Below are 55912 nucleotides of genomic sequence, written 5' to 3'. Positions count from 1 at the left end.
GACATAGCCGGCAAGGCCGCAGGCGTGCCGGCCTACAAACTGCTCGGCGGCAAGGTGCGCGACAAGGTGCGCGTCTATAACGGCTCGATCCGCCAGAAACGCACGGGCGACCGGCCGGAGGATTACGCCGCTGACGTGAAATGGATGATGGAGCAGCCGCAGAACTTCTTCATGATCAAGCAAGGAATCTCGTTCCACTCCAACATGAAGGACACTATCGAGGGCTTCCATTACGGTGTGACGCAGACAAAGGCTGGCTATCACGGTGCCATGGATCAGGGCGTGATCAGCGAGCGCGGTTTCAACCACATGCTCGACTGCGTGATCGCGATGAAGGAAGTGCTGGGCGACAAGGTCAGCCTGGCGCTCGACTGCGGCCCGGGCTGGATGCTGCCCGATGCGATCAAGTTCGCTCGCGCGGTCGAGAAGTACAATTTGATGTGGCTCGAGGATATGCTGACCGGCGACTATGTGCCGTGGGTCAATCCGCAGGCCTATCGGGAGCTGACCACCTCCACCTCGACGCCAATCCATACCGGCGAGCAGATCTACCTGCGGCACAATTTCAAGGAGCTGATCGAAACGCAGGCGGTGCGCGTCATCGGGCCCGATCCGGCCGATATTGGCGGCATTGCCGAGCTCAAATGGGTCGCCGAGCACGCCTATATGCACTCGATCCTGATGGCACCGCACGGCACCGCGAACGGCCTTCTCGGCCTCGGCGCGCTGATCAATGTCTGCGCCACCCTGCCCGCCAACTACATCGCGTTCGAATACCCGAGCGCCTCCGACCCCTGGTGGGAGGACCTCGTAATCGGCCTGCCGTCGCAGATCGTGAAGGACAGCATGGTGGACCTGCTGGAAGCGCCGGGGCTGGGCCTCGATATCGACGCCGAAGCAGCCAGGAAGTATCTCGGGGAAGAGGATGCGGGCTTCTTCGACTGAACCATGCTTCTTGCGCAACCCCGCGCCGCGCGGACCGCTTCACGCAAAATGGCATCCAGAATGACCGTTTCGGGGCCGGATGCGGACTGGCAGCTTTTCAACAGCGGAGGGTCCAAAGCTGGACATTCAAATCGGTGCATCCTGAAAGCAACTAACGATGCGGGGAAGGATACTGCACGCCTGTACTCCGGCCTCCAACCGAAACTACTTCGTTGGCAATCCCGCAGCGACGAGGTCGGCTACCTGTCGATCAATCACTGCAGGATTGATATGGAACGTCATATCGCGCCACCGCGTGGCCTTAAGCCACGGCTGCATGGCAAGCGCCTTGAGGACTTCACTGCGTGCATCGTCAGTTTTTCCAAGATGGACATCGTTGATGGCACGTAGCAGCGGAACGGTGATCAGGAAGTCTGACGCCTTCGTGATCAGTGCAGCAGATTCGGCGTACTTTTCGATATCCGTCAGGGCATTTGCCTTCATCACGAGATAATAATCGGCGAAGTTTGGATCGTTCCTGAGCCCGTATTCTGCTCGCTCAATGGCCTTGTCTGTCAGGCCGCTGAAGCGGGCTGCTGATGAAAGGTCGCCGATGAGAAACGCGTCTCCGGGCGAAAGCGCAATCACCTCATCGGCCCTACGCAGAGACAGATCGAAGTTGCCCTCATGAGCGCTGACGTAGACGGATGACCACAAGCAGCTTTTTCTTGCGTCGGGTCCGAGGTTGGCCCGCGGAAGAACCTTTGCTTCCAGTTCGGACGCCATGCGCCAATGTTCGTCAGGCTTTTCGTCAAAGCCGAGGCTGGCCGCCAAGACGTGATCCCAAGCCAGTCCGCACGATAACAGCGACGAGTCGGGAAATTTGGCCAGGCCCTCAAGAATTATGTCCGTCGCCTTCACCAGGCTCTCGGGCGTGAACTGCCCAAAAAAGAAATTGGATCGAAGGAAGAAGTCGTACTCTTCAAGATCCGGTGTGTCCTTTTCCCAGACCTTCTTGTATTCGATGTCGTACATTTTTCCGCGCTGGCCACCAAGCGTGCCAATGATGCGTTCGATCGCCTCGTCCTGAATCACAAGGGGATTGCTTCCAGAGCGATCGAACTTTTCCGCCCAGAGGTTTTCGCCCGTGCGCGCGTCGATCAGCTGTGCGGTGATGCGCACCCGGTCCGTCTCCTTCCAGATACTGCCCTCGATCACGTAGGCCGCGTTCAATTCTTGGCCGATCCGGCGGACATCGGTTGGCTTGTCCTTGTAGACAAAGGTAGAGCTACGCGAGAGCACCTTAAGTTCGGTGACGCCTGCCAGCATCGAGATCAAATTGTCTGTCATGCCGTCGCTGAAATATTCCAGCTTCGGGTCGCCGCTCATGTTCTTGAACGGCAGAACCGCGACGGTCGGGATACCACCCTGGCCCATATCACGCTTTGTTCCATAGAACTGCCACCACGCCAGGACCGCTGTGACTGCTAAGACCAGCACCAGGAAGCTCGCCACGACTGGCAGCCGCGACCGGCTGCGGCTCGCCCGCCTGGGCTTGGCCTTGCCGCCGATCGTGACACGGTATGCCTCCACCGGCTCCGCGATGTTCTTGACCCTCTGCAGGCCCATCGACTGAAAGCCGAAAGCCAGCTTCTTCTCAACCTCGCGCGCGACCTTTGCAGACACCCAGATGCCGCCAGGCTCGGCAAGTTGTTCTAGTCGCGCCGCGATATTTACGCCCTCGCCAAACCGATCGTCACCCTCGACAATCACCTCGCCAAGATTGACGCCGATGCGCACTTCGACGCGCTGGTCTTTCGGCAAAGAGGCGTTTCGCTCGGCCAGCCCACGTTGCAACGAAACCGCGCATTCCATCGCCTCGACGACAGAAGAAAACTCCGCCAGCAGGCCGTCGCCCATCAGCTTGAAGATAGTGCCATGATGACGCGCTACTGTCGGCTCGAAAAGTTCCTTATGATCGGCGCGCACCCGTTCATGCGTACCCGCCTCGTCGCGCTCCATCATGGCAGAGTATCCGACAACGTCAGCAGCAAGGATGGCGGCGAGCTTGCGGTCCATTTCGGAGCACTCTGTCGGCGGCCAACCTCGGAGGCGAGGTGGCAAACCCTCCCGGTTCCAATCAGTTTCGCCTATCAGGACCTTACCCGCAAGCGGCTGCCGGTTACGAAACGACTTGATTGGGGCCGGACGCGGACTGTCGGCTATGGGAGAATCCGCCCGACTCCTTCCGATAGGCGAAAGTCGCTCTGGAAAAGCACCGCGGGGTCTTGAAATGGCACGACCGAGCCGGCGGGCGCATCGGCTCGAACTATTCCGCGTGGGAGCGCTCTAAGTCTCGATCGGGCGGAAAGTGGTCGCACACGGGAGCGGCCCAAGTAGGCTCATCTGCGCCAACAGGCGACTTGTGGATCAAGCTTGGAAGGCGGCTCCACCGACGCTTCGACACTACGGCCCAAATTAGCCCTCGCCGATGCTCCGGCTGCGCCAAAGGCTTGTTTGGATGCTTCAGCTTGGACCTGGTGGCTTGGCAACCAGGGGCAGTTCTAAACCGGTCGGGCGCGGCCAGACTTTCGAGTTTCAAGGTAAGCCGCCATGGATTTGCAATGATCTCCACGACGAAGCCATAGCGCTGGTTGCTCGCGCAACGCTATGGGCGTCCTGGTGGCTGCTCCTGCGGAAACTTGTCTTCATGGACGATTGCCACGGCCCGCTCAAGATTGCCTCTCACCTCGAAACCGATCCAGTGTCCGTCCATCAGGTGCGTTTGTCTCGGACAGGCGAGGAAATAGTTCCCCGCCTGCTGGGCAACAAAGTTGAGTTGCCTCCTCTCATTAATTTTAATCCCCTCTAGCGGAGCGGTGTACGCCCCCCAAATCGCATCCTCAGCCTCCAACTTCACTGGCATCTCTGACCGAGCATAAACCCTGGTCACCATCAGACCGTGCCTGAAATTCGAGGAGCCATTGATGAACTCGATCTGGACCGACCATTCTTCTGGCACGATGATCGTGAGATTGCCGCCCCAGTAGCCGTTGAAGTCGATAATGTCGGTCCGGATGTTGTCCCTGCGGTACCGCTCGACTTGGTTCCAATCGGCGACAATCTCGATAGCCACCGTCTTCGCTACCGGATCGTTTTTGATCCAGCTCGGGACGAAAGGCTTCCCAGCCAGCGCAATTCCAGGCAACAATGCGAAGGCGAGAAGGGCAAGGTGGGCAAAGCGCGCCATCGCAATCAGAGGCTCCTCCCGAGCGGAGCGGCCGAGCTAAAGCGACCGCAATCGAAGTCGACTAGGCCCATTCTTCAACCAAGAGAATACCCCCAAAACAAGATCCACACCAGCAAACCCCCTTTGGCGGAACGGAACAAAACTCGCCGTCGCCGGAGGCGCCCCAAGCGAACGCCCCACCTCGCGCAGGCCGATGTCTGCCCCCGAAAAGCGAAGGAGGAGTAAGGTTTCCGCGCCACGCTGATCGCCGCTCGGCAAAGGTCTGCTTCGGGCCGGAAAGCGGACAGATGCTTTTCAAACCCGGAGCGACAAGAGCGGACCTTTGGTCGGCGCAAGTGTCGTCCTGACGTGACCCAATGCGGTCTTCCGTTGCGAGCGTCGCTTGCTGGAGCTGCGTTAAGTCGGTCGGAGGCCAATGGTATTTTCAATGGAACGCTAATATACATGGAAACCCCAACGAGCAGCGCCTGCCAGATACTTGAGGAATGCCATGCGAAGGCTCATCTTCACGGCGATGTGTATCGCCGCCGCAACAGCCGCCAGCGCCCATGATTGGTACGAAGACAAGATTGACCCACAGACCAAATTCAAGTGCTGCGGCGGTTCAGATTGCCGCGCCATACCTCGGTCTTCGGTGCGGTCCAGGGTAGACGGCGGGTACACTTATTTGCCGCATAATTTCACCATCCCACGGGACCGTGTACAGGAATCCCCGGACGGGCAATACCATATCTGCGAAAATAAATATGTTGTAACCAACCAGCTGTATTGGCGTTGCTTCTTCGCACCTCGTGTCGATGTGTCGATACTTCTAAAGCATTAACCGCGCGTGCTTCCGCAACTTACATCCGCAGGTGCTAGTCCATTAATTCTGTTGGACTTTCTTCAAAATTGTCGAAGCTCAAGCGGTGCGCGACTGCCCCAGGGATTTCATTGGATACGTCGCGGCTATCGAGAGCCTGCGCGCCCTGGGCGTAACTCCATGGGCGCTGCCGCGGGTGACTTCTGGGCGCGCTCCGCAAATTCGGTGACAGTCCAGATTTTATCGTGTCGGCAGGGTCGTGGTTGTGTAGATTGGCTGCGTGGCCCGCCTTGCCGCATTGTCGTTCCAAGTCCACTCGCCACGTGACGCAAACGCGGTAACGGCTGGCGATTTCGACCACGATGGACAGCCAAGCGATAGGAGATAACTGGCGCGGGATCATCAGCACGGTTCATGCGGGAGCGGCATTCGCCGGATGCGGTAGCTGCGGCTGCAGTCTCGAATTTGACGCATCAGCACTTGCAAATCGTCAGCCGAGGTCTTTTGCTCGCGCGATAGTTGCCCTTGACCGTTGAATGGTTGGCGAACAGATGAACAAAATCGATCGACGGCGGCCAGAGTCAGAAACGGACGCCACCGTAAATGCCGCAAGACTTGGAACTCGGCTGCGCCTCGCCCGCCAGACACGCGGCATGACGCTGAAGACGCTGGCCGCGGCTGCGAATTGCTCGGAAAGCCTGCTGTCCAAGATCGAGAACGGCAAGGCTTCGCCGTCCCTGCCCATGCTTCACCGTCTGGTCGAGGTTCTCGACACAAACATCGGCTGGATGTTCGAGCAAGTCGATGACGACGAGGCGATCGTATTCCGGGCGGGCGCAAGGCCTTTGATTGCGCTCGACGCGCTACGGCGTGGCGAAGGAATTTCGCTCGAACGCATCATTCCGTATTCGCCCGGCCACCTCTTACAATGCAACATCCATCACATCGAGGCAGAGGGCTCGAGCGAAGGTCCGATCCAGCATGCCGGCGAGGAAGTCGGCTATGTGCTCGCCGGCCGGATCGAGTTGATCGTCGACGGCAAGAGCCATGCTCTCGCCACGGGTGATGCCTTCGTGTTCAGATCGGAGTTGCCGCATCATTACCGCAACATCGGCGAGGAACGCGCTAGCATTTTCTGGGTCAACACGCCGGCGACTTTCTGAGCGACGCTCTGCGTTCATTTGGATTGACAAATATTCAAGTCTCTTGAATGCTTGCCTCGTGCCTGTAGCACTAACGGGACCAGCCGAGGTCTGGTCCGCAAGCAAGGGGAACCGAAATGCGTCTGTTCAAACTTCTCGCCGGCTGTGCCGCCGCCATTGCCATGGGCTCGGCAGCCATGGGATCGGCGCTTGCCGATACGTTCGCTCTCGTCAACATCAACCAGCAGGCCCTGTTCTTCAACGAGATCAACGAGGGCGCGCAAAAGGCAGCCGACGCCGCCGGCGCCAAGCTGGTCATTTTCAACGCCAACAATGTGCCCAGCGCGCAGAACGACGCGATCGAGAACTACATCACGCAGAAAGTCGACGGCATCATTCTGGTCGCCATCGACGTCAACGGGGTCAAGCCTGCGATCACCGCGGCCAAGGCGGCCGGCATTCCCGTCATAGCCATCGACGCGCAGATCCCCGACGGCGACAATATTTCGTTCATCGGCGTCGATAACACCAAGGCCGGCGAGGACATCGGCAAATTCTACGCCGACTATGTGAAGGCCGAGATGGGCGGCAAGGCCAAGATCGGTATCGTCGGCGCACTCAATTCATTCATCCAGAACCAGCGGCTCGACGGCTTCAAGAAGGCGGTGACCGAAAGCGGCCAGGCCGTCACCTTCCTCGACACGGTCGACGGCCAGAACGTTCAGGAGACCGCGTTGAGCGCTTCGGAAAACCTGATGACCGCCAATCCCGACATGAACTCGCTCTATGCGACCGGCGAGCCGGCCTTGCTCGGCGCAGTTTCGGCTGTGACCAGCCAGGGCCGCACCGGCGACGTCAAGGTGTTCGGCTGGGATCTGACCAAGCAGGCCGTTCAGGGCATCGACGACGGCTGGGTGGTCGCGGTCGTGCAGCAGGATCCGGCCGGCGAAGGCAAGGCCGCGGTCGAAGCGCTGGGCAAGCTCAAGAAGGGCGAGAAAATCGACCCGATCATCAATATCCCGGTGACGATCGTGACCAAGAAGAATGTCGACGAATACCGCTCGATGTTCAAGTAAACTGCGTCGGCGACCGAGCCGCGGCGCTGCCTGAGGCTGCGCTGCGGATCCCTTGCAATCGCGTGGAATCCCAGATGAGCAGTGGCCAGACCTATCGGGTGCGGATGAGCGGCATCTCAAAGCGCTACAACGCCATCCAGACGCTCGATGATGTGTCGCTGACGCTGAAGCCGGGCGAGGTGCTGGGCCTGGTCGGCGACAATGGCGCGGGCAAGTCGACATTGAGCAAGGTGCTGTCGGGGGCTGTGGTTCCCGACGCCGGCACCATCGAGATCGACGGCAAGCCGGTGATCTTCAGCTCGCCGGGGGACGCACGTGCGGCGCGCGTCGAGATGGTCTACCAGGACCTGTCGCTCTGCGACACGGTCGATGTCGCCGGCAATCTGTTTCTCGGCCGTGAGCCGCGCCGCCGCATCGCAGGCATTTCCTTTCTCGACAAGAAGCGCATGCATGACGAGACGCGCCAGATGCTCGATCGGCTCGGCATCGTCATTGCCGACACGCGGCTCAAGGTCGAAAACCTCTCCGGCGGGCAGCGCCAGTCGATCGCAATCGGCCGCGCCGCCTCGTTCGAGCCGGCCGTGCTGATCATGGACGAGCCGACGGCAGCGCTTGCCGTGGCCGAAGTCGAGGCCGTGCTCGAACTGATCCGCGCGGTCAGTGCGCGCGGTGTCAGCGTCATCCTGATCACCCACCGGCTGCAGGATCTGTTCCTCGTCTGCGATCGCATCCAGGTCATGTATGAAGGGCGCAATGTCGCCGAGCGGCTGATCGGCGAGACCAATATCGAAGACGTGGTCAATCTGATCGTCGGCCGCAAGTTCAGTGCGCGTTCCGCCACCAATGGCTATCGCGGTGGAGCGCCGGCATGAGCGACGCGATCCACGCCGCCCAGCCCTCACGGGTGCGCAGGGGCACCTGGCGCGATGCGCTGCTCGCCAATGGCAGCGTCGTCTCGATCGCGCTGTTCTTTCTGGTCGTCTGCATCATCTTCTCGGTTGCGACCGACGCCTTTCTGACGTCGCCCAATCTGTTGAACATCCTGCGGCAGTCGGCGCCGCTGCTGATCGTCGCCGCGGCAATGACTTTCGTCATCACCACTGGCGGCATCGATCTTTCGGTCGGCTCCGTGCTGGCGCTGGTGGCGACGCTGTCGGCGACGCTTTTGCAGTTTGGCCTGCCGTGGCCAGTCGTTGTCCTCGCCATGTTGGCGCTCGGTGCCTTGCTTGGCGCGGTGCAAGGCTATTTCATCGCCTATGAGGGCATCCCGTCCTTCATCGTCACGCTTGCCGGGCTTTCGGTGATCCGTGGCGTGGCGCTGCTGATCACCGGCGGCTATTCCATCCCCATCGAGCCCGGAAGCACTTTCACCGTGCTGGGCCGCGCCTGGTTCCTTGGCGTGCCGGTGCCGGCGCTGATCGCGCTGGCGATCCTGGCCATCGCCTATCTCGCCTTCAACGAGACGCCGTTCGGCCGCTATGTCACCGGCATCGGCGCCAACGCCGAGGCGGTGCGGCGTGCCGGCGTCAACACGCGGCAGACGACCCTCTTCGTCTATGTGATTTCCGCCGCCGCGGCAGCCCTTGCCGGGATCATCATTGCTGCCCGGCTTGGATCGGGATCTTCGAATGCCGGACAGGGTTTCGAGTTGGAAGTCATCGCTGCCGTCGTGCTCGGCGGCACCAGCCTGTTCGGCGGCCGCGGAACGATCATTGGCACGGTGCTCGGCGCGCTGACCGTGGCCGTCATCGGCAACGGCCTGATCCTGGCGCATCTGTCGCCTTTCCTGACGCCGATTGTCACCGGAACGATCATCCTGATCGCCATCTGGCTGAACTTCCGCCTGTTCCGCGGCGCCGTGCGGAGCCGTTGAGCCGATGAGCGGTCTGTTCGATGACGCAGTGCCCGCCCAGCGGCTGGCGATCGGGGTCGACACTGGCCATGTGATGACCGTGCTCGGCCCGGTTCCGGTCGACGACATGGGCATCACGCTGATGCACGAGCACATCTTGCTCGATGGCGCGCGCAGCTGGAAATGCCCCTGCCATCCCGATGACATGGCGATCGCCGAGCAGCCGGTGAACATCGAGATCATCGGCGAGTTGCGCATGAACCCTTACGTCAACCGCGACAACGTTTCGCTCGACGACGCCGACCTGGCGCTGTCGGAGCTGCAGCGCTATCGCGCGCTGGGCGGCCACACCGTCGTCGATGCCACCAATATCGGCATCGGCCGCGATCCCGAAAGGCTCGCCCGCATCAGCCGCATGTCCGGCCTGAAGATCGTCATGGGCACCGGCTTCTATCTCGAACACACCCATCCCGAATGGCTGAGAGCGATGGATGTGGACGCCGTGACCGAGTTCATCGTCAACGATGTCGGCGGCGGCGAGACGCAGCCGCCGATCATGGCCGGGCTGATCGGCGAGGTCGGCGTCAGCAAGGATTTCACCGCCGAGGAGCGCAAGTCCCTGCGAGCTTCGGCGCGCGCCTCGCGCATCACCGGCGTGCCGCTGTCGATCCACCTGCCGGGCTGGGAGCGGCTGGCGCATGAAGTGCTCGATATCGTCGAGGCCGAAGGCGCCGATCTCCGCCACACCGTGCTCTGCCACATGAACCCGAGTCACAACGATCTGGACTATCAGAAGAGCCTCGCCAAGCGCGGCGCGTTCCTCGAATACGACATGATCGGCATGGACTATTATTATGCCGACCAGGACGCGCAATCGCCCTCCGACGAGGAGAACGCACGCGCCATCGCCGCCCTTGTCGAGGCGGGCTTCGGCGACCGCCTGCTGTTGTCGCAGGATGTGTTCCTCAAGATCATGCTCACGCGCTTCGGCGGCTTCGGCTATGGTTATATCTTGAAGCATTTCATACCGCGCCTGAAACGCCACGGCGTCGAGCAGGCGGCCATCGACCGCATGCTGATCGCCAATCCGAAAAGCGTATTCGCGCGGCTCTAAGCGGCCTGGAGTTACACGGGAGTTCAAATGTCCAAGAAGAAGATCCTGCTTGCCGGCGAATCCTGGGTGTCGACCGCGACCCATATCAAGGGTTTCGACCAATTTCCGACCGTTACCTACCACACCGGCGCGGACGAGTTGCTGGGCGCACTGAAGGCGACCGACTTCGATGTCACCTTCATGCCGGCACATGAGGCGCAGCGCGGGTTTCCTCAGACCATGGAGGCGCTGTCTGCCTATGACGCGGTCGTGCTCTCCGACATCGGCGCCAACACGCTGCTGCTGCATCCCGACACCTGGGTCCTCTCCAAGCCGACGCCGAACCGCCTGCGCCTGCTGCGCGATTACGTCGGCGGCGGCGGCGGTCTATTGATGTTCGGCGGCTACTACAGCTTCCAGGGCATCAATGGCGGCGCACGCTACCGCAAGACCCCTGTCGAGGACGTGCTGCCGGTGAATTGCCTGGCCTACGACGACCGCGTCGAGGTTCCCGAAGGTTTTGCGCCTGTGCCGAAACCAGGGTCGAGCCATCCCATCCTCAGGGGCCTCGGCTCGGACTGGCCGATCCTGCTCGGCTTTAACGAGGTGACGCTGAAGGACGATGCGGAAGTTCTGGCCAGCGTGTCGTCGGACTATGGTTCGCTGCCGCTGCTTGTCACCGGCCATTACGGCAAGGGCCGCACCGTGGCCTGGACATCCGATGTCGGGCCGCATTGGCTGCCGCCGCAATTCATCGCCTGGCCAGGCTACAAGACGCTGTTCGAACAGATGCTGGGCTGGGCGACCGGTGAGAGCTGAGCCATGCATGTCCACGTCGTCGGCAATGCCTGCGTCGATACCGTGTTTCGCGTCGGCCGCTTTCCTGCTGCGGGCGAGACTTTGAATGCTGTGAGCTATGCCGACGGGCTCGGCGGCAAGGGCGCCAACCAGGCGGTGGCAGCAGCACGGACTGGTGCAGAGGTGACGTTCTGGACGGCGCTCGGCAAGGACCCCGCTGGCGCATGGATCAGGAGCCGCCTCGACAGCGAGCTGTCCGATCTTAAGGTGAGCGAATTCGAGCTGCCGAGCGACCGCTCGACCATCGTCGTCGATAAAGGCGGAGAGAATTTCATCGTCAGCGGCGTCGCCTGCAGCGAAGCCTTCGATCCGGTTGCGCAGACAGCACTTGTCCGCTGGATCGCGCCCGGCGACATCCTCGTCTGCCAGGGAAATTTGCGGGCTGCCGTGACCAATGCCTGCCTCGGGGCAGCAAGGGAAAACGGCGCGCGCACCGTTCTCAACGCCAGCCCGATCGATGCGATTTCGCTGCCCGATCTCGGCTTGGCGGAGGTTTTGGTGGTCAACCAATCCGAGGCGAAAACCCTGACCGGCCGCGATGATATGACAGCAGCAGCCGGCGCGCTGGTAGCCAAAGGCGCAGGCACCGTCGTCATCACGCTCGGTGCCGCAGGCTGTCTCGTGCTTGGCCCGGGTCATGAAAAGCCGCTTCGTTTGCCGGCGCCGCAGATCGAGGCGCTCGACACCAGCGGTGCCGGCGATGTGTTCTGCGGCTGCCTCGCCGGCGGGCTTGCGCGGGGCATGCCGGTCACCTCGGCGCTGGAGCTTGCGCTCGCGGCCGCCGCAATTGCCGTGACACGGCCGGGCACGCTGGCATCCTGTCCTTCCGCCTCCGAGATGGCGGCGCTCATCGATCAAATGGAGCTCTCATGACCCAGATCGGCCAATCCGGCGGCGACGCGCTTCTACACCTTTTCGGCCGCACCAAGGTGGTGATCGGCGTCGTTCACCTGGCGCCGCTGCCCGGCGCGCCGCGCTATGGCGGCGAGGCCGTGGAAGTGATCTACCAGCGCGGGCTCGATGACGCCAAAGCCTATCTCGACGGCGGCTGCGACGGCGTCATCGTCGAGAACCATGGCGACATCCCCTTCGCCAAGCCTGACGATATCGGGCCGGAGACGGCGGCCTATATGGCGGTCGTCTCCGACCGCATCCGCCGCGAGCTCGGCAGGCCGATCGGCATCAATGTGCTGGCCAATGCCGCGATCCCGGCCTTGGCGATCGCCAGCGCTGCCGGCGCCGGTTTCGTCCGCGTCAATCAATGGGCGAACGCCTATGTCGCCAATGAGGGTTTTGTCGAAGGCGAGTCGGGCCGCGCGGCGCGCTACCGCGCCAGGCTGCGCGCCAACGGCATCCGCATTTTCGCCGACGCGCATGTCAAGCACGGCGCACATGCCATCGTCGCCGATCGCCCGGTCGAGGAACTGGTCAAGGACCTGGTCTTCTTCGACGCCGACGCCATCATCGCCACCGGCCAGCGCACCGGCCACGCCGCGGATTTGGGCTACATAAGCATGATCAAGCAGGCCGCCGGCCTGCCGACGCTGGTCGGAAGCGGTGTCACGGCGGACAACGCCAAGGATATCCTCGCCATTGTCGACGGGGTCATCATCGCCAGCGCGCTGAAGCACGACGGCGTCTGGTGGAACCAAGTCGACTCTGCTCGAGTAAAGGCGTTCATGGGTGGTCTGAAGCGATAGCTGACTTCAACCGCCTAGCCCACCGAGGGCTCGGGTCACCTCCATCAGAGACGACGGACAGGCCCAGGATACTGCGCGACCAGATCGTCGACGGTCAGCAATGTAATGCCTTCCACAATCGATTGAGCAATCAGGATCCGATCGAAGGGGTCCTTGTGGATGGGTGGAAGCCCCTCCACCGCAATGGCATGCTCGCCGGTGATTGGCAGCTCATGATAGCCATTGTCTATCAGGCCCCGACGTAAAAGACGCGCATCGACCCTAAAGTCAGAGCGGCCCAAACTGCATTTGATGGCAATCTCCCAGAGACTTGCAGCGCTGAAGGTCAGGTGGTTGTCGACATTCTCGATCTCAGCAAGGGCGGCGGGCGGGAGCTTTCCGGGCTCGCCCGCCGCCCAGAGCAGAAGATGGGTATCGAGCAGAAGTTTCATGCGTCGCCGCCAAACAGCTTCTCGATTTCCTCATCGGCCATGCGATCAAAATCGTCCGGAACTGAAAACTGCCCGGCCATAAACCCCAAGCGACGCATTTCGCCGGCCGCAGGTGCGTCTATGGCAACGACCTTGACCATCGGCTTGCCGGATTTGGCGATAATGAAAGATTCGCCCTTGGCCGCCCTGTCGATAAGACGAGACAGATGCGTCTTGGCCTCGTGGATATTGACGGTGCGCATTGCGGGCCTCGTGACTTAGTCTATAAAACTTAGTCTAGTTGGGCCCGATCTTCAAGTGTGTATCTCTCGGCGAATAGGATGGGGCGGATCCAATTGCCCATGTCCTCGACCAAAAGCCGTGGCAGATCTTCGTGCAGCCCGCCTGGGCGGAGGCCAATGCTTGTGTGAATCGCTCGCGCGCTCGTGAGCACCACCAGCTTCTTCTGCTCCACAGGGCGGCATTAGCGCCCGGATGTCGAAGCCTGGGGTGATGATGTTGGGCAGATGGGACAGAACAAGGGAGATCTCAATGGTGAGAACTCGTATCAGCTGAGCGCGCTTGGGCACCTCGGCGCAATCGAGGCGATTGAAATAGGGCAATACCTGCAAACTAGGGCCTCGAGGCCTACGCTCTCGGCGTCCGTATCGGCATCACGGCCGTCCTCCACACATGGGCTCCGCGATGACCCACCATCCGCACGTGCACATGATCGTGCCGGGCGGCGTCGCCCGGCTCGATCGATGATAGTCGAGCGGCTACTAGGCCGGCAACGCGCCCGACTTCTTCGCGGTCCAGGTGGCGATAAAATCCATCAGGCCGGGATTGAGGCAATCGTAGGGTTCGAGCCCGATCGACTTCAGCTGTGACCTTATACCGTCCATGCGGCTCGGATCGACACCCGATTCGATGATCGACGAGACAAAGGCGGTGAAGCCCGGCGGCGACCAGCCGTCTTCCTGGAAGCGTTCCGGATGGATGAACGACAGCCCCTTGAAAGCGTGGTCGCGCTCGACCGGGCCGTGCATGTGGACGCCGCAGCCGGTGCAGGCATGGCGCAGGATCAGCGCGCCCGGATCGACGATCTTCAGCTTGTCGCCGTTTTCGGTCACCGTCACGTCGCCCGTACCGGCAACTGCGACGACCGAGAACAATGCGCCTTCCGGCTTCCAGCATTTGGTGCAGCCGCAGGCATGGTTGTGGGCGATCTGGCCCTTGACCTTCACCTTGACCGGGTTGCTGGTGCAGGCGCAGACCAGCGTCCCGCCGGCAAAATCGGCCTTTTGCCTGGGCAGTCCATTGTCGATCTTAGGATGCAGTTTTTCCGGCATTTTTGTTTCCTCCCTTGTTGAACATCTGCATTTTTCGGCCTCTGGCTGGCTAGCCGGCGGCTTTCTCCTCGTCAGTAAACCACCACGCTCCTGATCGACTTGCCTTCATGCATCAGGTCAAAACCCTTGTTGATGTCCTCGAGCTTCAGTGTGTGGGTGATCATCGGATCGATCTCGATCTTGCCGGCCATGTACCAGTCGACGATCTTCGGCACGTCGGTGCGGCCGCGCGCGCCGCCGAAGGCGGTGCCCATCCAGGTGCGCCCGGTGACCAGCTGGAACGGCCGCGTCGAGATCTCCTGGCCGGCGCCGGCAACGCCGATGATGACCGACTTGCCCCAGCCGCGGTGGGACGATTCAAGCGCCTGCCGCATGACTTTGGTGTTGCCGGTGCAGTCGAACGTGTAGTCGGCGCCGCCGATCTGGTCGGCGCCGCGCTTGGTCATGTTGACGAGATGAGCCACGATATCGCCGTCGATCTCCTTCGGATTGACGAAATGCGTCATGCCGAATTTCTCGCCCCATTCCTTCTTGTCGTTGTTCAGATCGACGCCGATGATCATGTCGGCGCCGGCCAGGCGCAATCCCTGGATGACGTTGAGGCCGATGCCGCCGAGGCCGAAGACGACGGCCGTCGCGCCTTGCTCGACCTTGGCCGTGTTGATCACAGCACCGATGCCGGTGGTGACGCCGCAGCCGATGTAGCAGATCTTGTCGAACGGGGCGTCGGCATTGACCTTGGCCACCGCGATCTCGGGCAGCACGGTGAAATTGGAGAAGGTCGAGCAGCCCATATAGTGGAACAGCTTGTCCTTGCCGATCGAGAAGCGCGAGGTGCCGTCGGGCATCAAGCCCTGTCCCTGCGTGGCGCGGATCGCGGTGCACAGGTTGGTCTTGCGCGACAGGCAGGACGGGCACTGCCGGCATTCCGGCGTGTAAAGCGGGATGACATGGTCGCCCTTCTTGACCGAGGTGACGCCCTTGCCGACGTCGACGACGATGCCGGCGCCCTCATGGCCAAGGATCGCCGGAAACAGGCCTTCCGGGTCGGCGCCCGACAGCGTGAACTCGTCGGTGTGGCAGATGCCGGTTGCCTTGATCTCGACCAGCACCTCGCCATCACGGGGACCTTCGAGGTCGACCTCCATGATCTCCAGCGGCTTTCCGGCGGCAACGGCGACAGCGGCGCGCGTTTTCATCAGGCAATCCTCCCAAGACAACCCATAGAGTTTCACATTCCGGCATTGCTGCGGATGATCTCGGAGTCGAAGACCGCAACACGCTCATTCACCGCCGTATCTCCGCAAAAAGCCATAGGACTAAAGCAGACACGTAAGTCCACTTGCAGGCTTTGATAAATCTTGTGGGGTCCGCTAAGCTCATTGTGGGCACCTTGAATTCGCGCTGGTCCGGGAACAATCGGACTTTAGTGCAAGAATGGGCAGTTTTATCGATGACGAGCGCGGTGCCAGGCACTCTCGCGGCCTTTTTGTGCTTTTTTTTCCAGACCGCCAACGTTGCGGACGTGATGGTCCAGGAAGCGACGGGCAAGCAACCGGTCGCAACCCACAGGCCGGAAAGAAAGATAACCGAAATCAGAATAGGCTATTTGCGGGCCTACGCGCCGCAACTGGCGCTTTCGCTGCTGGACCTGCCGCCACGCGACGAAGGTGTTGCCGGCGCCAATGTGGCGATCGGCGACAACAATACGACAGGAAAGTTCCTCAGCCAGAAATTCAGCCTCGACATAGCCGAGGTCAAGCCGGACGCCGACGCGGTTCAGGCGTTCAACGATCTGATTGCCAAAGGTGACCGCTATGTTGTCGCGGACCTCTCGGCCAGGCAATTGCTGTCGATCGCCGACATCGCCCGCGACAAGGGCGTTCTGGTCTTCAATGTCGGTGCCACTGACGACAGCCTGCGCGAGGAAGACTGCCGCATAAACATTTTCCATGTGGCGCCGACGCGAAGCATGCTGGCCGACGCGCTGGCGCAGTATCTCGTAGTAAAGAAATGGCCGAATTGGGTGCTGCTCTACGGTTCGCATGAGCGGGATCATCTCTATGCGGCCGCGCTGCGCCGCGCGGCGGCTCGCTTCGGCGGTCAGATCGTCGCCGAGAAGGAATTCAAAGACACTGGCACGGCGCGCCGCACCGACACCGGCGCTACGCAGATACAGCAGCAGATTTCCGTGTTCACGCAGGATCTGCCGGAGCATGACGTGGTGCTTGTCGCCGATGAGAGCGAGGTGTTCGGAACCTATGTGCCCTACCGCACCTGGACACCGCGGCTGGTCGCTGGCACGGCCGGTCTTGTCGCATCGTCCTGGCATCCCGCGAGCGAGCAATGGGGTGGCATTCAAATGCAGAGCCGTTTCCTGAGGACGACCGGCCGGCGAATGCTGTCCAAGGATATGTCGGCCTGGACGGCGGTGCGGGCGGTGGGCGAAGCCAGCACGCGGACCAATGGCGACGATCCGAAGAAGATCAGCGACTACATCCGCTCGGACGATTTCTCGGTCGCTGCCTTCAAGGGACAGAAGCTGACCTTCCGCAAGTGGAACCATCAGCTTCGCCAGCCAATCCTGCTCGGCGACACCGAATCGGTGGTCTCGACATCGCCACAGGAGGGTTATCTCCACCAAATCTCCGAGCTCGATACGCTCGGCGTCGATCAGCCGGAAACGAAATGCGTCCTTAAGTAGAACCAATCGGGAGGAATTTTCGTGCAGAGACGAGCTTGCGCACTCGCCATTCTCGCAATCGGCTTCATGGCCAATCCGGCGTGGGCTTACACCGTTTATGTCTCCAACGAGAAAGACAATACGATAACGGTCGTCGACACGGCGACGATGCAAGTGGTGAAGACCGTCGAAGTCGGCCAGAGGCCGCGCGGTATCACCATCTCGCATGACGGCAAGTTCATCTATTTGTGCGCCAGCGATGACGATACGATCGAAATCATCGATACCGCGACGCTGCAGATCGTTGGCACGCTGCCATCGGGCCCCGATCCCGAACTGTTCGTTCTTTCGCCCGACGGCAAGACGCTCTACGTCGCCAACGAGGACGACAATCTCGTCACCGCGATCAACATCGAGAGCAAGCAGGTCATGACCGAGATTCCCGTTGGGGTGGAGCCTGAAGGCATGGCCGTCAGTCCCGATGGCAAAACCATGGTCAACACCTCCGAAACCACCAGCATGGCGCATTTCATCGATACCGACAGCCATGAGGTGACCGACAATGTCCTGGTCGACACGCGTCCACGCTTTGCGCAATTCAAGCCCGACGGATCACAGATCTGGGTCAGTGCCGAAATCGGCGGCACCGTCAGCGTCATCGACAGTCTCAAACGCGAGGTGGTGAAGAAGATCCAGTTCGCGATTGCGGGACTGCGGCCCGAAACCATCCAGCCGGTCGGCATCGCAATCAGCGCCGACGGCAAGAAGGCCTATGTCGCGCTCGGCCCAGCCAACCACGTCGCCGTTATCAATACCGAAACCTACGAGGTGGAAAGATACATCCTGGTCGGCCAGCGCGTCTGGCATCTCGACTTCACCCCCGATCAGAAGACGCTGATCACCACCAACGGCAATTCCAACGACATCACCTTCATCGACACGGCGACCGACGAGCCGGTTCAATCGGTCACGGTGGGCCAGCAGCCTTGGGGCGTGGCCATATCGCCCCGTTAGACCGCAGCGATTATCAGGGAGGCCGGCATGATGAATATTTGCCGCGGGGATGCTGCAAGTGCACTAGATAACCAGCGCGCCCCGAAGGAGCCAGCGGCATGCAACATGTGAGGACAGGCGGACCTGGAGAGGAGGTGGCGGCGCTCGATCTTGCCGGTATCAGCCATTCCTATGGTCCGAAGCGGGCGCTCCACGACGTCTCATTCTCGATCGCGCCGGGAACTTTCACCGTTCTGCTCGGCCTCAACGGCGCCGGCAAGACAACTTTGTTCTCACTGATCAGCCATCTTTACGGCACTCGCCGCGGATCGATCCGCATCTTCGGCCATGATGTCAGCCGCGCTTCGGGCGAAGCGCTCAGACGTGTCGGCATCGTGTTCCAGGCACGCACGCTCGACCTCGACCTCAGCGTCCACCAGAACCTCTCCTACCACGCCTCGCTGCATGGCATTGGCGGACACCAAGCCCGGCAGCGCATTGCCGCGCTGCTGGACATAGTCAACATGCAGGGCCGTCAGCATGACAAGGCACGCAGTCTTTCCGGCGGCCAAATGCGGCGCATCGAGATCGCGCGGGCGCTGCTCCACCGCCCTTCCCTGCTTTTGCTCGACGAGGCGACGGTCGGTCTCGACATCCAGTCGCGTGCGGGCATTTTGGCCACCATCCGCAAGCTCGTCGAAACCGAGGGCATCGGCGTGCTGTGGGCGACGCATCTGATCGATGAGGTCGAAGCCGGCGACCATGTCGTCGTGCTGCGGCAGGGCGACCTGGTTGCCAAGGGTAAGGTGGCCGATGTCGTTGCGACGAGCGGTGCCAGTTCGATCCGCGACGCCTTTTCCAGGCTCAACCGCATCGAAACAAGCGGCATCGCGGAGATGGCGCCATGAGCGCTCCCGCAATGCCCGCAAAAGTCGCCGCCCTCACGCCGGTGAAGTTCGAACAATTTGGGCTCCGCCACTACCTCATTTGCCTCAAAGGGATCGTCGTGCGGGAGTGCCTGCGCTTCCTGCACCAACGCGAGCGCTTCATATCCTCGCTGGTTCGGCCGCTCGTCTGGCTGTTCATTTTTGCCGCCGGATTCCGGCAGGTGCTCGGTGTATCGATCATCCCGCCCTACAAGACCTACGTGCTCTACGAGGTCTACATCACGCCGGGCCTGTGCGGCATGATTCTGCTGTTTTCGGGCATGCAGTCTTCGCTGTCGATGGTCTATGACCGCGAAATGGGCAACATGCGCACCCTGCTGGTCAGCCCCTTCCCGCGTTGGTTTTTACTGATCTCGAAGATGCTCGCCGGTGTCGCCGTGTCGATCGCGCAGGTTTACGCGTTCCTGATCGTTGCTTGGTTCTGGGGCGTCAAGGCGCCGCCGCTCGGCTATCTCACAGTACTGCCGGCGCTGTTCCTGTCAGGCATGATGCTGTGCGCGCTCGGCATGCTTTTGTCCTCGATGATCAAGCAGCTCGAAAACTTCGCCGGCATCATGAACTTCGTCATCTTTCCCGGCTATTTCGCTTCTCCGGCACTCTATCCCTTGTGGCGTATCCAGGAGGCTAGCCCCCTGCTCTACAAAATCTGCCTCGCCAATCCGTTTACTTACGCTGTCGAACTGATCCGCTTCGCCTTCTACGGCCAGGTTGAGTGGCTGTCGCTGGGCGTCGTTGCCGGCTGCACGCTGCTGTTCCTTGCCGCCGCCATCATCGCCTACGACCCTTCGCGCGGCCTGATGACCCGCAAACAGGACACGGGAGGAAATGCCTGATGGCACGAATGAGCCTTGTTCGCGGACTGGCTCTGGTTGCCATGCTCGCGCCGGGCGTCGACGCCATGGCAGCCAACCCCGATCCAGACTGGCCCTGCATACAGCGCAAGGTGCCGCAACTCTCGCTCGGCCAGATCTGGAGCGGACCGGACCTTCCTTCAGCGGCGAAGGACTGGTCGAAGGACCCCACCATCTCCGCCCTGGTCGAGGAGCTGGCAGCTCGCCGGATGCCGATTGCGGAAGCTCAAAAGAAGATCAAGGATTTCGCCTCCTCCTTGCCGGCCGAGCAACTTGCACCCAAAATGGCGATGCTGGTGCAAGGCATGTTCGATCACATGGACGCCGAGCGCTCGCAGGTGATCTCCGGCATTTCCCGTTACGCCCACAAGCAACTCGAAATGGCCGCCGCGTTGCGCAAGGAAGCGTCCGATGTCGATGCGTTGCGGGCAAAGCCGGATGCAGATCCCGAAGAGATCGATCGGCGAACCGAACAGCTGAAATTCGCAACGCGAATTTTCAATGAACGCGTCCAATCACTGACTTACGTCTGTGAAGTGCCGACGATAATCGAGCAGCGGCTCTATCAATTGTCCAAGGTCGTCTCGGAAACGCTCGCCGCGAAGAAGTAGGACCTCATTCGATCTTTGCGGCGGATATCACGATCCACGGCCGGGCAGCACGCGCCAGCGCTGAACGAAATAACCGGGATGCGTCTCGATCCACTGGGCTACCAGCGATTGCGCCTGCATGAAGGCGGTCCCGGGATTCATCGCCAGGCCGTCCACCATCTGTTCGCGTTGTTCACAGGTCTGCGGCACATCCGTCAGGCAGACCATCATAACGAGCGTGTAAAGCATTACCCCTTGTCCCCCTCGAATCCCGAACCCCATGCGCGGGAGTTTCCGTGATACCGACCAGTCTGCAGGGGTCGCACATACGGATCGCTTACGGGTGTGAAAAGAACGTGGCCCCCGCTCTTTCGCGCCGCAATATAACATGGCGCTAATCTAACGCCAACGACCGCAGGGCTCAGTCGCGGACGCTGGCGCATCGAAGATGCGCGTCCGGCTGTGCCAGTGCCGAAAAATGTGAACTCCTGGAACGCGCTCGCGCACGGGTTCGAGCGAAACAGGAATATCATTGTTGTCGACCTCAGACCGGCAGGCCGTTCTGCTTTCGCAGGCTCTTGTCGAAAGCGGATGCGGGGACGAAACGGCGCAGGAAACTAACCTGGCGCGCCATTTTTCCAGCCGCATAGCGCCTCTTGGGAGCGGGATCGATCGCAGCCGCCAAAACGGTCCTGGCCACCACTTCGGGCGCATCGCCTTTTTCCATCGCTTTCCGCACAGCTGCATTCATGCCAGCGCGCGCGGAGTCATAGATATCAAGCAACTGATCCGGCCTGGCGAGATTTTCTTCAAATGAGGTGCGGGTATAGGCGGGCTCCACCAACACGACGCGAATTCCGAAAGTACGCAGTTCGTGGTCGAGCGATTCGGAATAGCCCTCAACGGCATGCTTGGTCGACGAATAAAGCGCGAAATAGGGAGCTGGAATGAACCCCTGCACCGAGCTCAAATTGACGATTCTGCCCTTGCCTTGACGGCGCATTGTCGGCAACACCGCTTTGGTTACTCGCATAACGCCAAAGACGTTCACGTCAAATAGCGACTTGGCCTGGGCCATCGAGGACTCCTCCGCGCCACCAAGCAGGCCAACGCCGGCATTGTTGACGAGCAGGTCGATGCGCCCGGTCTCGGCCAGCACGTCCTGGACAAGTTTCGCCACGGACGTGTCATCGGTCACGTCGCAGGCCAGCATGGTAACGCCGTCGGATCGGTCGGCGACCGCGCGACGGCTGGTTCCGAACACGCGAAAGCCCGCGTTCTGCAGGGCTTTGGCCGTCGTGTGCCCGATGCCGCTGGATGCCCCGGTCACCAGGGCGACGCCCAGATTGGTCTTGTTCATGGAGGTCACTTCTTTCTTCGTTTTGGATTGGCGTGGGAGAAGCACGAAAGGTCGGAGCGAAAGGCGTCAATCATGAGCGCCTCCGGTACTCGCGCCGGCCAGATCATCCGTCCAGCGCCGGAACAGCGCGCTGGCATTAACGCCTCCGAAGCCGAAGCCATTGGAGATTGCATAGCCCAACGCCATCGGCCGGGCCCGGTTTGCGACGAAGTCGATCCCGTCGCCGGCCGGATCGGGAGCGCTCAGATTGAGGGTCGGCGGTGCCATCTGATCCCTGAGCGCCAGGATTGCGAAGATTGCTCCGAGCCCGCCGGCGGCTCCGAGCAGGTGTCCGGTCGCCGATTTCGTTGCACTGACGGCTATCGCGAAATCGCGCCCGAACACGCTCTTGATCGCTTCGATCTCACCCAGATCGCCTACCGGCGTGGAGGTCGCATGGGCATTGAGATAACGAACCTCGCGGGGCGAAATCCCTGCTTGGGCGATTGCGATCTCCATGGCCCGGCGCGCACCGTCGCCGTCCTCGGGACCGGAGGTGACGTGATGAGCATCCGCCGTCGTGCCGTAGCCGACAAGCTCGGCCAGCGGTCTTGCGCCGCGCGCCAGCGCGTGGCTCAATTCCTCGATGACCAGCATGCCGGCTCCTTCGCCCATGACGAAGCCGTCCCGCGACTTGTCGAACGGTCGGGAGGCCTCATCAGGACGGTGATTAAAGGAGGTCGAAAGAGAGCGTGCCGCGGCAAACCCACCGAGGCTGACAAGATTCATGCATGCTTCCGTCCCGCCGCACACGGCAATATCGGCTTCATTGGCGCGGATTAGGCGAGCCGCATCGCCGATCGCCTGAATGCCGGCCGCGCACGCCGTCACCGGTGCACCGAGCGGACCTTTGAAGCCATAGCGGATCGAGACGTGGCCTGCCGCGAGGTTCACCAGGAAGGACGGCACCGTAAAAGGTGATAGACGGCGGACGCCGCGCCGGTCGACCGTGCGCACCGCCTCGGTTATGGCCGGGAACCCGCCGACGCCCGAAGCGATGATCGTGGCCGTGCGCAAGCGATCCACTTCCGAGGCGGGGGCCCATCTTGCTTGGGCGAGCGCCTCTTGTGCCGCCGCCAGCGCAAAGAGAATGAACCGGTCTACCTTGCGCTGATCCTTCAGCGGAAGGACCGCTTCCGGATCGAAACCAGCGTCCGGATCTTCTTCTGTGGAGGGCACCACCCCGCCGACCTTCGCCGGCAGGTCGCCCACCACATTGTCGGGAAGCCTCCGGATGCCCGAGCGGCCGGCCAGGAGACGCGACCAGGACGTTTCAACATCGGCAGCAAGGGGCGTGACCGCTCCCATGCCCGTAACAACAATCCGTCGCATCTATTTTCCTATCAGTTTGGGCGCGCCGCCGGCGCCGCGACGCCGTTCAAGCGCCGGCTGATTCACGAACCTGATTGGCCGCCGCATCCAGAAAGGCCTGCGCGAGGTCAGGATCGTTGATAACGCGCGATAACATCAGCGCACCGACCATCGTCGAGAGAATGGCCATGGCCTTGCCATCGAACTCCCCGCCATTGGCCTCGACAACGAAACGGCCGAGGATCTCGAGATGCTCCTTGATCCCGGCTTCGAACGGCGCTTTCACGTCCATGCCCTGTCTGGCGGCATCCGAGCCGAGCGCCACGATCGGGCAGCCGTCCATCTTTTCTCCGCGATGGTCCATACTGAGGTAGAACGCGATCACCGCGCCAAGCGGATCATCAGGGTTTGCCGCAGTGGCGGCCGACCATCGACGGGTGGCGCTCTCCATCGCCCGCCTGGACGCCTGCGCCGCCAGGTCGTCCTTGGATGCGAACTGCTTGTAAAACGCGCCTTGGGTCAGTCCGGCGCCCTTCATCAGATCCTTAAGGCCAATACCGTCAAAGCCGCGCTCCCGAAAAAGGCGGCTTGCCACGTTGATTACGGTTTCGCGGTTTTTCGCGGCCCGAGTGCGACTTACGCGCATTGTCGACCTCTTTTTTTAGATTGCGTTCGTAATCTATAGCCTATATAGAGTTCGAACGCAATCTAAAAAGGAGATACGAAAATGATCCGCAAAACCTTGAGCGCATCGCTCCTGGCCGCGCTGTTTCTTGCGACCCCCGCTTTTGCCGAGGAAGCCACCATCGGACGCCCGATCGAGGGCGGCAGCCTGCACGCGGGACACCTTGACATGGTGGTCTACTACGTCCCGGTCGACGGCGACCTCCTAGAGGTCACCGCCACCTTCGCGCCGAAGACCGGGGGCGATCCGCTGCGCATCGTCATGGGTCTCGCCGACGATGACTCCGTCGCCTTTTCCATGCCGGGCCACCAGGGCTCGCTTTACGCGTTCTCAAGGTCCGGCGAGCAGGTGACGGTCTCGACCGAGACGGACATGGATCTGCGAGCCGACGCGACAATGCGCTGACCCGACGTGCAGACCGCAACCTGCGTACTGCGGACCGTGGGCTCTCGCGTCCGCGCGGCCGACGTAGAGGTCGAACGCAATCTACTCGATATGAAGAGATGGGCATGAAGAACGAGACCCGCCATTGTGCTGGCGGGCGTCCTGTTCGGATGGTCCTCCCGAGAGCGCTAGGAGCAGGCAAAAGCCGCATTAGAGACGGCTACGGCAGCGGCCACCGGACAGAAACCAATAAGGTTCCATCGGATCAACGCCATCGTTCCCCAATGGCGGCGAGCATCATCAGAGTCAGCGGACGGAGCGCCACTGTGCCCTCGATCACGCCATCGAATAAGCTTGAGGAGAGGTCAAATGCTATACAGTTATTTTGTCGAGAAATCGATCCGAGAGAGCTTCGACCACGTCAATAACCATCGCTGGGATGAGGCGGTGAAGGCACTCGCGCCGCATGTCCATCACCGCGTTTCCGGCGCCCACGCGCTTGGTGGTGAGCGCCACGACAAAGAAGCCATGCGCCGCTGGTTTGAGCGCCTCGGCCGCGTCCTGCCCAATCTCCATCTCACGGTCAACCACATCTGGGTGAACGGCTGGCCGTGGCATACCACCGTGTTTGCCCAGTGGGACGGCACCGCAACGCTGCTCAACGGCGACGCGTCGTACGTCAACCGCGGTCTCCACGTGTTCACCCTGCGGTGGGGCAGAGTCTATGCACTTGAGGAATTTTACGATTCACAAGCAGCGGCCCGCGGTCTTGCCGCCCAAGCGGCAGCTGGCCTCGAAGAAGCTGGCGCCGAACCAATTGTAGGCTAGCAGAAGCTCAGTCAAAGCCCACCCGTTCCGTGAATGCGGGTGCGCTACCCCGTGGCCCAGCGCTTGGATGGCGGTCGCCTCGGCTCCGCAAATGCGTGCCACGAGCGATGCCGATGCTCGGCTCGTGGACGTCGGTCTGGAGGTCACAGCCGATCAGCCGCTGATGCACGCCATGTCTGAAGCGTTTGCCTGTGCCGCGCCCCTAACTCGCGCGACCTTTGGGGATCGGCTCCTCGTGCGGATAGAGCTTGCCGAACAGCGGCAGGTACATCGCGCCCTTGCGCATCAGAAAATCGTGGAAGGTCGCCATCGCCGGCGAGATCGCGTGATCGCTGCGCATCACCGAAAACCATTGCCGGCGGATCGGCATGCCGACAACGTCGAGGATGACAAGCCGGCCAGCCTCGATTTCCGCGGCGATGGTGTGGGCAGAGATGAAGGCGATGCCGAGCCCGGCCATCACCGCCTGTTTGATCGTCTCGTTCGAGCCCATCTCGACGCCGAGATCGTCGATGCGGCCAGGCACGTCGCTCAGGAATATTTCCAGCGAGATGCGCGTGCCGGAGCCGGACTCGCGAATGAGGAAATGTTCCTGGGCGATCCGCTCCTTGGATATCTCGCGCATCGAGGCCAGCGGGTGGTCCGGCGGCGCGATGATGACCAGCGGATGATCGCCGAAGACCGAGGCACGCACCGGGACTTCTTTCGCCGGGCGTCCCATCAGCGCGATGTCGATGTCGTGATTCTTCAGATTGTCGATCGTCTCGGCGCGATTACCAATGGCAAGCCGCATGTCGATGTCGGGATGTTCCTTCATGAAGGCAGCCATCAGCCGCGGTGCGAAATATTTGGCCGTGGAAACGACACCGAGTCGCAAGCTGCCGGCGCGCACGCCCTTGATCGCATCCATCTTGTCTTCGAGCAGACGAAGCCGCTCCTCGATCGCCTGTGCCGTCTCGACGAAGGCAAGACCTGCGGCAGTGGGACGCATACCGTCCGCCGTCCGGTCAAACAAGGCCAGCTGGAACTCTTCCTCAACCTGCCGCAACTGGATCGTCACCGCTGGAGGAGACAGGCCTAACGCCCTGGAAGCACTGACGATTTTCCCGTGGCGGACGATTGCCTGAACGGTCTTGAACTGCTTGAGCGTGAGGTTTCTCATACCGCATACTAAAATTTTTTTAGTGCTAAAGTAAAGTTATTGAATTTTACTTATCCAGCATCGTTTGTTTTCATTCCCCAATCCGGCCGATCCGAGGAGAGGCGGCTGGATCGGGAGGTTACGATGCCAGCGGCAACGCTCGACGCTTTTCTGAACTCCTATCTCGGCGAGCCGGACGAACTGCGCTCCGCGGTCGTAATGACCGTCCGTCGGCTGACGCAGGCGGCCACCACGATCCGCAACACCATCAATCAAGGGGTACTCGGCACCGCCTTTGCCGGAACCCGTGGCGCCAATGCTGACGGCGATGTTCAGAAGGATCTCGATGTCTTCGCCGACGACATCTTTCTCGATGCCATGCGCCACGCTCCGGTCGCGCTCTACGCTTCCGAGGAACTGGACCAGCCAGTGCTTCTCGACAGGCAAGCGCCTCTTGCCATCGCCATCGACCCGCTCGACGGCTCTTCCAACATCGACACCAACGTGTCGATTGGAACGATCTTCTCGCTTCTGCCTGCAACTGGCGCGCCGGATGGGAATCCGGCCGCCTCATTTTTGCAAGCAGGGGTGAACCAACTGGGCGCCGGTTTCTTCATCTACGGGCCGCAGCTGGCGCTCGTTCTGTCTCTCGGCAGCGGCACGCATGTCTTCGTTCTCTCGGCCAGGCTCGGCACCTTCGTCCAGGCCTACGAGAGCCGGGTCATCCCCCAGCGTACCCAGGAATTCGCCATCAACGCCGCCAACTACCGGCACTGGGACGAGGCGGTGCGGCTCTACATCGACGACTGCCTCGAAGGCACCGAAGGCCCACGCGAGAAGGACTTCAACATGCGCTGGATCGCCTCGCTGGTCGCCGACTGCTACCGCATATTGATGCGCGGCGGCGTATTCCTGTATCCAGGCGACAAGCGCAAGGGCTACAGGCAGGGGCGGCTTCGCCTCGTTTATGAGGCAAACCCGATCGCCTATCTCGTCGAACAGGCGGCCGGTGGCGCCACCGATACGATCACCCGCATCCTCGAAATCGAACCCGAGAGCCTGCACCAGCGCGTGCCCATGGTTTTCGGATCGGCGCGGGAAGTCGCGCGTATCACCCGCTACCACACCGAGCCGAGCGCCATCGGCGAGCGCGCGCCGCTGTTCAGCCGCCGCGGCCTTTTCAGGGCCTGAATACCATGTCGGCAAAGCACCCCATCATTACCATCACCGGGTCGTCGGGCGCAGGCACTACCTCTGTCAAGCGCATCTTCGAGCTGATCTTCCGGCGCGAGAACATCGGGGCCGCCTTCATCGAAGGCGATGCTTTCCATCGCTACGACCGCGCCACGATGAAGGCGAAGGTGGCCGAGGAGGAAAAGGCAGGCAATCCGAACTTCACCCACTTCCATGCCGAGGCCAATGAACTGGCAATCCTCGAAGAGGTGTTTGAGGAATATGGCCGCCGGGGAACCGGAAAGACCCGCACCTACATCCATGACGAGGATGAGGAGAAGCAGTACGGCACGCCGCCAGGACATTTCACCGAATGGCGCGAATTTCCGCCGAGCGACCTGCTCTTCTACGAGGGCCTGCATGGCTGCGTCGTCACCGACAAGATCAATCTGGCCAGGCACGCGGACCTCAAGATCGGCGTGGTGCCGGTCATAAATCTCGAATGGATCCAGAAGATCCATCGCGACCGCACAACGCGCGGCTATTCCACCGAGGCGGTGATGGACGTGATCCTGCGCCGCATGCCGGACTATGTCCGCTACATCGTCCCGCAGTTTTCGCAGACCGCCATCAACTTCCAGCGCGTGCCGATCGTCGACACGTCCAATCCATTCATCGCGCGCTGGATTCCGACGCCCGACGAATCGATGCTGGTTATCCGCTTCGCCAATCCGCGCGGCATCGATTTCCCCTACCTGCTTTCGATGATCCACGACTCGTTCATGTCGCGGCCGAATTCCATAGTGGTGCCCGGCAACAAGCTCGACCTCGCCATGCAGCTGATCCTGACGCCGCTCATCCTGCAATTGATCGAACGCAAGAACCGTGTGTCGTGAGGAGGACGCCATGAACAGCCAAGCAGCAGCACTGAAGCCCGTCGCCGCCGTGTTGGAGCGCGATATGGCGAACGCCATTCGCGCACTGGCGATGGACAGCGTCCAAAAGGCCAATTCCGGTCATCCGGGCATGCCGATGGGCATGGCCGATGTCGCGACGGTGCTGTTCAGCCGCTTCATCAATATCGATCCGTCGATGCCGGACTGGCCCGATCGCGACCGCTTCGTGCTTTCGGCCGGGCACGGCTCGATGCTGCAATATGCGCTGCATTACCTGCTCGGCTACGAGGACATGCCTATCGAGGAGTTGCAGCGGTTTCGCCAGCTGGGCAGCCGCACTGCCGGCCATCCGGAATATGGCCATGCGCTTGGCATCGAGACGACGACCGGTCCGCTTGGACAAGGCATTTCGACCGCGGTCGGCATGGCGCTGGCGGAGCGCATGCTTGCTGCCCGCCACGGCGCCGATCTCGTCGACCATTTCACCTACGCGATCGCCGGCGACGGCTGCCTGCAGGAAGGCATCAGCCACGAGGCGATCGATCTTGCCGGTCACCTGAAGCTCTCCCGGCTGATCGTCTTTTGGGACGACAATGCGATCTCGATCGACGGACCGACCTCGCTGTCGACATCGATGGACCAGCCGGCACGGTTCAAAGCCGCTGGATGGCATGTCCAGTCGGTGAACGGCCACGAGACCGAAACCGTTGCAGCGGCAATCGAAGCGGCGCAGCAGTCGGATCGGCCGTCCCTGATCGCCTGCCGCACGGTGATCGGCAAGGGAGCGCCCAATCTGGGCGGTTCGGAAAAGACGCATGGCGCGCCGCTGGGCGACGCGGAGATCGCCGCTACGCGCGAAAACATCGGCTGGGCTTACGCGCCGTTCGAGGTGCCGGACGATATCCGTTTCGCTTGGCGCGAGATTGCCGACCGCGGTCAAGCCGTGCGGCGCGCCTGGGAGCAGCGGCTTGCCGCCTCGCCACGGCGGCAGGCCTTCGAGAGCGCGGTCGCCGGCGCCCTGCCCGACGCGGTCTTCGAAGCGCTCGGCGCTTTCCGCAAGGAGCATGTCGGGACGGCGACCAAGGTTGCAACGCGAAAAGCCTCGGAAATGGCGCTCACTACGATCAATGGCGCAACCGAGCTGACCGTCGGCGGCTCCGCCGATCTGACGCATTCGAACCTGACGATCACCAAGGGCATGGATCGCATAGCGCCTGATGATTATGCCGGCCGCTACATCCACTATGGCATCCGCGAGCACGGCATGGCCGCAGCCATGAACGGGATCGCACTGCATGGCGGCTTCGTGCCTTATGGCGGCACGTTCCTGTGCTTCGCCGACTATGCGCGCGGCGCGATGCGGCTCTCGGCGCTCATGGGCCAGCGCGTCATTTATGTGATGACGCATGATTCCATCGGGCTCGGCGAGGACGGCCCGACCCACCAGCCGGTCGAGCACCTGGCGATGCTGCGGGCGACACCAAACCTCAACGTCTTCCGTCCGGCCGACATCATCGAAACGGCGGAGTGCTGGGAACTGGCGCTGAGAAGCGAGAACCGGCCGAGCGTGCTGGTGCTCTCGCGCCAGAACCTGCCGATGCTGCGCCAAGCGCACGACGACGAGAACCGGTCGAGCCGGGGCGCCTACATCCTGCGCGAGCCAGCCGGGCACCGCGCGGTAACGCTGATCGCCACCGGCTCGGAGGTCGAAATCGCGGTTGCCGCCGCCGAACGGCTGGAGGCCGAGCACGGCATCGCAGCCGCGGTCGTCTCGATGCCATGCTGGGAGCTTTTCGAGGAACAGGACGCCGGCACCCGCAAGGCTGTCCTCGGCTCGGCGCCGCGCATTGCCATCGAAGCCGCAGCACGGCTCGGCTGGGACCGCTGGATCGGCGACACCGGCACTTTCGTCGGCATGGCCGGTTTCGGCGCCAGCGCCCCTGCCTCGGATCTCTACCGGCATTTCGACATCACGCCCGAAGCCGTCGCGGCAGCGGCGCTGAAGCTCATCATCTAGGAGGACGACCATGGCCCGCATCACCCTTCGCCAGCTTCTCGACCATGCCGCCGAGCACGGCTACGGGGTGCCGGCATTCAACATCAACAACATGGAACAGGGCCTCGCCATCATGGAGGCCGCCAGGGCCTGCGATGCGCCGGTCATCATCCAGGCCTCGCGCGGCGCCCGTTCCTATGCCAATGACATCATGCTGGCCAAGATGATGGAGGCGTTGACCGAAATCCATCCGGCCATTCCGCTATGCATCCATCAGGATCACGGCAACAACGAAGCCACCTGCCTGTCGGCGATCCGCCACGGCTTCACCTCGGTGATGATGGACGGGTCGCTGATGGCGGACGCCAAGACCCCGGCGAGCTACGATTACAACGTCGCCATCACCGAACGTGTCGCGCGCATGGCGCATTGGGTCGGCGCCTCGGTCGAAGGCGAGCTCGGCGTGCTCGGCTCGCTGGAAACCGGCCAGGGCGAGGCCGAGGACGGGCACGGCGCCGAAGGTGCGCTTTCCCACGACCAGCTTTTGACCGATCCCGATCAGGCGGTCGACTTCGTGACCGCCACCCGGGTCGACGCGCTGGCGATCGCCTGCGGTACCTCGCACGGCGCCTACAAATTCAGCCGCAAGCCCGACGGCGGCATCCTGGCCATGCAGGTGATCGAGGCGATCCACGAAAAGCTGCCCAACACGCATCTGGTCATGCACGGGTCTTCCTCCGTGCCGCAAGAACTGCAGGACATCATCAACAACTATGGCGGCGAGATGCCCCAGACCTTTGGCGTCCCGGTCGAGGAAATCGAGCGCGGCATCCGCTACGGCGTGCGCAAGGTCAACATCGACACCGATTGCCGAATGGCCATGGCCGGGCAGTTCCGCCGCGTCGCGACGGAGGACCCGCGCGAATTCGATCCGCGTAAATTCCTGAAACCCGCAATGGACGCCCTGCGCGACCTTTGCCGCGATCGCTTCGAACGCTTCGGCACCGCAGGCCACGCGTCGAAGATCAGGGTGATCGCCATGGATGAGATGGCGAAACGTTACGCCGCAGGAAAGCTAGACCCCCATATCGCAACCGCGAAAGCCGCCTGAGCGGCAAACAGGAGACCTGCCATGAACAAGATCGACATGCAGTCAGCAGGCACGCTCAAGGAAGGCAAGGAACGCTACCGGTCGGGCGTCATCCCCTACAAGAAGATGGGCTACTGGGAGCCGGACTACCGGCCCAAGGAGACCGACCTGATCGCCATGTTTCGGATCACGCCGCAGCCCGGCGTCGACCACGAGGAGGCGGCCGCCGCCATCGCCGGTGAATCCTCTACCGCGACATGGACCGTGGTGTGGACCGACAGGCTGACCGCCTGCGAGCTCTACCGCGCCAAGGCGTTCAAATCCGAGCCGGTGCCGAACACAGGTCCAGGCACCAGGATCGAGCAGCAGTACTTCGCCTATATTGCCTACGACCTCGACCTGTTCGAGCCAGGCTCCATCGCCAACCTGACTGCATCGATCATCGGCAACGTGTTCGGCTTCAAGGCCGTCAAGGCCTTGCGGCTCGAGGACATGCGCATCCCGGTGGCTTACCTCAAGACATTCCAGGGCCCGGCGACCGGCATCGTGGTGGAACGCGAGCGGCTCGACAAGTTCGGCCGGCCGCTGCTCGGCGCGACGACGAAGCCGAAGCTTGGCCTATCAGGTCGCAACTACGGCCGCGTCGTCTACGAGGCGCTGAAGGGTGGCCTCGACTTCGTCAAGGACGACGAGAACATCAACTCGCAGCCCTTCATGCACTGGCGCGACCGTTTCCTCTACTGCATGGAGGCTGTGAACAAGGCGTCGGCCGCCACCGGCGAAGTCAAGGGCCATTATCTCAACGTCACCGCCGGCACGATGGAGGAGATGTACGAGCGCGCCGAATTTGCAAAACAGCTTGGCTCCTGCATCGTCATGATCGACCTCGTCATTGGCTATACGGCGATCCAGTCGATGGCCAAGTGGGCACGCCGCAACGACATGATCCTGCACCTGCACCGGGCCGGCAACTCGACCTATTCGCGCCAGAAGAACCACGGCATGAATTTTCGTGTCATCTGCAAATGGATGCGGATGGCCGGCGTCGATCACATCCATGCCGGCACGGTGGTCGGCAAGCTGGAAGGCGACCCGCTTATGATCAAGGGGTTTTATGACACGCTGCGCGAGGAGCGCACGCCGCAGAACCTCGAAACCGGGCTGTTCTTCGATCAGGACTGGGCCTCGCTCAACAAGGTGATGCCCGTCGCCTCCGGTGGCATCCATGCCGGCCAGATGCACCAGTTGATCCATTATCTCGGCGAGGACGTCATCCTGCAGTTCGGCGGCGGCACGATCGGTCATCCGGACGGCATCCAGGCCGGCGCGACGGCCAATCGCGTCGCGTTGGAGGCGATGATCCTCGCCCGCAACGAGGGCCGCGACTATCTGCGCGAAGGGACCAAAATCCTCGAACAGGCGGCCAGATGGTGCACGCCGCTCAAGGCGGCCTTGGAGACGTGGAAGGACGTCACCTTCAACTACGAATCGACAGACACGGCCGACTTTGTGCCAACCGCAACGCCGAACTTCTAGACGAAAGGAACCTTCGCCATGATGACCAATCCCGGAAACAAGGTCACGCAGGGACAGTTTTCGTTCCTGCCCGAGCTGACCGATGAGCAGATTTCGGCGCAGATCAAATACGCGCTGAAAAACCACTGGGCGGTCAGCGTCGAGTACACGGACGATCCGCATCCGCGAAACACCTATTGGGAAATGTACGGCAACCCGATGTTCGACCTGAGGGACCCGGCGGGCATCCTGCTTGAAATCAACAATTGCCGGAAAGCCATGCCCAACATGTATGTCCGGGTCACCGCCTTCGACTCGACCAAGGGCTGGGAAGCGCCGCGCATGTCATTCATCGTCAACCGGCCGCCCCATGAACCCGGGTTCCGGCTGCTGCGCCAGGAGCGTGACGGGCGCAGCCAGGGCTATTCGATCGTGCCTTACGCGACCGACAGGCCCGAAGGCGAGCGGAGCTAGGCGAAACCATGCTGGACGCGATAGCAAAGGGCGCTGCCGTGCCGGGCGAAACGGTTGATCTGCAGGCCGAGTTCGAGGCATCCAACATCGACGAGGTGATGGAAAAGCTCGACCGCGAACTCGTTGGCCTGAAACCCGTCAAGAACCGCATCCGCGAGATCGCCGCGCTGCTCCTGGTCGACCGGCTTCGTCGCAAGTTCGGGCTGATCGCGGGCGCGCCGACGCTGCACATGAACTTTACGGGAAATCCCGGTACCGGAAAGACCACCGTGGCGCTCAGAATGGCGGAAATCCTGCATCGTCTCGGCTATGTCCGCGAAGGGCACATGGTCGCGGTGACGCGCGACGATCTCGTCGGCCAGTATGTGGGCCACACCGCGCCCAAAACCCGCGACGTGATCAAGCGCGCCATGGGCGGGGTGCTTTTCATCGACGAGGCCTACTATCTCTACAAGCCAGAGAACGAACGCGACTACGGCCAGGAATCGATCGAAATCCTGCTGCAATGCATGGAAAACAACCGTGACGATCTGGTTGTGATTCTTGCCGGCTACAAGGACAAGATGGACCGCTTCTTCGACAGCAATCCCGGCATGCGCTCGCGCATCGCCCATCACCTCGATTTTCCCGACTACGGCGTCAGCGAACTCAAATCGATCGCCGAGATCATGCTGGCGGAACAGAATTACCGTCTCAGCGAAGCGGCGGCCAAGGCGCTCGAAGAGTATCTCCCGATCCGCATGCGGCTGCCGCATTTCTCCAACGCTCGATCGGTTCGCAATGGCCTCGACCGGGCGCGGCTTCGCCAGGCCAGCCGGCTTTTCGCATCGCGCGACCGGGCGTTGACGAAAATCGACCTTATCACCATCGAGGAATCCGATATTCGCGGCAGCCGCGTATTCGCGGAAGGTAAGCTCGAAGGCGAACCGGAGACGAAGACGCGCTGACGAGACGACGCCGATTGGTGTGCAGCGACCGGAAACGGACGACAGAATGGGAGCCGACGACCATGGATACTACGACAATCATCGCGCCTTCGGTGCTTTCCGCGGACTTCTCGCGGCTTGGCGACGAGGTCGAAGCGGTCGTCCGGGCGGGTGCCGATTGGATCCATCTCGATGTGATGGATGGTCATTTCGTGCCCAACATCACCTTCGGTCCGCCGGTGGTCAAGGCGATCCGTAATCGAACGGACAAGGTCTTCGACTGCCACCTGATGATCGCGCCGGCCGACGCCTATCTCGGCGCCTTCGCCGATGCCGGTTGCGACATCATTACAGTGCATGCCGAGGCCGGACCGCATCTCGACCGTTCGCTGCAGGCAATCAGAAATCTCGGCAAGAAGGCCGGCGTGTCGCTGAACCCGTCAACGCCGGAAAGCGTCATCGAATATGTGCTCGACCGGCTCGATCTGGTGCTTTTGATGACGGTCAATCCGGGCTTCGGCGGCCAGGCCTTCATTGCGGCAGTCGTCGACAAGGTCAGGCGTGTCAAGGCGTTGGTCGGCCATCGTCCGATCGACATACAGATCGACGGCGGCGTCACGCCCGAAACCGCTCCGCTGGTCACCGCGGCCGGCGCCAATGTGCTGGTCGCCGGCTCGGCCATCTTTAAGGGCGGCACCCAGGCGGCCTATTGCGCCAATATCGGCGCCATCAGGCAGGCGGCCGACGGGGCGATCCGGAAAGCTGCATGAACCGTTTCATCGGAGGGCAAATATGGCGGCAATTCCACCTGTCTGCGATTTCGGCTGGCGAGCCATCGACGCCGTTTTGCCTGGCGTCGACGGCCCATCGCATTCGATCTTAAGCCACGCCGGCCCGAACGGGCTGGTGGTGGCCTTCATCTGCAACCACTGCCCCTATGTGAAGGCGGTGATTTCACGCATGGTGCGCGACGCCAACGACCTCAAGGCCGAAGGCATCGGCTTTGTCGCGATCAACTCAAACGATGCCGGGGCCTATCCGGATGATTCCTTCGACAATATGAAGCTCTTCGCCAGCACGAACGGCTTCACTTTCCCCTATCTCCACGACGAGCGCCAGACGGTGGCGCGTGCCTACGGAGCCGTGTGCACCCCGGATTTCTTCGGGCTCAACAGCGAGTTGACGCTGCAATATCGCGGCCGGCTTGACGCGTCGCGACGCGACGCCGAATCGCCCGGGCTGAGGCGCGACCTGTTCGAGGCGATGAAGCAGGTTGCCCGAACCGGCGACGGACCGCTCGACCAGATCGCTTCGATCGGCTGTTCGATCAAGTGGAAGGGTGCTGCATGAACGTCGGCGCAGGCAGGCCGTTTCGCTCGCCCAAGGCGATCCTGTTCGATCTCGACGGTACGCTGGTCGATTCGGCGCCTGATATAACGGCCGCCGTCAACGAATTGCTGGCCGGCCGCGATCTGCCGCCGCTGCGCCTGGATCAGGTCAAGTCCATGATCGGCGGCGGCATCAGGAAACTGGTCGAACGAGCCTTCGCGGCTTCCGGCACGCCGCTCCTCGGCAGCGCGCTCGATGAGGCCAACCGCGTCATGGCGCCGATCTATCGCAGGCATCTGACCGGCCGGACGAGGCTGATGCCTGGCGTCAGGGAGGTTCTCACGCACTTGCATTTGAGCGGAATAGCCATGGGCGTGGTGACCAACAAGCCGCAGTTGGCGGCTCGCGAAATCCTGCTCCATTTTGGGCTGACGGAATATCTCGGCGCGATCGTCGGCGGAGACGCGGTGACATACTTGAAACCGGCACCAGACGCGCTGTTGCTGGCGCTCGACCAGCTTCAGGTCGAACCTCGTGACACGCTGATGGTCGGAGACAGCAGCGCCGACGTGGCCGCCGCCCGCGCCGCCGGCATGGCAGTCATTCTGCTGCGTGGCGGATACAGCCAAATTCCCGTTGAAGAGCTTGGCGCCGACCTCGTTTGCGACAGCCTGTTCGATATGCCGTCTGCGATGCAGAGGCTGCAAGACGCTGCGTGACCTCAAGCGCAATGCCCAGGCCAACGCCGGCCGGGCGCAGTCCAAATGGCCGGCGGAAGTACCGCGTTATTTGGAGAATTGCTTCAGGTAGGCAATGACATTGGCGATGTCCTCGTCTTTCTTGAGGCCGACAAACGCCATCTTCGTTCCTTTGACCATCGCTTTCGGATCGTGAAGGTAGGTGGTCAACGTGGCCTCATCCCATTTGACGCCGGACTTGCCGGCCTCGGTCATCGCCTTGGAATAGCTGAACCCTGGATGCGTCCCGGCCGTTCGGCCGATGACGCCGTTCAAGGACGGACCGATCTTGTTCTGGTCCTTGTCTGCCACGTGGCAGACCTTGCATTTGGCGAAGACCTTCTCACCCGCCGCGGCATCCTGTGCCTGAGACTGGGTAGTGACAAAGGTGGCGACGGACACGGCGGCGAAAAATGCGACTGCGCGCATGGCATTTCCTCATTGATCGTGTGAGTGCCCCGGACAATTTACGCGTGTCGATGCCTTGACCGCCGGCATCCCCGTTTACGCCGGAGAGCAAACGTTCGTCCTTCCTCCCCGGACTGGCAGCACCTGCACGCCTCGAAAAGCTAGACTGCCGATGACGGAAGTCAATCGTACAAAGGTCCTGTTTCGTTTCCCGACTGCGCGAAGGGGAAGTGCGCAGCGACACGCGGTTCACATTATTGACGCCTATTGGCCGAGCGCGTAGCCTCACTCCAACCGGTTTGCTGTTTGGGCACCTTCAGGAATCCGCTGCAACTCCAAAGCACGAACTCTGGAGAGTTCGCCGCGCAGGCGACGATAAGTGCCAAATGGACATGGTCGATCTCATATTAACGGTGTGCCTTAGCGCCAATCCGGGCAATTGCCGAGATGAACATGTCTATTTCGAGAGCCGCGGCTCTCTGTTCCAATGCATGTTCCTGGCGCCTGCCGAGATCGCAAAATGGTCTCAGGAACATCCGAGGCTCAAGGTCGTGCGCTGGAAATGTGCCTTTCCGAGCAAGGAACGAGCGATTTGATCGGCATTCCTGGTTCGCATGTTCGACGTAAGATTGCCGCGGCAACATCGCAATCCACAGGTGATGAGCGACCTTTTGCGGTCATTCCAGCAAAAATTTCCGGATGTGGCCTGATCGCCTTGCCGTTCGGAATGCATATCGGAGGAGACATGCCGATCGACAGGGTACGACGCAAGCTTGTGAACGGCTTCGCCTGCACCGCGGTCAGCGCCGCGGTGCTGCCTTTGTTGCCTCGGGCGGACCGCTCTCGCCGCTGCCGGCGGCCTTGAATTCAAGATCAGGAAAGTCGCCGACAACGTCTTTGCTTTCCAGGACGTGGACGAATTGATCACGGCGGATGGCAAAGGCGAAATCCGTGCGGAGGCGACAGACACGGATGGCAAGGTATCACGGATGGCAAGGTATTTCGCGGCCATCGGCCGATGGAAACAGCGGGACTGTGAGGCGCACGGCCACGCGTGCCTGTTCCGCCTGACTAAAAGCAACGTATGTCAGCTTCCGCCTGCGCGCGTTTCAGTTCCGTGCGCGCCGCCTTCGCCGGCGCGCTTTCGCGAAACAACCCTGCCGCCTCCCCTGTCGTCAACGACATGCTTTTGAAGGTCTCCGCCCTCTCATAGTGATCGTAAGGAAGGATCGAGGCAATAACATCGATCGAGCAGGAACAGCTTTCAAGCGCCTGACGTGTCTGGCCATTTGTTTGCATGCAGCCGAGCACGTAGTCGGCAATCGTTGCCGTCGGGTAGTCTCCCGCGGCATTGGCCGAGTTCGCAAAGGCCAGCGCCGCAAAGGCCACCGGCAAGGTGAGAGATCCAACAGACCTTATCATGAGGAACCTCCAGTTGGCCTGGACACCATGCATCCAGACGGGATCATCGCTCCAATTGGCGACGTGCCGCAAAGCCAGTCAAGCTCCCATGGCCTGCGTATAGGACCAAAGGAGGAATGCCCTATCGGCCGACAAGAGCCAGCTTCATGACCCGCTGTGCACCCCCCTTCTCGCGTTCATTTCATGCTTCGCCCACTATCGGCAGGCAGCGAGATGCACGCATACTTACTCCGAGGTGCCTCGTAGAATATATCGAAATAAAGTTAAATGTGTATCACCTTGAGAATACGGGAACAATATGGTTGCTATATATGTCGCGGCTGGAGGCTCATCTGCTTAATAGTTTTTCACAAGACGCTTCTTTTAATTGTTTCTGAATATTGCACCGCACCATAATCGATATTGCAGCGCAACGATGCATTGTAGGTTTTTGCTTGCCTGGCCTTTTACGATGACATAGCTTTTTCCTGTTTCCGGCTTCAAGAGCGCCACCGTCATCAGGGAGCGGCGGCAGTCTTTCGAAGACCAAGGGGGGCGGGCGGTAACGGTGCCCTCTGCTTCGGGGTAGGTCGTGACAGCTGCCGGAAAATAACTTCCCAACATGAATTGCTTGGGCAAGCCCTTGTGGGGCTTGACGGTCGATTCTTCACTGTGAACCCGGGAGGATTTTGGATGCGTGTACTTGCGAAAACTACCTACATTCTGACGACCGCGGCGTTTTTATCGCTCGGCGCTGCCTATACGGCTTCGGCCAATGAAGACCTTGCAAAGCTCGCATCGGATGCGAAGAACTGGGCGATGCAGACGGGTGACTACGCCAACACCCGCTATTCCAAACTCAACCAGATCACTGCCGACAATGTGAAAAACCTGCAGGTCAAATGGAGCTTTTCCACCGGCGTGCTGCGTGGTCACGAAGGCGGGCCGCTAATCATCGGCGACGTGATGTATGTCCACACGCCTTTCCCAAACAACGTCTATGCTCTGGACCTCAAGAACGACGGCAAGATCCTCTGGAAATACGAGCCCAAGCAGGACACGAACGTCATTCCGATCATGTGCTGCGACACGGTCAATCGCGGTGTCGCCTATGGCGACGGCAAGATCATTCTCAACCAGGCCGACACCACCGTCGTCGCGCTCGATGCCAAGACCGGCAAGGTCGTGTGGTCTGTCAAGAACGGCGACCAGACCGACGGCGGAAAGGGCGAATCCGGCACGTCGGCACCCGTAGTCATCAAGGACAAGGTGCTCGTGGGCGTCTCCGGTGCTGAATTCGGTGTTCGCGGCTGGCTGGCCGCCTACAATCTGAAAGACGGCAAGCTCGCCTGGAAAGCCTATTCGGAAGGTCCTGATGCAGACACCCTTCTCGATCCTGAGAAGACGACCCATCTCGGCAAGCCTGTCGGAAAGGATTCCGGCACGAACACCTGGGAAGGCGAACAGTGGAAGACGGGCGGCGGCACGACATGGGGATGGTATTCCTATGATCCCAAGCTGAACCTCGTCTACTACGGCACCGGCAATCCCTCGACGTGGAACCCGGTCCAGCGCCCAGGCGACAATCGCTGGTCCATGACAATCATGGCTCGCGATGCGGATACCGGTGTTGCCAAATGGCTCTACCAAATGACCCCGCATGACGAGTGGGACTATGACGGCATCAACGAGATGATTCTCGTCGATGGCATGGAGGTCAACGGCGCCAAGCACGACGTGCTGGTGCATTTCGACCGCAACGGCTTTGCCTACACAATGGATCGAGCCACCGGCGAACTTCTCGTCGCCAAAAAATACGATCCGGCAGTGAACTGGGCGACGGAAGTCAACATGGATCCCAAGAGCGACCAGTATGGCCGCCCACAGGTCGTCGCCAAGTATTCGACCCAGCAGAACGGCGAAGACACCAACTCGACCGGAATCTGCCCGGCCGCGCTTGGAACCAAGGACCAGCAGCCGGCCGCCTACTCGCCGAAGACCGGGTTGTTCTACGTGCCGACCAACCATGTCTGCATGGACTATGAGCCTTACAAAGTGAGCTACACCGCCGGTCAGCCCTATGTGGGCGCTACCGTGTCGATGTATGCGGCGCCTGGCGGTGACGGTAACATGGGCAACTTCATTGCCTGGGATGCAGCCAAGGGTGAGATCGTCTGGTCGAAGCCCGAGCAGTTCTCGGTGTGGTCGGGGGCGTTGGCGACCGATGGCGACGTCGTCTTCTACGGTACCCTCGAAGGTTACATCAAGGCGGTCGATAAGGACGGCAAGGAACTGTACAAGTTCAAGACCCCGTCCGGCATCATCGGCAACATCACGACCTATGAACATGACGGCAAGCAGTACGTCGCCGTTCTGTCCGGCGTCGGTGGATGGGCCGGTATCGGTCTGGCAGGTGGGCTGCTTTCGCCCGATAACGCCGCTGCCTGGCATGGTGCCGTTGATCAGGGCCGTGCGCAGGGCGACCAGACCGCAGTCGTTGGAACCGCCGGTCTGGGTGCTGTCGGCGGTTACGCTGCACTTGCCGACTATACGACGCTGGGCGGCCAGCTCACCGTGTTCGGCCTCCCGGACTGATAGCCGGGAAGAGCCTTACGACTAGGTTCGAAAAACGAGAGCCCGGGTCACCCGAAGCCGGGAACCGGGCTCTCGATTGCGCCGCCCACCCAACACCGATCAATGCCGCTGCACGACGGCAGCCAGGGTTTCTGGCAAATGAAGGAAGAGTCTGAATGATCGTTCGCATTGCAGTTTCCGCTCTCGCCCTGGTCCTGCTGCCTCTGGCCAGCTCAAGTCTGGCACGGGCCGAAGACAGCATGGAAAAAGCCAAGGTGGTGAAGCAAGAAGGAGGCAAATATTTAGATGCGGACGGAAATCCGACCTACAAGATCGAAAACGGTACCGTCGATTGGTACACCTTCAGCGGGTATCGCCGGTATCACTCAGATTGCCATGTCTGTCACGGACAGGACGCCACAGGTTCGAGCTATGCGCCTGCCCTGGCTAATAGCCTGAAGAACATGGATTACGCCACGTTCCTGTCGATCGTCGCCGAGGGCCGCAAGAATGTCGGCGGCGGCAAGGAAAATGTCATGCCTGCCTTTGGCGACAACAAGAACGTCTATTGTTACCTGGACGATCTCTACGTCTATCTGCGCGCGCGCGCCGATGGCGCGGCACCCCGCGGCAGGCCGCCCAAGCACGAAAACAAGGCTCAGGCAGCCAAGGATGCCGAAGCATCCTGCATGGGTGGATGATATGACCGGCTGCACTGCATCGAAGCTGCGCGTCGTTCTGCCGATCCTCGGCGCGCTCGCCTTGCTGCCGTCGAATGTTCTGGCACAAAATGCCGGGCTTGGCGCTGCGGGCGAACTGGTCGATCCCGACATTCTGCGCGTCTGCGCAGATCCCTCGAACATGCCCTTTACCGACAAGAACGGCCAAGGCTTCGAAAACAAGCTGGCTGAACTGGTTGCCAAGAAGACGGGGCGGAAATCAGTCGCTTACACGTGGTTTCCCACTGTCACCGGCTTTGTGCGCAACACGCTTGGGGCCAACCGATGCGACATCATCATGGGCTACGCCCAAGGTGATGAACTGGTGCAGAACACCAATGCCTACTATCGCTCCGCCTATGTGCTCGTATACCCGAAAGGCAACGGGATGGAAGGCGTCGAGACGATCGAAGATCCGAAACTTTCCGGCAAGAGAATCGGCGTCGTCGAAAGCACGCCGCCAACCGCCAACATGGCCGCCAACAAGCTTCTGCGGACCGCCAAGATCTACCCGCTGGCGGTGGATACGCGCGTCACCCCTTCCATGGGGGAGGTCATGATCAAGGACATGCTCGCCGGCAAGATCGACGCGGCGGTCCTGTGGGGCCCGATGGCGGGCTACTATGCCAGGGAACTCGGAGCCGACGTCACGATCGTTCCGCTGCTGAAGGAAAAAACCGGCTCGCGCATGTCTTACCGCATCACCATGGGCGTACGTCCGTCCGATCAGGAATGGAAGCGGACGCTCAACCGGGCGATCAGGGAGAACCAGGCGGAGATCATCAAGATCCTGCTGGGTTACAACGTGCCGCTGATCGACGAACATGACAATCCGATCACGCAATAGTTGGGACGGGCCCGGCGGAGGCCAGATTGTGGCAGGCGATGAAAGGAATGGAAGTGGTTTTGCTGCTCACGGTGGGCCTCCTGGGCATTGCGGAGCCGGCATGGGCAGGCGGGGTTGACGAGCCCGCCGGCTACCGGCTGGACGAATACCGGGCACCCGTGCCGGACACGCTGCAGGGCGCGACAGTGGTGACCACGGAGGAGGCGGAAGCGCTGTGGCGAGGGAAAAAGGCAGTCTTTTTCGACGTGATGCCGGACACGCCGAGGCCGACCAATCTGCCGGCAGGAACGATATGGAGAGACAAGGTCAGAAAGGACATTCCAGGCAGCATATGGCTGGCCAACGTGGGATACGGCGCTATTTCGGAGGAGACCGCCAACTACTTTCGCCAAGGCCACGCAGCCGCGGCCGGTACCGACAAATCGCGCGCGATTCTGTTTTATTGCATGACGAATTGCTGGATGTAGTGGAATGCCGCGAAACGGGCAGTCGAGTGGGGCTACAGTTCAGTGATCTGGTATCCGCACGGCGCGGATGGGTGGGAAGGTGCAATTCTTCCGCTGGAGGAGCAAAAACCCTACGCGATGAACAATTGAAGGACCAGAGCTACTTTCGATCTTTTTTCGACTTTTGAAAACCTATTCATTCATTTGTCCATTTTGAAACGTGATGGACGAGCCATTGCTTCGGTGCCCTGCAATGGTTGACTAACGACAGCATCGGCCCCTTCGGGCTGGTAGAAGAGGAGAAATGCTATGAAGAAGAGCTGGACAAAACCGACCATGTGTCAGGTTGCTGCGGGCTTCGAAATTTCGCGGTATCTGCCTGCTGAAATTACTCCCAAGAAGTAGGCCGCAGAGGTGCGTGTCCCTGGCAACAGGGGCACGCATCCCCTTGCCGCATGGGATTTTCGTGAAAGAGTTTGATGCACGCAAAGCGAGCGGGGCGTTTCTTGCGGCCGCAAATTGGCTGCTGGTCAGAGAAGCCGCGGGGCGGGCGTTTTCATGCGCTTAAAAATCATCGGATCGGCCGCTGGCGGCGGCTTCCCGCAATGGAACTGCAATTATCGTCTGAGCCGCGGGGCTCGCGCCGGGGTAGCTGGCGTGCATTCACGAACCCAATCGAGTGTCGCCGTATCGGCGGATGGACTCGGCTGGGTTCTGTTCAACGCCTCGCCCGACATTCGCCAGCAGATCGCGGCAACGCCTGAATTGCAACCCGCGCACGATGCGCCGCTGCGCTCGACACCTATTCGCGCGGTGGTGCTGACCAATGCCGATGTCGATCATGTCGCCGGCCTGCTCAGCCTGCGTGAGCGGCAGCCTTTCGCTATCTATGCAACGACACAGGTTCTGGCGACGCTGGAGGCGAATTCGATTTTCAATGTCCTCGATCCGGCGCTCGTGCCGCGACGCATCTTGCCGCCGGCGCAAGAACTGTCGATCTGCGATGCAGACGGCCACGACACAGGCGTGGCTGTCGAGAGCTTTCCCGTCCCCGGGAAGATAGCCCTCTATCTCGAAGAAAGAGGCCAGCCGGATGCCAATTTCAGCTCCGATGCCGGCGACACGATCGGCGTTCGAATCGCCGGTGCCGGCAGTCGCGGCTCCGTCTTCTACATCCCCGGCTGCGCCCGCATCGATGCGACCCTGTGCACGCGTCTAGCCGATGCCGCATGCCTTCTGTTCGACGGCACGGTCTTCACCGACGACGAGATGATTGCTGCCCGCGTCGGCCAAAAGACCGGTGCGCGTATGGGGCATCTGGCAATGTCGGGAGACGCGGGGTCGATCGCCGGCTTGGCCGATGTGAGGATCGGCCGCCGTGTCTTCGTCCACATCAACAACACCAATCCTGTTCTGGACGAGAATTCTGCCGAGCATGCTGCAGTCAAAGCGGCTGGCTGGGAAGTGGCCCGCGACGGGATGGAGATGCAACTTTGAGTGATTTCCACGACGCAGCCAGCAACGGCCTGTCCTCCAGAGAGCTCGAAGCCGTGCTGCGGCAGGTCGGTGCCGAGCGCTATCACAACCGCCATCCTTTCCATCACAGGATGACCAGCGGTGCGCTGTCGAAGACCGAGATGCAGGCCTGGGCGCTGAACCGCTATTGCTATCAGGCCGTCATTCCACGCAAGGACGCTATGATCCTCGCACATGCCGAGGATCCGGCGTTTCGCGCCGCCTGGCGCAAACGCATCGAGGATCATGACGGCGAGGACGGCTGGAGCGGCGGTATTGCGCGCTGGTTGCACCTGGCGACCTCGCTCGGTCTCGATGCCGGCGCGGTGAAGAGCGAGAGGCTGGCCCTGCCGGCGACACGTTTCGCAGTTGGCGCTTACCTCTCCTTTTGCACGAACCGGACCCTGCTGGAGGCGGTCGCGTCGTCGCTGACCGAGATGTTCTCGCCGCTCATCATCGGCGAGCGGGTACCGGCGATGCTGGCCAGATACGATTATATCACCGAGGACACGCTGGCCTACTTCAGCCGACGGCCCGAACAGGCATCGCGCGACGCCGACTTCGCGCTTGCCTATGTGCTCGAACATGCCGACACGGCGGAACGCCAGCAGCAGGCGATCGATGCACTGGTGTTCAAATGCGATATACTCTGGGCCATGCTCGACGCGCTTCAACACGCCTATGGCGAGCCGGGCAATATCCCGCCCGGCGCCTTCCGTCCGGAGGCAGCCCAATGATAGCACTGCGCGAAAGAGCCATGGTGTCGCCGCAGTCGGTTCCATCGCTGCCGAAGCACGTGCGCATACAGTACGACCCCGTGCGCCAGGCGTTCGCCGTGCTTTCGCCCGAAAAGGTGTTCTGGCCAAACGATATCAGCCTCGACATATTGCGCCGCTGCGATGGGCGGTCCACGGTCGGCCACATCATTGCCGGCCTTGCCGCAGATTATGACGCCGAACAGGAGGCTGTGGCGGCCGATGTCATCGCCTTCCTGCAGGAATGGTCGGACAAGCTGCTGGTGAAGCTATGAGCGAGCCCCCTCTCCCCCCGATCGGCATGCTGGCGGAACTGACGCATCGCTGCCCGCTGCAATGCCCCTATTGCTCCAATCCGCTCGAATTGCTGAAGGCCAATCGCGAACTCGACACGCAGAGCTGGCTCGACCTGTTCTCGCAGGCGGCCGATCTTGGCGTTCTCCAGGTGCATCTGTCCGGCGGTGAACCGACGCTGCGTCGCGATCTCGAGCAATTGATCGCCGGGCTTTCGGCCCGCGGCGTCTACACCAACCTGATCACCGCCGGCGTCGGCATTGCTGATGGCCGCATCGAGGCATTTGCCGAAGCCGGGCTCGACCATCTGCAACTGAGCTTTCAAGGCGCACGACCGGCGACCACCGAGCGCATCGGCAATCACCGGGGCAGCCACGAAAAGAAGCTGGAAACGGCACGGCGCGCTCGCGCGGCCGGCTTGCCGCTTACCATCAACGCGCCGATCCATCGCCACAATATCGAGGAGGTACCGGAATTCATCGATCTGGCCCTTTCGCTGGGTGCGGAGCGTCTCGAGATCGCCAACGTGCAGTACGCCGGCTGGGCGCTGACCAATCGCGATCAACTGATGCCCGAGCGTGCTGACGTCGACCGGCAGGCGGAGATCGTCGCGGCGGCGCGCGAACGGCTCACCGGCATCATGAACATCGATTTCGTCACGCCGGATTATTTCGCCATCTATCCCAAGCCGTGCATGGGCGGCTGGGCGCGCGACGCCTTCATGGTGACGCCGGACGGCACCGTACTGCCATGCCATGCCGCCCAGACCATCCCGTCGCTCAGCTTCGAGCGTTTTGGACCACGCAGCCTGGCCGCGATCTGGACCGAGTCCCCTGCATTTAATGCCTTTCGAGGCACGGACTGGATGCAGGAGCCCTGCCGCAACTGTGAGCGGCGCGAGATCGACTGGGGCGGCTGCCGCTGCCAGGCGATGGCAATCGCCGGCGATGCCGCCGCGACGGACCCGGCTTGCGCGAAATCGCCGATCCATGCGCGCATGGCAATGCTGGTCGACGAAGCCCAGCGCGCTGCGACGGTCCCTTCGAGGGACGAACCATTCGTCTACCGGCGTATCGGCGTCGTCACCGAGCCCGCCTGACTGCCGACCTATTCCTACGGCCTAGGCTCGTGAAAGCCGGTCGGCATGCCACGTCATATGGTCATGCATGAACGTCGAAATGAAAAAATAGGAGTGATCGTATTCGTCCTGCATCCGCAATTTCAACGGAATGCCTGCCTTGGAGCAGGCGTCTTCGAGCAGCCAAGGCCTGAGGCCCTCCTGGAGGAAACCGTCTGACGTTCCCTGATCGACCAGGAATTCCGGGAAACGGTGTCCATCCTCGATGAGCGATGTGGCATCGTAGCGCCGCCACGAGACCTCATCCAGGCCGAGATATTTTTCGAAAGCCGGCTTCGACCAGCCGGCTGTGCTTGGCTGCACGATCGGCGCAAATGCCGAGCAACTCCTGAAACGTGCGGGATTTTTCAGTGCGATCGCCAGCGCGCCATGCCCGCCCATCGAATGGCCGAAGATCGACTGGCGCGCCATATCGGCGGGAAATTCGCGCCCGATTACGGCTGGCAGCTCCTCGACGATATAGGAATACATGCGATAGTTCTTGGCATATGGCTCTTGCGTCGCGTCGAGGTAGAAACCGGCGCCGCTGCCGAACTGCCAATTGTCCTTTTCATCCGGAATGTCGGCACCACGCGGGCTGGTGTCGGGACAGACGACGATCAAGCCAAGTTCGGCGGCAATACGTCTGTATTCGCCTTTTTCCATTACATTCGCATGGGTGCAGTTGAGTCCGGAGAGGTACCACACCACGGGGCAGCGCCTTTCCCGTGCCTGCGGAGGCACGAAAATGGCAAACGTCATTTCGCATGAGCAGCTCGTCGAGAGATGAGAGTAAACATGCTGGGCGCCGCCCTGCGACTTGGCAGTCGAGACGAGTTTCGGGTGCTCTGGCATATATTCTTCTCCGCCAATTTTGACCGCCGACCATAGGCTCTACGACATCGAGGGTGATCGCTGCAACCTTGGTGGACCGGCTGGCGCAGGGCTCTTGATCGGAGCCGGGGATGGCCTGCCTTCGCCGACGTCTTGGCGCAGCAAGGCGCGAGCGGCCGTTCGCTGGCGCAGCGTTGCCCAACATCTTTCGTCAACCAGTGTGGGCGATCGTTGGCGATGCTGGCTATAACAAGGACGCAATCACTGCAGGGCATCGGCGATGCCTTGCCGCTTCGGCGCGGCTATAGCGGACGAGCACGCACGCGTCATCGCGTGGGCTCGCAGTAAGCGCGCCAGGGAAGCGAGCAAGGACTAGTGAGCGGCGGCTATTCCCGACGGTCGAAAGCCACGGACAGGCCAAGGGCAGTTGCTGCCTCGACGATCGCCTCGGTTAGCTCTTCCTCGGATGCGACCAGATAAGGGGCCGCTTGCCGTGTTGCGTTTAATGTCGCTGTGATCGAGATGGTGTCACCACGATCCTCCCTATTGAGGACTGCGGCGATTGCTTGCTCTACTACCGGACTGATCCTCTGCACCTTACTCATCCAACCCTCCCCATACGCGGCCCAGGGCGATGGTAATCTATCCACGGTTGTGTTCAATTCGATGTACGAAACGTACAGACTTGATCGGCTGAACCGTTACGGCCAGACATCTCTAATTTCGACGGTATTCTAGATCGACCAAGCCTGGCCACCGGGCCTCGACCGGCTTCTCAGCAGATCGCCCGCGCGCTGCGGAGCCATGGCAAATTGCCAGGCCCGGTCCAGGAGCTCGGCTCGGCCGACGGGCGCGCCCCTGTGCTTGGCGAAGATGTCGCCTAGAAATAGCCGAGGATGGATTTGACCTCGAGATACTCCAACATGCCCTCGATCCCATATTCGCGTCCGTTTCCGGACTGCTTGAAACCGCCAAACGGAGCGTGCGGATCCCAGGCCGGGTAGTTGAGATGCACCTGACCGGAGCGAATCCGCGAGGCCACGTCCCTGACGGTGTCCACATCCTCGCCCTGCACATGGGCCCCCAGACCGTAAACCGTGTCGTTGGCGATGGTGACGGCCTCCTCGATTGTGTCGTAGGGGATGATGCAGAGAACTGGCCCGAAGACCTCTTCCTGGGCAATGCGCATGCTCGTGCGCACGTCGGAAAAGATGGTCGGCTTCACATAGAACCCGACGTTCAGATCGTGCGCACGACCCGGTCCTCCGGTGAGGAGCCTGGCGCCCTCAGAAATGCCGACGCCGATCATGGTTTGGATGCGGTCGAATTGGGCACGGTTTGCGATTGCACCATGAGTTGTGGCTTCGCAAAGAGGATCACCAATGACGATCTGGGCTGCGGCCCTTTTGGCGATTGCCTCGATCTCGGAAAGCAGCGCGCGTGGCACGATCATGCGCGTCGGGGCGCTGCATGACTGGCCGAGATTGCGGAAGGCGGCGGCAACGCCCAGAGAAACGGCGCGATCGAGATCTGCGTCAGGCAGGATCACGTTCGGCGACTTGCCGCCGAGCTCCTGCGCGACACGCTTGACCGTGGTCGCTGCCGCCTGGGCCACCGCAATGCCCGCGCGGGTGGACCCGGTAATGGAGATCATGTCGACATCCGGATGGGAGGCGAGACCCATACCCACGCCTGGACCATCACCTTGCACGAGGTTGAAAACCCCGGCAGGAAAGCCGGCTTCCTCGATCGCCTCGGCGAACAGCACGGCGTCCAGCGGAGAAAGCTCACTCGGCTTCAGCACGATCGTGCAGCCTGCAGCGAGCGCCGGCGAAACCTTGGCGGTGATCTGGTAAAGTGGCCAGTTCCACGGAGTGATCAAGGCGCAGACACCGATCGGTTCGTGGGTGACGGCGGTCTGCCCCCGCTGCTTGACGAAGCGAAAGTCTGTCAACACATCGCGAGCGACCTTCACATGCGTGATCGCAAGCGGCACCTGGGCGCTGCGCGCATAGCTGATCGCCGCGCCCATTTCGAGGCTCAGGCATTGAGCCAGCAGTTCGCCGCGCGCCTCGATCAGCGCTTGCAGGCGATCGAGCAGACCCGCGCGGTCTTCTGGCGTGGTCCGACTCCAGGTGGCGAATGCCCTGCGAGCCGCTGCAACGGCCGCGTCCACGTCCTCGCCATTTCCAAGCCGAAACTGGCTCACAACCTCTTCTGTGGCCGGATTGACGACGGCGCCCGTCGCGGTGCCACTCGGCTCAACCCATTGACCGTCGATGAAAAACTTGTCCAGGTGGCCGTTGCGGGACAGGTGTTCGAGGGGCGTCATCACCCTACAAGGTCCTTCATGCGGTAATAGGCGCCGAGAATCGGCAGGAACCAGGGGCGCCCGAAATAACCGGGGATCGCTGGCCAGTCGAAATCCTTCCAGGGATTGAGCTCGGGGTGCCCGTCCATGACGTCGGCCATGATGGTGCCCATCAACGTCGACATCTGGGTCCCGTGTCCGCTATAGCCCATTGAGTAATAGATGCCATGGCGCTCTCCCGCGCGCGGCAGGCGATCGCGGGTCATATCGACCATGCCGCCCCAGCAGTAGTCGATGCGGGTGCCGGCCAGTTCCGGAAAGACCTCGACCATCGCCGCCTTGAGTATCCGGCCGCTTTTTTCGTCGGATTGAGGGTTGGACACGGCAAAGCGCGCCCTCCCGCCGAACAAAAGGCGATTGTCCGGCGTGAGCCGCCAGTAGACAACGAGATTGCGCGTGTCGACGACCATGCGCCCGGTCGGCATGAGACGCCTAAGGTGGTCAGGCGACAGCGGCTCGGTCACGATCAGAAATGCGCCGACTGGGATCATGCGCCGGCGGATCCAGCCGAGCGGGCCAACCTGGGAAATGCCGCTTGCCAACAGGACCTGCCGCGCGACGATCTTGCCCTTTGGCGTCGTTACCTCATGCCCGCCTGAAACCTTGCGCATCGCCATGACGGGCGAGCGTTCATGGACCTCTGCGCCACGCCGGGCAGCGGCGGTCGCGAGGCCCCGGACGAACCGGCCGACATGCATGCCCGCGCTCTTGGGAAAGAGCAGCCCGCCATGGTAGCGGTTGGTGCCGACTTCGGTTCGCAGGTCCTCGCGCGCGATCATCCTGGTTTCGGGATCGACATTGGCCGCCAGCAGTTCCTGGCTGCGCGCCAGCATGTCGTAGTGTTCGGGCTTGGCGGCAAGCTTGAGCTTGCCGACGCGGGAGAAGCTGCAGTCGATCTTCTCTTCCTGCACCAACCGCTCGACCATATCGACGCCGGCGTCGAAAGCCTTGTAGAGCGCATTTGCGGCCGGCTTGCCGTGCTTGCCAGCCATGATTGCATAGTTCTGGGCAAAGCCGTTGTTGCACATCCCGCCATTGCGGCCGGACGCGGCGTTGCCGATCGTTTCGGCCTCCAACAGGGCAACCCGGGCGCCCTTTTTGGCAAGGGCCAGCGCGGCGGAGGAGCCGGTCAGGCCGCCGCCCACAATCGCCACGTCGTAGTGGCCTTCGAGCGGTTTGGACGACCCTTCATTGAACGGCTGAGATGTATCCAGCCAGTAAGAGGTAAACTTCATTTTCTTGACCACCAGTGTTGATTTGAGTGGGGCGACATCCGAGCGTAGTTGCGCGCCTACCAGCCGCGCATCCGCTCCCAGCGCGCTTCAATCTTGGGGCTGTCCCCGTTGACGACGCTGTAGAAATCATGCTGGGCGGCCATTGCACACGCATGGTTGGGCAGAATCCGGACCCGAGACCCGAGCGGCAGCTCGGGCATGGACTTTCCAGAACCGGCACGAACGGCGAGGATACCGTGTTCCTGGCTGGCCTGGGCCACGATCACATCTTCAAGCACCCGCCCCTTTTCGTCGCAGACCACGCCGTAACCCTGGTCGATCTGCTGGTTTGCGGTTCCCCGGTCGCGCGAAAGCGCCATCCACCCGGCGTCGACCAGCACCCATCCCTTTTCCGGCTTGGCGCCGATCACGGTGGCCAACACGGAAACCGCGATATCGTCGATGGCACAGACCCCGACCCCGTGCTGGACGAGGTCGAAAAACATGTAGACGCCGGCGCGCAACTCCGTAATGCCTTCTAGACTCTCGGCGAAGTGTGCAGTCGGCGTCGAACCGAGGCTGATGATCGGGCAGGCATGGCCGTGTGCGCGCAAAGTTTCGGCCGCGCGCAAGCTGGCCGAACGCTCGTTCTCGGCTGCTTTGATCAGCGCCTCGGGCGTGCTCAAGGTATAGGACTCGCCCGCATGGGCGAGGACGCCGACGAGATTAGCGCCCGCTTCGCCGACCCTGTTGGCCACCTCGAGTAGCTTGGGATCGTCTGGCTTCAATCCACCGCGATGGTCATCGCAGTCCAGTTCGATGAAGACGGACGGCGTCACGCCGATTGCTTCGCGCACGCCGGCCAGGGCATCGGCCTGCCCGACCGAATCGAGCAACAGCTTCAGATCGACACCGGTACGGCGACAAAACTCCATGGCACGCATGGCCGAAGCCGGCGAGATGCCGACCGCATAGGTCATGTCTCGAAAGCCATGGCCCGCAAAATACTCCGCCTCGGCGATGGTCGAAACCGTGATCGGACCGGGTTCTGGATGGAACGCGCATCGGGCGACGTCAATGCTTTTGGCCGTCTTCATATGCGGGCGCAGCACCACGCCAAGCTTCCTGGCGCGCTCGGCCAGACCCTGGATGTTGCGCTCGAGCCGCCCACGGTCGAGAAGCAGCGCCGGAGTGACCAAGGCGTCGATCGTCCGAGCCGTCCCGCTCACCGCCAGGTTTGCCGCCCTCTTGTTCATAAATTCGTTTCCTAAGTGAACGATTGGTTTGCCAACGCATACATATGGGCTGGCCGCTCGGAGACGGGTCGTTGGCCTTTGACCATGGCGGTCGCACTGCCGGACTGCTGAAGACCAAGGTTCTCAAGCCAGTCGCCCAATCCATCCTCGGCATAGACGTCGATGCGAACGAATTGATTGTGAAGCTTCGAAAGCTGGGCCAGGATCAGAAGCCGCGCGTCTTGGTCGCTCTCGGCTGCACAAGGGCCGACGACATAGCCGCGGCCGAACCTCCTCGCGATAGCGTAGCCTGCAATCCGTCCCCTGCGCTCAATGACCAATGCGTTGCCCACATCGGCGAGCGCAGCCATCATCGCCAGCCGCGGCATGCCCGTGGCCCGTTCGTCGAAGGCCTGGATCGCCGCGAGGTCGGAGGCCGTCGCTTGACGGATGTCGTCGCGGGTACTCCGCGTCACGGCGACAGCCAGCGAGCCCTGGTGCTGAAGCACCGTGCCCCAGGCAGTGAAGCCGCGTCGCTTGTAGAGCGCCAGCCCCTCTTCGGTTGAGTTGAGCAGCACGTTGCGACCGTGTGCCGCCTCAAGCAATCCATCAAAGAGCCGGGCGCCGTTGCCACCGCCTTGCGCGGAGCCAGTAACTATGATCATCCCGACCGTGGCATAGGACTGTCCGTAATTCCACGACATGGCGGTGCCAATCACCTGTCCTGCCCGCTCGAGGACCAGGCCATTGCCGACCATCACGGCAAATTCCCAATCCTCCTGGCGGTAGGGCCAGGCCATCTCCTGCGACAGCTTCAGCGCGCCCGGCAAATGGCGGGTTTCCAATTTCATCAGCTCGGTCGGGGCGCTGACGATATCTCTGTCATGCTCAAAGGCCATAAGATGCAACGCTGTCAGTTGATCCGGAGTCGGATTGAAGTCGGATCTTAGAGTCGCGCCCGGCGGACAGATTTCGCTGCTGTTTTGCCCCTTCAAATCAGCGGGATTATTCGTTTTAAGCAGTTCCTCGGCATGCCAAATCGCGCAAATCAGGCGAGGAATACCTGACACATTGAATCGCCGCCTCGTGGTTGCCCGCGATCGGCGTTACGCCCGCACCATCCCCAATGGATGTGATCTCAGCCTCTGCAATGGCATAGCCGCAACACTCCCCAGCGATAAAACGCATGATGCTCAGAAGGAATTTTTGATGATCTACATCAGCGAAGAGGAGTCAGCCGCCCTCGTCACGCATGAACTTGCCTTCGAGGCGGCGCGCGAGGCTCTCGTGGCGGCAGCATCGCGGCAGAGCTGGGTCTTTCCCGCTGTTCTCGGGCGCACACAGGAGGCGACCAATACCTTCTCAATCAAATCCGGTTCGTCGGACGACCTGACCGGAGTGAAAATTGGCTCCTTCTGGTCGGGCAACCCGGCACGTGGCCTTCCCCGCCACAACTCGACCATCGTCCTGCTCGATCAGCATACAGGACGGCTCCGCGCCGTAATCGAGGCCGGAAAGGTGAACGCCTACAGGACGGCCGCAGCCGACGCGGTTGCGGCTGATCTTCTTGCGCGCAAGCAAGCCAAGGTTCTGGCGATCTTCGGTGCGGGCAACCAGGCGAGCTTCGAAGTGATGGCGCTGGCACGCATCCGCCCAATCGAAACCGTGCTGGTTGTGGCCCGGCCTTCGCCGCGGCGCGACGCTTTTGTCGATCAGATCGGCGAAAGGGGACTGAAGGCGCGCGCTGCCTTGCCGGAAGAAGCCGTGCGCGCGGCCGACATCGTGGTGACGGCGACACCCTCACGCGAACCGCTGTTCGATGCCGCTTGGGTGGGACCCGGAACGCATATCGTCAGCATGGGGTCGGATGCTCCGGGTAAGCGCGAATTGCCGAGCGAATTATTTCCCAAGGCACGTCTGTTTTGTGATCTGCTTTCCCAGTCGGTCCAGATCGGCGAGTTCCAACATTTGCGCGACGAGATCGACGCCGGCATGCTTGCGGTAACACCAATCGGCGACGTCATTGAAAAGCGTGTGCCCGGACGCCGCTTCGACAATGAGATCACGGTCTTCGACAGTTCCGGCATCTCCCTGCAGGACCTCTACATGGCCGACGCGCTGATCCGCGCAAAGGCGTCCCACCGCTGATCAGCTTCGCACCGACAGGCCCCAGCCCCGACGGATTTTTCGATACTACTGGAGTGCTCTCCGGCAACAAGGTGTCGCAAAACCGCTTGCGATCGGGATCGCTGCGTGTCGTAGTTCAGCAATGCGTTTCTTCCAGCCACGGCAGGGAGCTATAATCCAGGCCGAATCCAACCTGGAGAATGTCCTGATATTTCCGGCGATCAGCGGCTGGCGCGCCAGAAGGCGATACGGTCCTGTATCCGATAGCCCTGGATAATCGCCGGCATGAACCATGGATTGCCACGATAGAGCGGGACGGCCGAAGGCGGTCGAAAGTCGAACGCAGTGCGCGACTGCTCGCCATGCCCCATCAACTTGTGGGCCGCACGCATGCCAATCCATGGCGCCCAGACCACGCCCGAACCGCAGAAGCCGGAGGCATAGACCACACCGTCCTTCTCGAAGATGCGGGGCAGCATGTCTCGGTTCATCGCCACGTTGCCGAACCAGCAATGCGAAAGGCGCACGTTCTCCAACTCCGGGAAAAGGTTCACCAGTCCCTTGCGTAGGAGAAGTTTCGGCGCTGCGGGATCGCCGACGCGAGAACTGTCACGGCCCCCCAGCAGGATACGTTTTCCGTCGGGCGAGGGGCGATAATAGAAACCGAGTTGCCGGTTCTCGGTGATCGTCATCAGCTTCGGCATTAGTCGCGCCATGACATTAGGCGCAAGTTCTTCGGTGACAATGATCCGGCTGCGGACCGGAACCAGGCGGCGGCGCAGGAAGGGAGCGGCGCCGTCGGTATAGCCGTTGGTACAGACCAGAACCTGCCGTGCATCCACCGTCCCTGCCGAAGTCGCGACGCGGAACCCCGAACCATTCCTCTCGATCGACTTGACCACTGTATGCGAATGGACCGTCAACCCGGATGCGAGCGCCACCCGCAGGAGCTCAGCATGGAATTTTGCGGGGTGCAGCCCGCCAATGTCCATCCGAACGGTTCCGCCGCGGTAGAAGTCGGTGCCGATATAATTTCGCTGCTCGGCATGCGGAACCGCGTAGGACTCGATCCCCAGTTTCTTCGCCAGCGTCTCGGCGCCGCGCGCCATCTTCTCATACTGTTCATATCCGAAAGCGCCTTTGAATTGGCCAACCAGTCGGAAGTCGCAGTCGAGCCCTTCGGTCTTGATGAAGTCGTAGAGGAATTCGCGTGCGACCTTGCCCTCGGCCTCGATCGCCATGGCCTTCTCTTCCCCGAAGCGCCGGGTGATCGTGGCATAGTCCGGCCGGATGCTCCCGCTCGTAATCCCGCCGTTGCGGGTGGAAGCACCCTCGCCCGGATTCATCGCATCAAAAGCTGCGACCGAGCGTCCTTCGCGCGCCAGCACAAGCCCGGCCGAAAGACCGGCATAACCGGCGCCGACGATTGCCACGTCAAGCGTCTTTGCGACTGGTTGCCGCGGCAGCGGCATGACGGGCGCCGCTTCCCACCAGTAGGGCGTGTTCTTGTCGGCGATGTGAGGCTCTTGCACGTGGCTGACTTCTCTTGATTTCCAGGGATTAAGAAAGCGATCAGACGCAGTATTCAAATATGGTCATCCCGGACATCCAGCGCGTCTCGCAGCCCGTCACCGATGAAATTGAAACT

Annotated in this window: 56 protein-coding genes and 2 pseudogenes (2 of these 58 cut by a window edge); 37 read left to right on the top strand and 21 right to left on the bottom strand. The window is 61.4% G+C overall.

Features of this window, described 5'->3' with window-relative positions:
• Positions 1-945, top strand: partial view of a mandelate racemase/muconate lactonizing enzyme family protein gene (locus tag NKH13_RS18925; RefSeq protein WP_352913652.1) — the 3' portion only. It extends 255 nt beyond the left edge of the window; the window shows 945 of its 1200 coding nt (coding positions 256-1200); its start codon lies beyond the left edge, outside the window; its stop codon occupies positions 943-945.
• A gap of 204 nt (positions 946-1149) precedes the next feature.
• On the opposite strand, the gene NKH13_RS18920 is transcribed toward NKH13_RS18925, so the two are convergent.
• The gene (locus NKH13_RS18920; protein ID WP_352913649.1) at positions 1150-3003 is read right to left on the bottom strand and encodes an adenylate/guanylate cyclase domain-containing protein; all 1854 of its coding nucleotides are present in this window, start codon (positions 3001-3003) and stop codon (positions 1150-1152) included.
• Between the two features lie 589 nt (positions 3004-3592).
• Positions 3593-4174, bottom strand: coding sequence for a sulfocyanin-like copper-binding protein (locus tag NKH13_RS18915; RefSeq protein ID WP_352913646.1), 582 nt, complete (start codon positions 4172-4174; stop codon positions 3593-3595).
• Between the two features lie 1353 nt (positions 4175-5527).
• On the opposite strand from NKH13_RS18915, the gene NKH13_RS18910 reads away from it, so the two are divergent.
• The 8 genes from NKH13_RS18910 (at position 5528) to NKH13_RS18875 (ending at position 12697) form a co-directional block, all read left to right on the top strand.
• Entirely contained in the window at positions 5528-6139 is a 612-nt protein-coding gene (locus tag NKH13_RS18910; protein WP_023679230.1) for a cupin domain-containing protein, read from the top strand.
• Positions 6140-6255: 116 nt separating this feature from the next.
• Positions 6256-7194, top strand: coding sequence for an ABC transporter substrate-binding protein (locus tag NKH13_RS18905; protein ID WP_352718862.1), 939 nt, complete (start codon positions 6256-6258; stop codon positions 7192-7194).
• Between the two features lie 74 nt (positions 7195-7268).
• Entirely contained in the window at positions 7269-8066 is a 798-nt protein-coding gene (locus NKH13_RS18900; RefSeq protein WP_352718861.1) for an ATP-binding cassette domain-containing protein, read from the top strand.
• Positions 8063-9067 carry an ABC transporter permease gene (locus tag NKH13_RS18895; protein WP_352718860.1) on the top strand — a complete coding sequence of 335 codons (1005 nt, stop codon included), beginning with the start codon at positions 8063-8065 and terminating at the stop codon, positions 9065-9067. The genes NKH13_RS18900 and NKH13_RS18895 overlap by 4 nt, the downstream gene beginning before the upstream one ends.
• 4 nt (positions 9068-9071) lie before the next feature.
• Positions 9072-10160 (top strand): phosphotriesterase family protein, encoded by a 1089-nt coding sequence (locus NKH13_RS18890; RefSeq protein WP_352718859.1) that lies wholly within the window; start codon positions 9072-9074, stop codon positions 10158-10160.
• 27 nt (positions 10161-10187) lie between these two features.
• A complete protein-coding gene (locus NKH13_RS18885; protein WP_352718858.1) occupies positions 10188-10958 on the top strand; it encodes a glutamine amidotransferase in 771 nt (256 codons plus the stop codon).
• A gap of 3 nt (positions 10959-10961) precedes the next feature.
• The gene (locus tag NKH13_RS18880) at positions 10962-11870 is read left to right on the top strand and encodes a ribokinase (RefSeq protein WP_352718857.1); all 909 of its coding nucleotides are present in this window, start codon (positions 10962-10964) and stop codon (positions 11868-11870) included.
• A complete protein-coding gene (locus NKH13_RS18875; RefSeq protein WP_352718856.1) occupies positions 11867-12697 on the top strand; it encodes a BtpA/SgcQ family protein in 831 nt (276 codons plus the stop codon). Before NKH13_RS18880 ends, NKH13_RS18875 begins: the two co-directional genes overlap by 4 nt.
• 44 nt (positions 12698-12741) lie before the next feature.
• On the opposite strand, the gene NKH13_RS18870 is transcribed toward NKH13_RS18875, so the two are convergent.
• Both NKH13_RS18870 and NKH13_RS18865 read right to left on the bottom strand, forming a co-directional pair.
• On the bottom strand, positions 12742-13128 hold the full coding sequence (locus tag NKH13_RS18870) for a type II toxin-antitoxin system VapC family toxin (RefSeq protein ID WP_352718855.1): 387 nt from the start codon (positions 13126-13128) through the stop codon (positions 12742-12744).
• Positions 13125-13370, bottom strand: coding sequence for a type II toxin-antitoxin system Phd/YefM family antitoxin (locus NKH13_RS18865; protein WP_352718854.1), 246 nt, complete (start codon positions 13368-13370; stop codon positions 13125-13127). Before NKH13_RS18865 ends, NKH13_RS18870 begins: the two co-directional genes overlap by 4 nt.
• A gap of 392 nt (positions 13371-13762) precedes the next feature.
• Here NKH13_RS18865 and NKH13_RS18860 point away from each other — a divergent pair.
• A pseudogene (locus NKH13_RS18860) lies at positions 13763-13854 on the top strand (transposase); the annotation flags it as partial.
• 35 nt (positions 13855-13889) lie between these two features.
• Here the strand turns inward: NKH13_RS18860 and gfa are convergent.
• The gene (gfa, locus tag NKH13_RS18855; RefSeq protein ID WP_352718853.1) at positions 13890-14459 is read right to left on the bottom strand and encodes an S-(hydroxymethyl)glutathione synthase; all 570 of its coding nucleotides are present in this window, start codon (positions 14457-14459) and stop codon (positions 13890-13892) included.
• Between the two features lie 71 nt (positions 14460-14530).
• Positions 14531-15658, bottom strand: coding sequence for an S-(hydroxymethyl)glutathione dehydrogenase/class III alcohol dehydrogenase (locus NKH13_RS18850; protein WP_352718852.1), 1128 nt, complete (start codon positions 15656-15658; stop codon positions 14531-14533).
• 329 nt (positions 15659-15987) lie between these two features.
• Here NKH13_RS18850 and NKH13_RS18845 point away from each other — a divergent pair, with 329 nt between their 5' ends.
• From NKH13_RS18845 to NKH13_RS18825, 5 genes are all read left to right on the top strand, one after another.
• Positions 15988-17163: a lanthanide ABC transporter ABC transporter substrate-binding protein PedA1 gene (locus tag NKH13_RS18845; protein WP_352718851.1), complete on the top strand. Its 1176-nt coding sequence runs from the start codon at positions 15988-15990 to the stop codon at positions 17161-17163.
• A 21-nt stretch (positions 17164-17184) separates the two neighbouring features.
• Positions 17185-18156, top strand: a complete 972-nt coding sequence (locus NKH13_RS18840) for a YVTN family beta-propeller repeat protein (RefSeq protein ID WP_352718850.1) — start codon at positions 17185-17187, stop codon at positions 18154-18156.
• Between the two features lie 98 nt (positions 18157-18254).
• Entirely contained in the window at positions 18255-19043 is a 789-nt protein-coding gene (locus NKH13_RS18835; RefSeq protein ID WP_352718849.1) for a lanthanide ABC transporter ATP-binding protein PedB/LutE, read from the top strand.
• An 11-nt stretch (positions 19044-19054) separates the two neighbouring features.
• On the top strand, positions 19055-19915 hold the full coding sequence (locus tag NKH13_RS18830; protein WP_292655027.1) for a lanthanide ABC transporter permease protein PedC: 861 nt from the start codon (positions 19055-19057) through the stop codon (positions 19913-19915).
• Entirely contained in the window at positions 19915-20544 is a 630-nt protein-coding gene (locus NKH13_RS18825; protein WP_352718848.1) for a hypothetical protein, read from the top strand. The genes NKH13_RS18830 and NKH13_RS18825 overlap by 1 nt, the downstream gene beginning before the upstream one ends.
• A gap of 27 nt (positions 20545-20571) precedes the next feature.
• On the opposite strand, the gene NKH13_RS18820 is transcribed toward NKH13_RS18825, so the two are convergent.
• The 4 genes from NKH13_RS18820 to NKH13_RS18805 form a co-directional block, all read right to left on the bottom strand.
• Entirely contained in the window at positions 20572-20772 is a 201-nt protein-coding gene (locus NKH13_RS18820) for a hypothetical protein (RefSeq protein WP_023678847.1), read from the bottom strand.
• Between the two features lie 295 nt (positions 20773-21067).
• Positions 21068-21883, bottom strand: coding sequence for an oxidoreductase (locus NKH13_RS18815; RefSeq protein ID WP_352718847.1), 816 nt, complete (start codon positions 21881-21883; stop codon positions 21068-21070).
• Between the two features lie 66 nt (positions 21884-21949).
• Positions 21950-23254, bottom strand: a complete 1305-nt coding sequence (fabF, locus tag NKH13_RS18810; protein WP_352913636.1) for a beta-ketoacyl-ACP synthase II — start codon at positions 23252-23254, stop codon at positions 21950-21952.
• Positions 23255-23300: 46 nt separating this feature from the next.
• Complete coding sequence (locus tag NKH13_RS18805) at positions 23301-23879, bottom strand: TetR/AcrR family transcriptional regulator (protein ID WP_352718845.1); 579 nt, start codon at positions 23877-23879, stop codon at positions 23301-23303.
• Between the two features lie 81 nt (positions 23880-23960).
• Here NKH13_RS18805 and NKH13_RS18800 point away from each other — a divergent pair, with 81 nt between their 5' ends.
• The gene (locus tag NKH13_RS18800) at positions 23961-24323 is read left to right on the top strand and encodes a hypothetical protein (protein ID WP_352718844.1); all 363 of its coding nucleotides are present in this window, start codon (positions 23961-23963) and stop codon (positions 24321-24323) included.
• 348 nt (positions 24324-24671) lie between these two features.
• A complete protein-coding gene (locus tag NKH13_RS18795; protein WP_352913633.1) occupies positions 24672-25130 on the top strand; it encodes a nuclear transport factor 2 family protein in 459 nt (152 codons plus the stop codon).
• A gap of 202 nt (positions 25131-25332) precedes the next feature.
• On the opposite strand, the gene NKH13_RS18790 is transcribed toward NKH13_RS18795, so the two are convergent.
• Positions 25333-26292 (bottom strand): LysR family transcriptional regulator, encoded by a 960-nt coding sequence (locus NKH13_RS18790; RefSeq protein WP_352913631.1) that lies wholly within the window; start codon positions 26290-26292, stop codon positions 25333-25335.
• A gap of 123 nt (positions 26293-26415) precedes the next feature.
• Between NKH13_RS18790 and NKH13_RS18785 the strand changes: the two genes are divergently transcribed.
• The 10 genes from NKH13_RS18785 to gph all read left to right on the top strand — a co-directional run bounded on the left by NKH13_RS18785 (position 26416) and on the right by gph (position 36389).
• The gene (locus tag NKH13_RS18785) at positions 26416-27462 is read left to right on the top strand and encodes a class 1 fructose-bisphosphatase (RefSeq protein WP_352718841.1); all 1047 of its coding nucleotides are present in this window, start codon (positions 26416-26418) and stop codon (positions 27460-27462) included.
• Between the two features lie 5 nt (positions 27463-27467).
• On the top strand, positions 27468-28340 hold the full coding sequence (locus NKH13_RS18780; RefSeq protein WP_352718840.1) for a phosphoribulokinase: 873 nt from the start codon (positions 27468-27470) through the stop codon (positions 28338-28340).
• A 10-nt stretch (positions 28341-28350) separates the two neighbouring features.
• The gene (gene tkt / locus NKH13_RS18775) at positions 28351-30357 is read left to right on the top strand and encodes a transketolase (RefSeq protein ID WP_352718839.1); all 2007 of its coding nucleotides are present in this window, start codon (positions 28351-28353) and stop codon (positions 30355-30357) included.
• A 10-nt stretch (positions 30358-30367) separates the two neighbouring features.
• Positions 30368-31447, top strand: a complete 1080-nt coding sequence (gene fba / locus NKH13_RS18770; RefSeq protein ID WP_352507750.1) for a class II fructose-bisphosphate aldolase — start codon at positions 30368-30370, stop codon at positions 31445-31447.
• Between the two features lie 21 nt (positions 31448-31468).
• On the top strand, positions 31469-32962 hold the full coding sequence (locus tag NKH13_RS18765) for a ribulose-bisphosphate carboxylase large subunit (RefSeq protein WP_502909198.1): 1494 nt from the start codon (positions 31469-31471) through the stop codon (positions 32960-32962).
• Positions 32963-32980: 18 nt separating this feature from the next.
• Entirely contained in the window at positions 32981-33415 is a 435-nt protein-coding gene (locus NKH13_RS18760) for a ribulose bisphosphate carboxylase small subunit (protein WP_352718837.1), read from the top strand.
• Positions 33416-33423: 8 nt separating this feature from the next.
• Entirely contained in the window at positions 33424-34362 is a 939-nt protein-coding gene (gene cbbX, locus NKH13_RS18755) for a CbbX protein (RefSeq protein ID WP_352718836.1), read from the top strand.
• Between the two features lie 62 nt (positions 34363-34424).
• Complete coding sequence (gene rpe, locus NKH13_RS18750; RefSeq protein ID WP_352718835.1) at positions 34425-35111, top strand: ribulose-phosphate 3-epimerase; 687 nt, start codon at positions 34425-34427, stop codon at positions 35109-35111.
• A gap of 22 nt (positions 35112-35133) precedes the next feature.
• Positions 35134-35691, top strand: coding sequence for a thioredoxin family protein (locus NKH13_RS18745; RefSeq protein ID WP_352516571.1), 558 nt, complete (start codon positions 35134-35136; stop codon positions 35689-35691).
• Complete coding sequence (gene gph, locus NKH13_RS18740; RefSeq protein WP_352718834.1) at positions 35688-36389, top strand: phosphoglycolate phosphatase; 702 nt, start codon at positions 35688-35690, stop codon at positions 36387-36389. Before NKH13_RS18745 ends, gph begins: the two co-directional genes overlap by 4 nt.
• 66 nt (positions 36390-36455) lie before the next feature.
• Here gph and NKH13_RS18735 read toward each other — a convergent pair whose 3' ends face one another.
• Positions 36456-36836, bottom strand: coding sequence for a c-type cytochrome (locus NKH13_RS18735; RefSeq protein ID WP_352516570.1), 381 nt, complete (start codon positions 36834-36836; stop codon positions 36456-36458).
• 499 nt (positions 36837-37335) lie between these two features.
• Here NKH13_RS18735 and NKH13_RS18730 point away from each other — a divergent pair, with 499 nt between their 5' ends.
• Positions 37336-37680 carry a hypothetical protein gene (locus tag NKH13_RS18730; protein ID WP_352718833.1) on the top strand — a complete coding sequence of 115 codons (345 nt, stop codon included), beginning with the start codon at positions 37336-37338 and terminating at the stop codon, positions 37678-37680.
• 206 nt (positions 37681-37886) lie between these two features.
• Here the strand turns inward: NKH13_RS18730 and NKH13_RS18725 are convergent, their stop codons facing one another.
• Positions 37887-38237: a hypothetical protein gene (locus tag NKH13_RS18725; protein ID WP_352718832.1), complete on the bottom strand. Its 351-nt coding sequence runs from the start codon at positions 38235-38237 to the stop codon at positions 37887-37889.
• Positions 38238-39035: 798 nt separating this feature from the next.
• Between NKH13_RS18725 and NKH13_RS18720 the strand changes: the two genes are divergently transcribed.
• From NKH13_RS18720 to pqqE, 8 genes and pseudogenes are all read left to right on the top strand, one after another.
• The gene (locus NKH13_RS18720) at positions 39036-40811 is read left to right on the top strand and encodes a methanol/ethanol family PQQ-dependent dehydrogenase (protein ID WP_502909203.1); all 1776 of its coding nucleotides are present in this window, start codon (positions 39036-39038) and stop codon (positions 40809-40811) included.
• Positions 40812-40966: 155 nt separating this feature from the next.
• Positions 40967-41491, top strand: a complete 525-nt coding sequence (locus NKH13_RS18715; protein ID WP_352913624.1) for a c-type cytochrome, methanol metabolism-related — start codon at positions 40967-40969, stop codon at positions 41489-41491.
• Position 41492: 1 nt separating this feature from the next.
• Positions 41493-42356, top strand: coding sequence for a substrate-binding domain-containing protein (locus tag NKH13_RS18710; protein ID WP_352913621.1), 864 nt, complete (start codon positions 41493-41495; stop codon positions 42354-42356).
• A gap of 38 nt (positions 42357-42394) precedes the next feature.
• Positions 42395-42952, top strand: a pseudogene (locus tag NKH13_RS18705) (PQQ-dependent catabolism-associated CXXCW motif protein).
• Positions 42953-43360: 408 nt separating this feature from the next.
• Complete coding sequence (gene pqqB, locus NKH13_RS18700; protein ID WP_352913616.1) at positions 43361-44299, top strand: pyrroloquinoline quinone biosynthesis protein PqqB; 939 nt, start codon at positions 43361-43363, stop codon at positions 44297-44299.
• Entirely contained in the window at positions 44296-45054 is a 759-nt protein-coding gene (pqqC, locus tag NKH13_RS18695; RefSeq protein ID WP_352913613.1) for a pyrroloquinoline-quinone synthase PqqC, read from the top strand. Before pqqB ends, pqqC begins: the two co-directional genes overlap by 4 nt.
• Positions 45051-45347, top strand: coding sequence for a pyrroloquinoline quinone biosynthesis peptide chaperone PqqD (pqqD, locus tag NKH13_RS18690; protein ID WP_352913610.1), 297 nt, complete (start codon positions 45051-45053; stop codon positions 45345-45347). Before pqqC ends, pqqD begins: the two co-directional genes overlap by 4 nt.
• A complete protein-coding gene (pqqE, locus tag NKH13_RS18685) occupies positions 45344-46465 on the top strand; it encodes a pyrroloquinoline quinone biosynthesis protein PqqE (RefSeq protein WP_352913608.1) in 1122 nt (373 codons plus the stop codon). Before pqqD ends, pqqE begins: the two co-directional genes overlap by 4 nt.
• 21 nt (positions 46466-46486) lie before the next feature.
• Here the strand turns inward: pqqE and fghA are convergent, their stop codons facing one another.
• From fghA to NKH13_RS18655, 6 genes are all read right to left on the bottom strand, one after another.
• Positions 46487-47338, bottom strand: a complete 852-nt coding sequence (fghA, locus tag NKH13_RS18680; protein WP_352913606.1) for an S-formylglutathione hydrolase — start codon at positions 47336-47338, stop codon at positions 46487-46489.
• A 365-nt stretch (positions 47339-47703) separates the two neighbouring features.
• Positions 47704-47922, bottom strand: coding sequence for a hypothetical protein (locus NKH13_RS18675; RefSeq protein ID WP_352913604.1), 219 nt, complete (start codon positions 47920-47922; stop codon positions 47704-47706).
• Between the two features lie 275 nt (positions 47923-48197).
• On the bottom strand, positions 48198-49652 hold the full coding sequence (locus tag NKH13_RS18670) for an aldehyde dehydrogenase family protein (RefSeq protein WP_352913602.1): 1455 nt from the start codon (positions 49650-49652) through the stop codon (positions 48198-48200).
• Positions 49649-50923 carry an NAD(P)/FAD-dependent oxidoreductase gene (locus NKH13_RS18665; RefSeq protein WP_352913599.1) on the bottom strand — a complete coding sequence of 425 codons (1275 nt, stop codon included), beginning with the start codon at positions 50921-50923 and terminating at the stop codon, positions 49649-49651. Before NKH13_RS18665 ends, NKH13_RS18670 begins: the two co-directional genes overlap by 4 nt.
• 56 nt (positions 50924-50979) lie before the next feature.
• On the bottom strand, positions 50980-52158 hold the full coding sequence (locus tag NKH13_RS18660) for an alanine racemase (protein ID WP_352913597.1): 1179 nt from the start codon (positions 52156-52158) through the stop codon (positions 50980-50982).
• A gap of 11 nt (positions 52159-52169) precedes the next feature.
• Entirely contained in the window at positions 52170-53207 is a 1038-nt protein-coding gene (locus NKH13_RS18655) for a GNAT family N-acetyltransferase (protein ID WP_352913595.1), read from the bottom strand.
• Between the two features lie 139 nt (positions 53208-53346).
• On the opposite strand from NKH13_RS18655, the gene NKH13_RS18650 reads away from it, so the two are divergent.
• Entirely contained in the window at positions 53347-54285 is a 939-nt protein-coding gene (locus NKH13_RS18650; RefSeq protein WP_352913593.1) for an ornithine cyclodeaminase family protein, read from the top strand.
• Positions 54286-54485: 200 nt separating this feature from the next.
• Here the strand turns inward: NKH13_RS18650 and NKH13_RS18645 are convergent, their stop codons facing one another.
• Together NKH13_RS18645 and NKH13_RS18640 are read right to left on the bottom strand one after the other, a co-directional pair.
• Positions 54486-55736, bottom strand: coding sequence for an NAD(P)/FAD-dependent oxidoreductase (locus NKH13_RS18645; RefSeq protein WP_502914573.1), 1251 nt, complete (start codon positions 55734-55736; stop codon positions 54486-54488).
• Positions 55737-55849: 113 nt separating this feature from the next.
• Positions 55850-55912: the end of an ABC transporter permease gene (locus tag NKH13_RS18640; protein ID WP_352913589.1), read on the bottom strand. 816 nt of this gene lie beyond the right edge of the window; 63 of the gene's 879 nt are visible here — the last part of the coding sequence; its start codon lies beyond the right edge, outside the window; its stop codon occupies positions 55850-55852.

The sequence above is a fragment of the Mesorhizobium sp. M1348 genome (assembly GCF_040317925.1).
Classification (GTDB): Bacteria; Pseudomonadota; Alphaproteobacteria; order Rhizobiales; family Rhizobiaceae; genus Mesorhizobium.
This window is presented reverse-complemented; position numbering and strand designations above follow the sequence as displayed.

Bases quoted from the DNA above. Each gene is read 5' to 3' on its own strand.
- NKH13_RS18920 (WP_352913649.1), bottom strand. From the start codon at position 3,003: ATGGACCGCAAGCTCGCCGCCATCCTTGCTGCTGACGTTGTCGGATAC.
- NKH13_RS18915 (WP_352913646.1), bottom strand. From the start codon at position 4,174: ATGGCGCGCTTTGCCCACCTTGCCCTTCTCGCCTTCGCATTGTTGCCT.
- NKH13_RS18910 (WP_023679230.1), top strand. From the start codon at position 5,528: ATGAACAAAATCGATCGACGGCGGCCAGAGTCAGAAACGGACGCCACC.
- NKH13_RS18905 (WP_352718862.1), top strand. From the start codon at position 6,256: ATGCGTCTGTTCAAACTTCTCGCCGGCTGTGCCGCCGCCATTGCCATG.
- NKH13_RS18900 (WP_352718861.1), top strand. From the start codon at position 7,269: ATGAGCAGTGGCCAGACCTATCGGGTGCGGATGAGCGGCATCTCAAAG.
- NKH13_RS18895 (WP_352718860.1), top strand. From the start codon at position 8,063: ATGAGCGACGCGATCCACGCCGCCCAGCCCTCACGGGTGCGCAGGGGC.
- NKH13_RS18890 (WP_352718859.1), top strand. From the start codon at position 9,072: ATGAGCGGTCTGTTCGATGACGCAGTGCCCGCCCAGCGGCTGGCGATC.
- NKH13_RS18885 (WP_352718858.1), top strand. From the start codon at position 10,188: ATGTCCAAGAAGAAGATCCTGCTTGCCGGCGAATCCTGGGTGTCGACC.
- NKH13_RS18880 (WP_352718857.1), top strand. From the start codon at position 10,962: ATGCATGTCCACGTCGTCGGCAATGCCTGCGTCGATACCGTGTTTCGC.
- NKH13_RS18875 (WP_352718856.1), top strand. From the start codon at position 11,867: ATGACCCAGATCGGCCAATCCGGCGGCGACGCGCTTCTACACCTTTTC.
- NKH13_RS18870 (WP_352718855.1), bottom strand. From the start codon at position 13,128: ATGAAACTTCTGCTCGATACCCATCTTCTGCTCTGGGCGGCGGGCGAG.
- NKH13_RS18865 (WP_352718854.1), bottom strand. From the start codon at position 13,370: ATGCGCACCGTCAATATCCACGAGGCCAAGACGCATCTGTCTCGTCTT.
- gfa (WP_352718853.1), bottom strand. From the start codon at position 14,459: ATGCCGGAAAAACTGCATCCTAAGATCGACAATGGACTGCCCAGGCAA.
- NKH13_RS18850 (WP_352718852.1), bottom strand. From the start codon at position 15,658: ATGAAAACGCGCGCCGCTGTCGCCGTTGCCGCCGGAAAGCCGCTGGAG.
- NKH13_RS18845 (WP_352718851.1), top strand. From the start codon at position 15,988: ATGGTCCAGGAAGCGACGGGCAAGCAACCGGTCGCAACCCACAGGCCG.
- NKH13_RS18835 (WP_352718849.1), top strand. From the start codon at position 18,255: ATGCAACATGTGAGGACAGGCGGACCTGGAGAGGAGGTGGCGGCGCTC.
- NKH13_RS18830 (WP_292655027.1), top strand. From the start codon at position 19,055: ATGCCCGCAAAAGTCGCCGCCCTCACGCCGGTGAAGTTCGAACAATTT.
- NKH13_RS18825 (WP_352718848.1), top strand. From the start codon at position 19,915: ATGGCACGAATGAGCCTTGTTCGCGGACTGGCTCTGGTTGCCATGCTC.
- NKH13_RS18820 (WP_023678847.1), bottom strand. From the start codon at position 20,772: ATGCTTTACACGCTCGTTATGATGGTCTGCCTGACGGATGTGCCGCAG.
- NKH13_RS18815 (WP_352718847.1), bottom strand. From the start codon at position 21,883: ATGAACAAGACCAATCTGGGCGTCGCCCTGGTGACCGGGGCATCCAGC.
- fabF (WP_352913636.1), bottom strand. From the start codon at position 23,254: ATGCGACGGATTGTTGTTACGGGCATGGGAGCGGTCACGCCCCTTGCT.
- NKH13_RS18805 (WP_352718845.1), bottom strand. From the start codon at position 23,879: ATGCGCGTAAGTCGCACTCGGGCCGCGAAAAACCGCGAAACCGTAATC.
- NKH13_RS18800 (WP_352718844.1), top strand. From the start codon at position 23,961: ATGATCCGCAAAACCTTGAGCGCATCGCTCCTGGCCGCGCTGTTTCTT.
- NKH13_RS18795 (WP_352913633.1), top strand. From the start codon at position 24,672: ATGCTATACAGTTATTTTGTCGAGAAATCGATCCGAGAGAGCTTCGAC.
- NKH13_RS18790 (WP_352913631.1), bottom strand. From the start codon at position 26,292: ATGAGAAACCTCACGCTCAAGCAGTTCAAGACCGTTCAGGCAATCGTC.
- NKH13_RS18785 (WP_352718841.1), top strand. From the start codon at position 26,416: ATGCCAGCGGCAACGCTCGACGCTTTTCTGAACTCCTATCTCGGCGAG.
- NKH13_RS18780 (WP_352718840.1), top strand. From the start codon at position 27,468: ATGTCGGCAAAGCACCCCATCATTACCATCACCGGGTCGTCGGGCGCA.
- tkt (WP_352718839.1), top strand. From the start codon at position 28,351: ATGAACAGCCAAGCAGCAGCACTGAAGCCCGTCGCCGCCGTGTTGGAG.
- fba (WP_352507750.1), top strand. From the start codon at position 30,368: ATGGCCCGCATCACCCTTCGCCAGCTTCTCGACCATGCCGCCGAGCAC.
- NKH13_RS18765 (WP_502909198.1), top strand. From the start codon at position 31,469: ATGAACAAGATCGACATGCAGTCAGCAGGCACGCTCAAGGAAGGCAAG.
- NKH13_RS18760 (WP_352718837.1), top strand. From the start codon at position 32,981: ATGATGACCAATCCCGGAAACAAGGTCACGCAGGGACAGTTTTCGTTC.
- cbbX (WP_352718836.1), top strand. From the start codon at position 33,424: ATGCTGGACGCGATAGCAAAGGGCGCTGCCGTGCCGGGCGAAACGGTT.
- rpe (WP_352718835.1), top strand. From the start codon at position 34,425: ATGGATACTACGACAATCATCGCGCCTTCGGTGCTTTCCGCGGACTTC.
- NKH13_RS18745 (WP_352516571.1), top strand. From the start codon at position 35,134: ATGGCGGCAATTCCACCTGTCTGCGATTTCGGCTGGCGAGCCATCGAC.
- gph (WP_352718834.1), top strand. From the start codon at position 35,688: ATGAACGTCGGCGCAGGCAGGCCGTTTCGCTCGCCCAAGGCGATCCTG.
- NKH13_RS18735 (WP_352516570.1), bottom strand. From the start codon at position 36,836: ATGCGCGCAGTCGCATTTTTCGCCGCCGTGTCCGTCGCCACCTTTGTC.
- NKH13_RS18730 (WP_352718833.1), top strand. From the start codon at position 37,336: ATGGTCTCAGGAACATCCGAGGCTCAAGGTCGTGCGCTGGAAATGTGC.
- NKH13_RS18725 (WP_352718832.1), bottom strand. From the start codon at position 38,237: ATGATAAGGTCTGTTGGATCTCTCACCTTGCCGGTGGCCTTTGCGGCG.
- NKH13_RS18720 (WP_502909203.1), top strand. From the start codon at position 39,036: ATGCAGACGGGTGACTACGCCAACACCCGCTATTCCAAACTCAACCAG.
- NKH13_RS18715 (WP_352913624.1), top strand. From the start codon at position 40,967: ATGATCGTTCGCATTGCAGTTTCCGCTCTCGCCCTGGTCCTGCTGCCT.
- NKH13_RS18710 (WP_352913621.1), top strand. From the start codon at position 41,493: ATGACCGGCTGCACTGCATCGAAGCTGCGCGTCGTTCTGCCGATCCTC.
- pqqB (WP_352913616.1), top strand. From the start codon at position 43,361: ATGCGCTTAAAAATCATCGGATCGGCCGCTGGCGGCGGCTTCCCGCAA.
- pqqD (WP_352913610.1), top strand. From the start codon at position 45,051: ATGATAGCACTGCGCGAAAGAGCCATGGTGTCGCCGCAGTCGGTTCCA.
- pqqE (WP_352913608.1), top strand. From the start codon at position 45,344: ATGAGCGAGCCCCCTCTCCCCCCGATCGGCATGCTGGCGGAACTGACG.
- fghA (WP_352913606.1), bottom strand. From the start codon at position 47,338: ATGCCAGAGCACCCGAAACTCGTCTCGACTGCCAAGTCGCAGGGCGGC.
- NKH13_RS18675 (WP_352913604.1), bottom strand. From the start codon at position 47,922: ATGAGTAAGGTGCAGAGGATCAGTCCGGTAGTAGAGCAAGCAATCGCC.
- NKH13_RS18665 (WP_352913599.1), bottom strand. From the start codon at position 50,923: ATGAAGTTTACCTCTTACTGGCTGGATACATCTCAGCCGTTCAATGAA.
- NKH13_RS18660 (WP_352913597.1), bottom strand. From the start codon at position 52,158: ATGAACAAGAGGGCGGCAAACCTGGCGGTGAGCGGGACGGCTCGGACG.
- NKH13_RS18650 (WP_352913593.1), top strand. From the start codon at position 53,347: ATGATCTACATCAGCGAAGAGGAGTCAGCCGCCCTCGTCACGCATGAA.
- NKH13_RS18645 (WP_502914573.1), bottom strand. From the start codon at position 55,736: ATGCCGCTGCCGCGGCAACCAGTCGCAAAGACGCTTGACGTGGCAATC.